At 56.8% G+C, this 56,661-nt stretch carries 54 protein-coding genes and 1 pseudogene (2 of these 55 only partly in view); 33 read left to right on the plus strand and 22 right to left on the minus strand.

The features are described from left to right. Together AC07V9_RS04345 and AC07V9_RS04350 are read right to left on the minus strand one after the other, a co-directional pair. Nucleotides 1-264, minus strand: the start of a protein-coding gene (locus AC07V9_RS04345; protein ID WP_495014462.1) for a VOC family protein. Its footprint begins 678 nt before the window's first position; only the first 264 of its 942 coding nucleotides appear in the window; its start codon is at nt 262-264; its stop codon lies beyond the left edge, outside the window. Nucleotides 265-331: 67 nt separating this feature from the next. Beyond that, entirely contained in the window at nt 332-1,165 is an 834-nt protein-coding gene (locus AC07V9_RS04350; RefSeq protein WP_495014463.1) for a fumarylacetoacetate hydrolase family protein, read from the minus strand. Between the two features lie 389 nt (nt 1,166-1,554). Between AC07V9_RS04350 and AC07V9_RS04355 the strand changes: the two genes are divergently transcribed. Next, nucleotides 1,555-2,265: a GntR family transcriptional regulator gene (locus AC07V9_RS04355; protein ID WP_495014464.1), complete on the plus strand. Its 711-nt coding sequence runs from the start codon at nt 1,555-1,557 to the stop codon at nt 2,263-2,265. A gap of 122 nt (nt 2,266-2,387) precedes the next feature. Here AC07V9_RS04355 and AC07V9_RS04360 read toward each other — a convergent pair whose 3' ends face one another. Next, nucleotides 2,388-3,626 (minus strand): MFS transporter, encoded by a 1,239-nt coding sequence (locus AC07V9_RS04360; protein ID WP_495014465.1) that lies wholly within the window; start codon nt 3,624-3,626, stop codon nt 2,388-2,390. Nucleotides 3,627-3,828: 202 nt separating this feature from the next. Between AC07V9_RS04360 and AC07V9_RS04365 the strand changes: the two genes are divergently transcribed. From AC07V9_RS04365 to AC07V9_RS04380, 4 genes are all read left to right on the plus strand, one after another. Beyond that, complete coding sequence (locus AC07V9_RS04365) at nt 3,829-4,059, plus strand: hypothetical protein (RefSeq protein ID WP_495014466.1); 231 nt, start codon at nt 3,829-3,831, stop codon at nt 4,057-4,059. A gap of 385 nt (nt 4,060-4,444) precedes the next feature. Beyond that, a complete protein-coding gene (gene ligD, locus AC07V9_RS04370; protein WP_495014467.1) occupies nt 4,445-7,900 on the plus strand; it encodes a DNA ligase D in 3,456 nt (1,151 codons plus the stop codon). Nucleotides 7,901-7,924: 24 nt separating this feature from the next. Continuing rightward, a complete protein-coding gene (locus AC07V9_RS04375; RefSeq protein ID WP_495014468.1) occupies nt 7,925-8,149 on the plus strand; it encodes a DUF2188 domain-containing protein in 225 nt (74 codons plus the stop codon). Between the two features lie 427 nt (nt 8,150-8,576). Next, a complete protein-coding gene (locus AC07V9_RS04380) occupies nt 8,577-8,717 on the plus strand; it encodes a hypothetical protein (RefSeq protein WP_495014469.1) in 141 nt (46 codons plus the stop codon). A gap of 282 nt (nt 8,718-8,999) precedes the next feature. Here AC07V9_RS04380 and AC07V9_RS04385 read toward each other — a convergent pair whose 3' ends face one another. Genes AC07V9_RS04385 through AC07V9_RS04395 form a run of 3 tightly spaced genes read right to left on the minus strand, consistent with a single transcriptional unit; the run spans nt 9,000 to nt 12,263 of the window. Next, nucleotides 9,000-9,737 carry a DUF72 domain-containing protein gene (locus AC07V9_RS04385; protein ID WP_495014470.1) on the minus strand — a complete coding sequence of 246 codons (738 nt, stop codon included), beginning with the start codon at nt 9,735-9,737 and terminating at the stop codon, nt 9,000-9,002. Further along, complete coding sequence (locus tag AC07V9_RS04390) at nt 9,734-9,859, minus strand: hypothetical protein (RefSeq protein WP_495014471.1); 126 nt, start codon at nt 9,857-9,859, stop codon at nt 9,734-9,736. The genes AC07V9_RS04385 and AC07V9_RS04390 overlap by 4 nt, the downstream gene beginning before the upstream one ends. After that, the gene (locus AC07V9_RS04395) at nt 9,852-12,263 is read right to left on the minus strand and encodes a membrane-bound PQQ-dependent dehydrogenase, glucose/quinate/shikimate family (protein ID WP_495014472.1); all 2,412 of its coding nucleotides are present in this window, start codon (nt 12,261-12,263) and stop codon (nt 9,852-9,854) included. Before AC07V9_RS04395 ends, AC07V9_RS04390 begins: the two co-directional genes overlap by 8 nt. A gap of 347 nt (nt 12,264-12,610) precedes the next feature. Between AC07V9_RS04395 and AC07V9_RS04400 the strand changes: the two genes are divergently transcribed. Further along, on the plus strand, nt 12,611-13,165 hold the full coding sequence (locus AC07V9_RS04400; RefSeq protein ID WP_495014473.1) for a hypothetical protein: 555 nt from the start codon (nt 12,611-12,613) through the stop codon (nt 13,163-13,165). 165 nt (nt 13,166-13,330) lie between these two features. Here the strand turns inward: AC07V9_RS04400 and AC07V9_RS04405 are convergent, their stop codons facing one another. Then, the gene (locus AC07V9_RS04405) at nt 13,331-14,431 is read right to left on the minus strand and encodes an alpha/beta hydrolase (protein ID WP_495014474.1); all 1,101 of its coding nucleotides are present in this window, start codon (nt 14,429-14,431) and stop codon (nt 13,331-13,333) included. Nucleotides 14,432-14,505: 74 nt separating this feature from the next. After that, nucleotides 14,506-15,645 carry a glutathione-independent formaldehyde dehydrogenase gene (locus AC07V9_RS04410; protein ID WP_495014475.1) on the minus strand — a complete coding sequence of 380 codons (1,140 nt, stop codon included), beginning with the start codon at nt 15,643-15,645 and terminating at the stop codon, nt 14,506-14,508. A 245-nt stretch (nt 15,646-15,890) separates the two neighbouring features. Between AC07V9_RS04410 and AC07V9_RS04415 the strand changes: the two genes are divergently transcribed. From AC07V9_RS04415 to AC07V9_RS04435, 5 genes are all read left to right on the plus strand, one after another. After that, nucleotides 15,891-16,790: an SDR family oxidoreductase gene (locus AC07V9_RS04415; protein WP_495014476.1), complete on the plus strand. Its 900-nt coding sequence runs from the start codon at nt 15,891-15,893 to the stop codon at nt 16,788-16,790. A 20-nt stretch (nt 16,791-16,810) separates the two neighbouring features. After that, complete coding sequence (locus tag AC07V9_RS04420; protein ID WP_495014477.1) at nt 16,811-17,107, plus strand: trehalase-like domain-containing protein; 297 nt, start codon at nt 16,811-16,813, stop codon at nt 17,105-17,107. A gap of 150 nt (nt 17,108-17,257) precedes the next feature. Then, a complete protein-coding gene (locus AC07V9_RS04425; protein WP_495014478.1) occupies nt 17,258-17,491 on the plus strand; it encodes a hypothetical protein in 234 nt (77 codons plus the stop codon). A gap of 86 nt (nt 17,492-17,577) precedes the next feature. Next, nucleotides 17,578-18,144, plus strand: a complete 567-nt coding sequence (locus AC07V9_RS04430) for a TetR/AcrR family transcriptional regulator (protein ID WP_495014479.1) — start codon at nt 17,578-17,580, stop codon at nt 18,142-18,144. A 55-nt stretch (nt 18,145-18,199) separates the two neighbouring features. After that, a complete protein-coding gene (locus AC07V9_RS04435) occupies nt 18,200-19,165 on the plus strand; it encodes a quinone oxidoreductase family protein (protein ID WP_495014480.1) in 966 nt (321 codons plus the stop codon). Nucleotides 19,166-19,630: 465 nt separating this feature from the next. Here the strand turns inward: AC07V9_RS04435 and AC07V9_RS04440 are convergent, their stop codons facing one another. From AC07V9_RS04440 to AC07V9_RS04465, 6 genes are all read right to left on the minus strand, one after another. After that, the gene (locus AC07V9_RS04440; RefSeq protein ID WP_495014481.1) at nt 19,631-20,407 is read right to left on the minus strand and encodes an alpha/beta fold hydrolase; all 777 of its coding nucleotides are present in this window, start codon (nt 20,405-20,407) and stop codon (nt 19,631-19,633) included. Between the two features lie 24 nt (nt 20,408-20,431). Next, nucleotides 20,432-20,941: a cytochrome P460 family protein gene (locus AC07V9_RS04445; RefSeq protein ID WP_495014482.1), complete on the minus strand. Its 510-nt coding sequence runs from the start codon at nt 20,939-20,941 to the stop codon at nt 20,432-20,434. Nucleotides 20,942-20,963: 22 nt separating this feature from the next. Next, the gene (locus tag AC07V9_RS04450) at nt 20,964-22,037 is read right to left on the minus strand and encodes an alpha/beta fold hydrolase (protein WP_495014483.1); all 1,074 of its coding nucleotides are present in this window, start codon (nt 22,035-22,037) and stop codon (nt 20,964-20,966) included. Between the two features lie 62 nt (nt 22,038-22,099). Then, the gene (locus AC07V9_RS04455; RefSeq protein WP_495014484.1) at nt 22,100-23,464 is read right to left on the minus strand and encodes an epoxide hydrolase family protein; all 1,365 of its coding nucleotides are present in this window, start codon (nt 23,462-23,464) and stop codon (nt 22,100-22,102) included. 489 nt (nt 23,465-23,953) lie between these two features. Next, nucleotides 23,954-24,217, minus strand: coding sequence for a DUF2790 domain-containing protein (locus AC07V9_RS04460; RefSeq protein ID WP_495014485.1), 264 nt, complete (start codon nt 24,215-24,217; stop codon nt 23,954-23,956). 429 nt (nt 24,218-24,646) lie between these two features. Further along, nucleotides 24,647-25,372: an AraC family transcriptional regulator gene (locus tag AC07V9_RS04465; protein WP_495014486.1), complete on the minus strand. Its 726-nt coding sequence runs from the start codon at nt 25,370-25,372 to the stop codon at nt 24,647-24,649. 224 nt (nt 25,373-25,596) lie between these two features. Here AC07V9_RS04465 and AC07V9_RS04470 point away from each other — a divergent pair, with 224 nt between their 5' ends. Together AC07V9_RS04470 and AC07V9_RS04475 are read left to right on the plus strand one after the other, a co-directional pair. Then, nucleotides 25,597-26,811: an MFS transporter gene (locus AC07V9_RS04470; protein ID WP_495014487.1), complete on the plus strand. Its 1,215-nt coding sequence runs from the start codon at nt 25,597-25,599 to the stop codon at nt 26,809-26,811. A gap of 77 nt (nt 26,812-26,888) precedes the next feature. After that, a complete protein-coding gene (locus AC07V9_RS04475; RefSeq protein WP_495014488.1) occupies nt 26,889-27,146 on the plus strand; it encodes a DUF2790 domain-containing protein in 258 nt (85 codons plus the stop codon). A gap of 52 nt (nt 27,147-27,198) precedes the next feature. Here AC07V9_RS04475 and AC07V9_RS04480 read toward each other — a convergent pair. Further along, nucleotides 27,199-27,456: pseudogene (locus AC07V9_RS04480) on the minus strand (OsmC family protein); the annotation flags it as partial. A gap of 322 nt (nt 27,457-27,778) precedes the next feature. On the opposite strand from AC07V9_RS04480, the gene AC07V9_RS04485 reads away from it, so the two are divergent. The 3 genes from AC07V9_RS04485 to AC07V9_RS04495 all read left to right on the plus strand — a co-directional run bounded on the left by AC07V9_RS04485 (nt 27,779) and on the right by AC07V9_RS04495 (nt 30,734). Then, nucleotides 27,779-28,894, plus strand: coding sequence for an alkene reductase (locus tag AC07V9_RS04485; RefSeq protein ID WP_495014489.1), 1,116 nt, complete (start codon nt 27,779-27,781; stop codon nt 28,892-28,894). Nucleotides 28,895-28,975: 81 nt separating this feature from the next. Next, nucleotides 28,976-29,632, plus strand: a complete 657-nt coding sequence (locus AC07V9_RS04490; protein WP_495014490.1) for a redoxin domain-containing protein — start codon at nt 28,976-28,978, stop codon at nt 29,630-29,632. Nucleotides 29,633-29,807: 175 nt separating this feature from the next. Further along, on the plus strand, nt 29,808-30,734 hold the full coding sequence (locus AC07V9_RS04495) for a LysR family transcriptional regulator (RefSeq protein ID WP_495014491.1): 927 nt from the start codon (nt 29,808-29,810) through the stop codon (nt 30,732-30,734). A 147-nt stretch (nt 30,735-30,881) separates the two neighbouring features. Here the strand turns inward: AC07V9_RS04495 and AC07V9_RS04500 are convergent, their stop codons facing one another. Beyond that, a complete protein-coding gene (locus tag AC07V9_RS04500) occupies nt 30,882-31,760 on the minus strand; it encodes an SDR family oxidoreductase (RefSeq protein WP_495014492.1) in 879 nt (292 codons plus the stop codon). Nucleotides 31,761-31,813: 53 nt separating this feature from the next. Next, nucleotides 31,814-32,803: a zinc-dependent alcohol dehydrogenase family protein gene (locus tag AC07V9_RS04505; RefSeq protein WP_495014493.1), complete on the minus strand. Its 990-nt coding sequence runs from the start codon at nt 32,801-32,803 to the stop codon at nt 31,814-31,816. Nucleotides 32,804-33,537: 734 nt separating this feature from the next. Here AC07V9_RS04505 and AC07V9_RS04510 point away from each other — a divergent pair. Both AC07V9_RS04510 and AC07V9_RS04515 read left to right on the plus strand, forming a co-directional pair. Further along, nucleotides 33,538-34,647, plus strand: a complete 1,110-nt coding sequence (locus tag AC07V9_RS04510; RefSeq protein WP_495014494.1) for an alkene reductase — start codon at nt 33,538-33,540, stop codon at nt 34,645-34,647. A gap of 356 nt (nt 34,648-35,003) precedes the next feature. Then, the gene (locus AC07V9_RS04515) at nt 35,004-36,107 is read left to right on the plus strand and encodes an alkene reductase (protein ID WP_495014495.1); all 1,104 of its coding nucleotides are present in this window, start codon (nt 35,004-35,006) and stop codon (nt 36,105-36,107) included. A 75-nt stretch (nt 36,108-36,182) separates the two neighbouring features. Here AC07V9_RS04515 and AC07V9_RS04520 read toward each other — a convergent pair whose 3' ends face one another. After that, nucleotides 36,183-37,100: a LysR family transcriptional regulator gene (locus tag AC07V9_RS04520; protein ID WP_495014496.1), complete on the minus strand. Its 918-nt coding sequence runs from the start codon at nt 37,098-37,100 to the stop codon at nt 36,183-36,185. 138 nt (nt 37,101-37,238) lie between these two features. Here AC07V9_RS04520 and AC07V9_RS04525 point away from each other — a divergent pair, with 138 nt between their 5' ends. From AC07V9_RS04525 to AC07V9_RS04570, 10 genes are all read left to right on the plus strand, one after another. Next, the gene (locus AC07V9_RS04525) at nt 37,239-38,084 is read left to right on the plus strand and encodes an alpha/beta fold hydrolase (protein ID WP_495014497.1); all 846 of its coding nucleotides are present in this window, start codon (nt 37,239-37,241) and stop codon (nt 38,082-38,084) included. A 46-nt stretch (nt 38,085-38,130) separates the two neighbouring features. Then, nucleotides 38,131-38,313, plus strand: coding sequence for an SDR family NAD(P)-dependent oxidoreductase (locus tag AC07V9_RS04530; protein WP_495014498.1), 183 nt, complete (start codon nt 38,131-38,133; stop codon nt 38,311-38,313). Between the two features lie 16 nt (nt 38,314-38,329). Continuing rightward, nucleotides 38,330-38,398 carry a hypothetical protein gene (locus tag AC07V9_RS04535; RefSeq protein ID WP_495014578.1) on the plus strand — a complete coding sequence of 23 codons (69 nt, stop codon included), beginning with the start codon at nt 38,330-38,332 and terminating at the stop codon, nt 38,396-38,398. A gap of 53 nt (nt 38,399-38,451) precedes the next feature. Further along, nucleotides 38,452-39,564, plus strand: a complete 1,113-nt coding sequence (locus tag AC07V9_RS04540) for an alkene reductase (RefSeq protein WP_495014499.1) — start codon at nt 38,452-38,454, stop codon at nt 39,562-39,564. A 65-nt stretch (nt 39,565-39,629) separates the two neighbouring features. Then, the gene (locus AC07V9_RS04545; protein ID WP_495014500.1) at nt 39,630-40,412 is read left to right on the plus strand and encodes a glutathione S-transferase family protein; all 783 of its coding nucleotides are present in this window, start codon (nt 39,630-39,632) and stop codon (nt 40,410-40,412) included. Between the two features lie 105 nt (nt 40,413-40,517). After that, nucleotides 40,518-41,813: an MFS transporter gene (locus AC07V9_RS04550; protein ID WP_495014501.1), complete on the plus strand. Its 1,296-nt coding sequence runs from the start codon at nt 40,518-40,520 to the stop codon at nt 41,811-41,813. A gap of 70 nt (nt 41,814-41,883) precedes the next feature. After that, nucleotides 41,884-43,188, plus strand: coding sequence for a cation:dicarboxylate symporter family transporter (locus tag AC07V9_RS04555; protein ID WP_495014502.1), 1,305 nt, complete (start codon nt 41,884-41,886; stop codon nt 43,186-43,188). After that, the gene (locus AC07V9_RS04560) at nt 43,185-44,105 is read left to right on the plus strand and encodes an NAD(P)-dependent oxidoreductase (protein ID WP_495014503.1); all 921 of its coding nucleotides are present in this window, start codon (nt 43,185-43,187) and stop codon (nt 44,103-44,105) included. The genes AC07V9_RS04555 and AC07V9_RS04560 overlap by 4 nt, the downstream gene beginning before the upstream one ends. Before the next feature lie 127 nt (nt 44,106-44,232). Then, on the plus strand, nt 44,233-45,573 hold the full coding sequence (locus AC07V9_RS04565; RefSeq protein WP_495014504.1) for an MFS transporter: 1,341 nt from the start codon (nt 44,233-44,235) through the stop codon (nt 45,571-45,573). A gap of 55 nt (nt 45,574-45,628) precedes the next feature. Then, nucleotides 45,629-46,900 carry a gallate dioxygenase gene (locus AC07V9_RS04570; RefSeq protein ID WP_495014505.1) on the plus strand — a complete coding sequence of 424 codons (1,272 nt, stop codon included), beginning with the start codon at nt 45,629-45,631 and terminating at the stop codon, nt 46,898-46,900. Here the strand turns inward: AC07V9_RS04570 and AC07V9_RS04575 are convergent. After that, on the minus strand, nt 46,897-48,099 hold the full coding sequence (locus AC07V9_RS04575; protein ID WP_495014506.1) for a LysR family transcriptional regulator: 1,203 nt from the start codon (nt 48,097-48,099) through the stop codon (nt 46,897-46,899). The two genes, AC07V9_RS04570 and AC07V9_RS04575, sit on opposite strands and share 4 nt — an antisense overlap. A 132-nt stretch (nt 48,100-48,231) precedes the next feature. Here AC07V9_RS04575 and galB point away from each other — a divergent pair, with 132 nt between their 5' ends. The 5 genes from galB to AC07V9_RS04600 all read left to right on the plus strand — a co-directional run bounded on the left by galB (nt 48,232) and on the right by AC07V9_RS04600 (nt 53,215). Further along, a complete protein-coding gene (galB, locus tag AC07V9_RS04580; RefSeq protein WP_495014507.1) occupies nt 48,232-48,972 on the plus strand; it encodes a 4-oxalmesaconate hydratase in 741 nt (246 codons plus the stop codon). Beyond that, nucleotides 48,969-49,685, plus strand: a complete 717-nt coding sequence (locus AC07V9_RS04585; RefSeq protein ID WP_495014508.1) for a 4-carboxy-4-hydroxy-2-oxoadipate aldolase/oxaloacetate decarboxylase — start codon at nt 48,969-48,971, stop codon at nt 49,683-49,685. Before galB ends, AC07V9_RS04585 begins: the two co-directional genes overlap by 4 nt. A 3-nt stretch (nt 49,686-49,688) precedes the next feature. Further along, nucleotides 49,689-50,747, plus strand: coding sequence for a 4-oxalomesaconate tautomerase (locus AC07V9_RS04590; protein WP_495014509.1), 1,059 nt, complete (start codon nt 49,689-49,691; stop codon nt 50,745-50,747). A 365-nt stretch (nt 50,748-51,112) separates the two neighbouring features. Continuing rightward, on the plus strand, nt 51,113-52,420 hold the full coding sequence (locus AC07V9_RS04595; protein ID WP_495014510.1) for an OprD family porin: 1,308 nt from the start codon (nt 51,113-51,115) through the stop codon (nt 52,418-52,420). A 258-nt stretch (nt 52,421-52,678) separates the two neighbouring features. Continuing rightward, nucleotides 52,679-53,215 carry a sterol desaturase family protein gene (locus AC07V9_RS04600; RefSeq protein ID WP_495014511.1) on the plus strand — a complete coding sequence of 179 codons (537 nt, stop codon included), beginning with the start codon at nt 52,679-52,681 and terminating at the stop codon, nt 53,213-53,215. Here the strand turns inward: AC07V9_RS04600 and AC07V9_RS04605 are convergent. The 3 genes in view from AC07V9_RS04605 to crtY are tightly spaced (each overlapping or abutting the next) and all read right to left on the minus strand, a layout consistent with a single transcriptional unit that may run on beyond the window. After that, entirely contained in the window at nt 53,097-54,098 is a 1,002-nt protein-coding gene (locus AC07V9_RS04605) for a phytoene/squalene synthase family protein (RefSeq protein WP_495014512.1), read from the minus strand. The genes AC07V9_RS04600 and AC07V9_RS04605 overlap by 119 nt on opposite strands. Continuing rightward, the gene (locus AC07V9_RS04610) at nt 54,095-55,585 is read right to left on the minus strand and encodes a phytoene desaturase (RefSeq protein ID WP_495014513.1); all 1,491 of its coding nucleotides are present in this window, start codon (nt 55,583-55,585) and stop codon (nt 54,095-54,097) included. Before AC07V9_RS04610 ends, AC07V9_RS04605 begins: the two co-directional genes overlap by 4 nt. Beyond that, nucleotides 55,582-56,661, minus strand: the 3' portion of a protein-coding gene (gene crtY / locus AC07V9_RS04615; protein ID WP_495014579.1) for a lycopene beta-cyclase CrtY. 87 nt of this gene lie beyond the right edge of the window; 1,080 of the gene's 1,167 nt are visible here — the last part of the coding sequence; its start codon lies beyond the right edge, outside the window; it ends in the stop codon at nt 55,582-55,584. Before crtY ends, AC07V9_RS04610 begins: the two co-directional genes overlap by 4 nt.

Raw genomic sequence — 56,661 nt, forward strand, 5'->3', positions numbered from 1 at the left:
ACGCCCGCCGCATGCCTCCACCTGTTGACGCAGGCGCGCAAGGTCGTGCTCAAAGCAATTGAAACTCAGGTACGCCAGGGATTTGCCCTCGCCAGGCAGAATCTTCGCCCAGCGCAGGCCGTCGGCAGCATGCAGGTCGAGCTGATCGTCGGTTTCGCGCACATCCAGGCCGAAGTGCTCGAAAAAATGCCGGGCCTGTGCCAGCGACGGCACAGTCAGCGCGTAGTGATCGATGGAATGGACACCACTTACATCGGAGCTCATCACTGCCTCCTTTATTGTTTTAGATACCAGACCCGTCGATGGAGTCTGGTTCAAACGGCGGCGGCAATCAGACTTCGTCGATCACCGGGTTGACCAGCTTGCCGATGCCTTCGATGGAAATCTCCACGACATCGCCAGCCTTCAGGTACACCTTCGGATTCATGCCAAAGCCGACACCGGCAGGCGTGCCGCTGACGATCACGTCTCCTGCGCTCAGGGTCACCGCTTCACTCAGGGTGGAAATCACTGTGGCGACGTCGAACAGCATGTCGTCGGTATTGGCCGACTGCACCACTTTGCCGTTGACGCGGGTTTCCAGCAGCAGGCCCTTGCCACCGGCAGGCAACTCGTCGGCCGTGACCAGATCCGGGCCGAAGGCGCCGGTGTCATCGAAGTTCTTGCCCACGGTCCATTGCGGCGACTTGAACTGATACTCGCGCACCGACCCTTCGTTGAACAACGCGTAACCGGCGACGTGCTTGAGCGCGTCTTCCTTGGCGATATGACGGCCCCCGCTTTTCAGGATCACCGCCATCTCGCCTTCGTAATCGAGGGTGTCCGACACACGTGGGCGTACCAGCGGCTTGTTGTGCGCGGTCAGGCTGGAGTTGAAGCGCGGGAACAGAGTCGGGTAGTCCGGCTGAGCGTAAGGCGATTCCTTGGTGTGGTCGGCGTAGTTCAGGCCGACGCAGACGATCTTGCCCGGTTCCTGCATCAGCGGCAGGTAGTCCTGCTCGCCGATTTGCACAACGGGGCCTTGGGCCGTTTCGCCGTAGGTGGCCAGGTCGACACCGCGCTTGAGCAGCGACTCCAGGGATTCACTGCCCAGAATCCGGACGCCTTCGGCAGTGCGAACACCCAGAGTGGCCTGGCCTTTGTGCATGAAATTCACGTAACGCATGGAAAAAACCTCTTGTTGTGAGTACGAGCTGCCGGGGCTTGGGATGGCTCGATAGGCGAAAGGTAAGCCTCAGAAAATATACCGTCAACAAAATAATATATTATTTTTGATTTTGTATAACCGGACGCGCAGAGCCGTTTAACAGGCTGCATTCACAGGGGTTTGCGAGGAGTTGCAGATTTCAGGCACAAAAAAGCCGACAACCGGCGGCCCTTATCGTGGGAAAGGCAACCGGTGTCGGCAGTGAGCTTTGTCTGTCCAGGACAGCTCGCGGGCAGCCTAAACGCAAATGCAGAAAATATACAATCGATAAACGATATATTATTTTCGTTTTTTCTAATTTGGCGTATGGTGCCTGCTCGTCTCAATGAAACTGGATTGTGAACACTGTGAGCCAACCCGAAGCGTGGATGCCCGAATTTGACGTCGCCGAAAAACGCACCATGGCCTCTCAGCTTGAAATGCGCGTACGCGAGGACATCATCAATGGCAAATTGCTGCCCGGCGCCAAGCTGGGTCTCAAGGAGCTCGCCGATTCCTACGACGCCGGCGTCATCCCCCTGCGAGAAGCGCTGTCACGTCTGGCAGCCACCGGTTTCGTTTCGCTGGCTGATCGCAAAGGGTTTCGGGTCGGGAAGATTTCCGCCGACGAGATTTGCGATATCACCAACACCCGCCTGCTGATCGAAACCCAGGCCCTGGCCGAGTCGATTCGCCTGGGTGACGTGGAATGGGAAAGCCGCGTGCTTGCCGCGCACCATCGCCTGGACCGCCTGCCCGTCATCGAAGGCCCGGAGCGACTGCTCAAGCCCGAATGGGAGGCCGCCCACGAAGCCTTTCACAGTGCGCTGATCTCGGCGTGCGATTCGCCATGGCTGTTGCGTTTTTCCGGCATGCTGCGCGACCAAACCGCACGCTATCGCCTGCTGTCCATGCACTACGCCGACAGCGCCAAACGCGATGTGCCCCATGAGCACAAGCAGTTGCTGGACGCGGTGCTGGCGAAGAATGTCGAGTTGGCCTGTGACCTGCTGCGCCAGCATTACGAGGCCACAACACAGAGCGTGCTAAACCACGAGCAGTTCAAGCGCTCGTTTTGAAGTGATATCACAGGATTCTTCACAGATGCGGCATCACTGGAACAGATGTGACAAATTTAAGCTGCCTATCCGTCCGTTCCAAATGAGACCAACCCAACCAGACGAGGTCAGTAGCGCTTGTCTTAGTCCCCTACCCCTTGTTCCACTTCGAGACTCGATAGCGTTGCAAGACTGCGCCTTTGGGTAAAACAAAACTTGGCAAAGCCGCCAAGCACGACACTTAACACCGCCAGAATAAGAATTACGTATTGCGTGCCCATTGGAGCCGCCAACACCGCTACCAATAAGCCTGCTAGCGGCTGAGACATGTTATTCAGCAGAGTGATCACGCCTACTGTCTTTCCGAAATCCTGGGGAGGTATCACCCGCTGCCGAATAGTGCGGATGTAGACGTTGAACATTTTGTCGAAACCGACGATTAGAAGGAAACCCGTAATATAGCCAAGCAGGCTGGGGCTCAGTGCGGTGATAAACGCGCCGATTGCGATCATCGAATATCCGAGACCTCCGAGAATCCGCAATGGCAGCGCGATCCGAGCGAGCGCAAACAGGATCACGATCGTCGTAACGGCGCCCGCCGCCTGCAGCGCTGCGTAGCTGTCCTTTGCAGCACTGTAGTGACCTATGACCATGGCGGCCGAGGTCGCCAGCGTGACGCCGACGATAAAGTTGACACCTACTGCTAGCGTGATGATTTTTTTCAGCTCGCCCAGATTGCGGATATGACCGAATGCGATCTTCAAGGGCTGCAGCCAGATGTCCTGATGCTGCTCGAACGTCGTCAGCGTGATTCGGCTGAAACGTTGCCAGACCAGCATGCTCAGGTCTGCCAACAGAAACAATCCGGCGGTCCACAGCACCACCCAGTGCCAAGCCCAGACCTCCAACATCAGTGCTGCGAGCAAAGGCCCCAGCACCAGCCCGGTCTGATCCGCGATCTGCGAGTAGGACAACGTTTTGGTGTAGGTATAGTGGTGGAAAATATGCGGCATCAGCACCTCGCGAGCCATGATGCCTTGCGTGGTCAACACGCCGCACAGCGCCGAGAGTGCAATGACCCAGCCGATACCACCAAAGATGCCGTAGAGTGCTATCGCCAGCACGCAGATGAATGCCCGGCAGATCTGACTGACATGCAAAATCCTGACAGGCGAGAACTTGTCACACAGCGCGCCGCAAAACGGGAAAGCAAGGAACCGCGGCAGCGATTCGACGAAAAATGCGAGCCCCGCCCAAGACGCGCTTTTTGTGGCCTGGAATACGACCAGTGGCACGATGAATAACAGAATCTGATGCCCTGTCGCGCTTGAGTAGCAGTAATTGCTGAGTATCCAAAGCCTGGTCGCGTACTCCTGCCTCATGCAGTCGCGTAATTAGGGACTCATATAAGAGTTCGGCGCTGTATAGCTGTGCGCTGGAGTGCGGCTTGCGGGTGGGAGGGGCAAGGCGCATTAAGCATCAACCAGCTGGCATTCTCGATGCCCGAGCTGAAACGCCATCGCCCGTTGACCCGTATACCTTCGGGCTCAAAGCGCAGCTCGCTATCCTCACTGGCGGAGGCGGATGCAAAAAGCTGCCATGGGCCACCACTGTACAGCCGGTCGATGCAATGAGCAGGCGGTCGCCTTGCGATTGGACCATGACCGCCCACTAGCGCGAGTAGCCAGCCTGTCGATGCGCAGCCCGGGCGGCTACTCGAGCGTTTTTTCTATCAATGTCGGCCAGTTACTGGTGCGCGTGACCGGCGCACGCGGTGAAACCAAATCCAGCAGCCTTCAGCAAACAGCTCATTGAATGTATCGCCGCTCAACCTGCGATTTTTTTCGGCGGCTGCGGCTCGGTCAGGCCATATGGATAGGTAGTGGACAGCTTGGCGGCCAGGCGCGGGCACTGCGTCGAACGGAGCTGATCGCTCCGCATGCCTATGCGCTCGCAAGCTCCTCTCCACTTGAAATGATGGAGGCAGGGCCAGCAGCGTGACCTGACCGTTCTACATCTGCTCTGGCATCTGTTGGCGTTTCCAATGAATCAATATGTCGTGACTCAACGTTTTCGGATCAATGCCTGAGCCGTCGTTCGATGAGGTTCTCGAACGGTCATTCTCCCAGTGATAAATCGCGAACTCCCCTCTCTGTAAACCCTCAGATGAGTAGGCTCGGACTGCTTGAAGGTACGCGAAGTGGAAAACCTGAAGATCGCCACGTTCAACGTCAACGGCATTGGCGCGCGCCTGCCCAATCTGCTGCGATGGCTTGAGCGCGAGCAGCCTGACATCGTCTGCCTGCAGGAACTCAAGGCACCGGATAAGGCGTTTCCGGCACGAGAACTGGAGGCCGCAGGCTATGGATCGCTGCACCTCGGTCAGACCTCCTGGAACGGCGTCGCCGTCCTGGCGCGGGATTCCGAGCCGCTGCTGATCCACAAGGGCTTGCCCGGCGAGGAAGCCGATACCCAGGCGCGGTACATCGAGGCAGCGGCGCATGGCGTGATTGTAGGTTGCCTTTACCTGCCCAACGGCAACCCTCAACCCGGTCCGAAATTCGACTACAAGCTACGTTGGTTCGAACACCTGATCGAACACGCGAAATCATTGCAGGCCAGTGAACATCCCGTCGTGCTCGCCGGGGATTTCAACGTGGTGCCGACTGACGAAGACATCTACAACCCGCGCTCCTGGCTAAAGGACGCCCTGCTACAGCCCGAAAGTCGCGAATGCTACCGCCGGCTGTTGGCTCAAGGCTGGATCGACTCGGTAAGGCATCTGTATCCGGACGAGCGCGTCTACACTTTCTGGGATTATTTTCGTCAGCACTGGCAGAAAAACTCTGGCCTTCGCATCGACCACCTCCTGCTGAACCCTGTATTAGCGCCTCGTCTGCTGGATGCGGGTGTCGACGCTTGGGTGCGCGGCGAAGAGCACGCGAGCGATCACGCCCCAACCTGGATTCGTATCGGAAATGCTCAAAACAAGCCGGAAAAGAAAACCCGGAAAAAAAGCCAATCCGCTGCCTCGCCGCCAGCTCACAACGAAGCCCATCCGAGCCTTGAAGAGTACAACCGCAAACGTGACTTCAATGCGACATCCGAGCCTTCGGGCGGTGGCGACCACAAACGCAGCTCAGCGAAAAAGAGCTCCGATCAGGCGCTGCAGTTCTGCATTCAGAAGCACGACGCGACCCGTCTTCATTATGATTTTCGGTTGGAGCTCGATGGCACGCTGAAGAGTTGGGCGGTACCCAAAGGCCCTTCCCTCGACCCCAAAGCCAAACGCCTGGCCGTGCATGTAGAAGATCACCCCATCGATTACGCGACGTTCGAGGGCAACATCCCCGAGGGCCACTATGGTGCCGGCGATGTTATCGTCTGGGACCGGGGGATCTGGAAGCCGCTGTCGGATCCTGCCGAGGCGTATGCCAAGGGCCGACTCAAATTCGAACTCTTGGGCGAGAAGCTCGGTGGCGTGTGGAATCTGGTGAAGACCCATATCCCTGGCAAGCAAGAGCAGTGGTTTCTGATCAAACATCAGGATGAGTTCGCAAAGCCGGAATCTGAATATGACGTCATCAAGGATCAGCCCGACAGCGTGCTGAGCGAGCGTACACTCGTGCCAAAGCAGCGCGGCGGCAAGGCTGCGGCGCCCAAGCCGGTCGAGAACGTGCCTGCAGCAAAAAAGAAACCTGCAAAGGTGACGCTTAAAGGCGCTCAGCCTGCAGACCTTCCTGACAGTATCAAACCGGAGCTGGCCACATTGGTCGAGTCAGCACCCGAGGGCGATTGGCGCTACGAGATCAAGTTCGACGGCTATCGTGTCTTGGCCCGGGTGGATAACGGGAAGGTGCAATTGTTCACGCGCAACGGCCATGACTGGACGCATAAACTTGCGCGTCAGGCACAAGCTATCGCGAGCCTGGGGTTGGCCTCTGCCTGGCTGGATGGCGAAATGGTGGTGGCCAACGAGGATGGCGTCCCTGATTTCCAGGCGCTGCAGAACGCGTTCGAATCCGAGCGCAGCGGCAATATCGTCTATTACCTGTTCGACATGCCCTACCTCAACGGCATGGATCTGCGCGAGGTACCTGTCGAGCAAAGACGTGCCGCCCTGGCCAAAGTGCTGGAGGCCAGCGAGGATGAAATACTCAGGTTTTCCGAAGACTTTGGTGAAGCGCCCGATGCCCTGCTGAACAGTGCATGCCAGATGAAAATGGAAGGTCTGATCGGCAAGCGCATGGGCAGCCCTTATGTATCACGACGCAGCGATGACTGGATCAAACTGAAATGCAAGCGCCGGCAGGAATTCGTGGTGGTCGGCTACACCGAGCCGAAGGGCGCACGGAGCAAATTCGGTGCTCTGCTGCTTGGGCTTCACGATGCCGACAGCGGCGAGCTGCGTTTTTCAGGCAAAGTCGGAACAGGCTTCAACCAAGCGACGCTGAACACCATCTTCCAGCAACTGCTCCCTCTGAAAGTGAACAACGCGAGCGTGGTCAATCCCCCTACCGGCTTCGAAGCCAAGGGCGTGCACTGGCTCAAGCCTCAATTGCTGGCCGAGGTCGCGTTTGCAGAAATCACCAAGGATGGCTCAGTCAGACACGCGGTGTTTCATGGCCTGCGCACGGACAAGCCGGCCATATCGATCACTGAAGAGCGCCCTGCTCCGCCGTCGGAGGTCGAGACGTCCGCCGCGTCCGAAGCTAGACGAGGCAAAACCACCAAGGCTACCAGAGCCGAACAATCAGAATCGGCAGCTTCAACGACCTCTGGAAAGATCCGTTTGACTCACCCCGAGCGCGTCATCGACCCCATCAGTGGATCGACCAAGCGCGATCTGGCGGACTACTACATCAGCGTGTGCGATTGGCTGTTGCCGCAGTTGGCGCAACGCCCTGTCGCGCTGGTCCGGGCACCGGAGGGCATCACCGGTGAGCTGTTCTTCCAGAAAAATGCCGACCGGCTGGCAATCCCAGGCATCGAGACGATGGGCAAGGAGTACACCGGCCATCCGGTGATGCTGATCAACAATCCCGAAGCGCTCATCGGGGCCGTGCAGATGAGTGCAATGGAGCTGCACACCTTGAATGCCGTTTCGAAAGATCTGGAGCGACCCGACCGCTTCGTTCTCGACCTGGACCCGGATCCCGCGCTGCCTTGGAAAAGCATGGTGCAAGCCACGCAATTGACCTTGGCCGTACTCGATGAACTGGGGCTCAAAACATTCCTCAAGACCAGCGGTGGGAAAGGCATTCACCTGGTCGTTCCTCTGACGCCCAAGGCCGATTGGGAGGCTGTAAAGGGCTTTAGCCATGCCATCGTCAAACATATTGCCAAGCTACTGCCGGATCGCTTTTCTGCCGTCTCTGGCCCCAAAAACCGGGTGGGACGCATCTTTATTGATTACCTGCGTAATGGCCTAGGCGCCACGACGATCAGCGCTTACTCTGTTCGCACACGCGAGGGGCTGCCGGTTTCCGTGCCGATCTTTCGCGAGGAACTGCTTGAGATCAAAGGGGCCAATGTCTGGAATATCCAAAACATTCATGAACGCCTGGGACAGCTTGATAGCGATCCATGGGCGGATCTTCCGAATACCCGCCAAACCATCACTGCCGTCATGCGGCGACGAGTTGGCATCAAATAGCAGGATCACAAGAGGAGAACCACGATGGATAATTACCACATCACCAAAACGGTCGAGGGCTGGGCACTTACGAAGCAAGGTGCTGAGCGCGCATCGAAAAGCGCCGCGACCAAGGCCGAGATCACCTCGCTCGCCAGCGAGTTCCTTGAGGGCAAGACGGCCTCGCTGAAAATTCATAACGAGGACGGGACGATCCAGGAAGAGCGCACTTACCCAAGAGCCGCGGACCCTACCAAGACGAAAGGCTGACGTTTCCAGTGACTAGGTACACCTATGACTCAGTAAGGCACATGAGCGTCCGGCCCCTCCTCGCTTACTGACCCTGTTGGGGTTTGCAAAGACATGGATGTTTCAATGGCCGGCCATGGTAGCGATAGTGTCAGCTTCCTGGCTGGTCGGATTGAAGCTGCTGACCGGCGATCTAAAATTTCGCCCATTCATCGCTAGTGGATATCAGCATGGCGTGAATAGAACTCCTGCTGCTCGAAGGATGTGATGCCGGGTTTTAAGCGACCAGACAATGTCGATGCACAACTACCGAAAGCGGTGCGCACATCGACCTTTCAGCAGATCTCGGGAATTATCCGCACAATTGGCCATCGGTATGCCTGGCGTGTTGCGACCCAGATACAGCTCGGTTAAACAACATTTGATGAATGGGCTCAAGGAGATTGCGATGAACAGAATCATCCGCTTGCTAGGTATATGTTGCGTTCTGACACTGCACGGTTGCTTTGACAATGATCACAACCAGGACAAGGCCAAGGATCAATCCAAGCCTTCGTTGCAGATGCAGCAGACAGATGAGAAGAAATAATTGCTCTGGTAACCCTCTGGTCCGTTGGCCGTCAAAACCGTCTTTCTGACCAGCGCAATGGTCGGTTAAGCCACAGCTCTTGTAGCGCCTCCACTTGGGTAGGTCATTCGAGGAGGCAGGCTGGATCAACGTCAACTCAAACCTGATGACTGAGGCATTGAATGGAGTGCTCCCTCAAGTCGACAAATCGTCGGCTTGAGTGCCGCAGGCGAGGCGCGCTTAGCCTGCTTGACTAGACGGTTTGAGTCGACACCGCCTGCATTCAAGCTGCGTTCCAACGAATCAGGCTGCCCATGGGCCCAATAACTTTCGCAGAGTTAACGCATTACCAATCGCAGCGCCACGCGCGGTGTTATCGAAAATACACCAGGTCGGTAGAGCATCGTTTTCAAATGGCTGCATCTCCAGCGCCCTGTCACGAAGCCAGCTTTCTTCATATTCGCTGTGATAGATCGTCGGCGAACCATGAAGACGCCAGTAACGGAACCCCTGCCAACCGCTTGGCAGAGCATCGTTGCTGAGACGTCTCGGGTCTACCGCTGCCTGAGCGATGCGGTGCTCGACGAACAACGCTTGGGCGCTGACCCAAGACTCATGTCGCGGCTCTATCACCACATGACCTGGATACCGAGCCCTGAGGTCTTCAAAGAACCGGCTTGCAATACGCGGATCAAACGCCAGTGAGGGTGGCAACTGAACCAGCAGGCAGCCGAGGTGATCCCCCAACGCACAGCACTCCGAGAGGAAGGTGTCGAGCAACATGCCACAGTCTTGTAGCCGGTTTTCATGGGTGATTGACTTAGGTGTTTTTACAGAAAAACGAAAGTTGCCGCCCACCGAGGCAGCCCACTTTTTGTAGGTAGCCGGACGATGTGCACGGTAGAACGAGCTGTTGATCTCAACGGCGTTGAATTTCTCAGCGTATCTCTCCAAGTGCGTACCTTCTCCTGCGAACTCGGACCCGTATTCGCGTCCGATATTCCAACCAGCGCACCCTATATAAACCGACGTACTGCTCACAAAATCACACCCCGCGCATCGCGCATGAAAATCTCGACGGTTTTGCGGCCGATGCCGTCGAAGTCGGCCAAGCGCTTATCCAGATGAATGCCAAGATCCGCAGCGCTGATATTTTTACTCATGGGTCACCTGTTTCGGCAAAGCAAACGCTTCGAGGTAATCACCAGAGCGAGTCTGCAAACCACCATGACCACCTGCAGCAATTACAACGTATTGCCTGCCATCCCTACCCATGTAGGTCATTGGCGTGGCCTGCCCTCCCGCTGGCAGCCGCACCTTCCAAAGCTCTTCACCATTCTGGGCGTCGTACGCGCGTAGGTAGTCGTCTGCCGTCGCTCCCATGAATATCAGGCCCGAGCGAGTAGTCAGATTGCCGCCGATATTGAATATACCGGTGGGGAAAGGCAGGTTCGCGTGCAAGCCCAGTGGCCCCATATCCCGAGTTGTACCTACATCGTATTTCCACACAATTGTTCGGGTGCGCAGGTCAACTGCTGCAAGTTGTCCCCACGGCGGTGCTTTACAGGGGGCGCCCAAGATCCCCAACCACGGGTCGACCTTGACAACATATGGCGTTCCGTACTGAGGATTGATGGCGAATTTCTTCGGCCTGGGGGGCTGTCCCTTTCCATCCCACGGTTCAACAAGGCCTGTGCTTTCTGCCTCGGCTCTCTTCAGAGTCTGAGCAACAAAAGGTATATAACTTAAGTTGGCATAGAGTCTCTTGCGCTCGGGGTCGACCGATGCTCCATGCCAGTCGATGACACCGTCGAACGCAGGGTAAACAAGCGTCTTTTTGTCTAGAGAGAAAGGTGTAAATGCGCCTTTATAATCCAGACTCAAGAATTCTATTCGGCATAGCATCTGATCGATCGGCGTTACTCCCCATGCGTCTTTTTCCATAATCTGATTTGGTGCAAAGGAAGGCATACCTACCGAATAGGGCTGCGTCGGCGACATTGGCTCGCCAGGCAAACCGCCTTGAGGCGCGGGTTTCTCTGCCACTTGAGCGACAGGCTGACCTGTCTCGCGATTGAGAAGAAACAGCTCACCGCGCTTGGTGGTTTGCACTAGCGCCGGAACATCCTTGCCGTTGGTATCTTGCAGATCCACGAGGGTCGGGCCGATGGGCACATCCATATCCCAAAGGTCGTGGTGCAGGGTTTGAAATGACCATCGCGGTGCGCCGGTTTCAATGTCCAGCGCGACGACGGAGCTGGAATATTTTTCATCGAATGGACGACGTCTGGCGCCGTAATAATCTGGAACGGCGTTGCCCGTCGGCAGGTATACCAAACCGCGTTCGACATCGGCGGTGTACACCCCCCAAGCGTTAGGTGTGCCGGGAGTGAAATTCTCATCCGGCGCAGGATTACTGACGACTTCGCCGGGACGACCAACGTCCCAAGCCCATGCGATCTGGCCGGTGATCGGATCAAATGCACGCACAGCACCAGAAGGTTCATTGGTCTTCTGACCGTCGTATATCCAGCCTCCAAGGATAAGCCGATTGCCAACGACCAAGGGCGGTGACGTGACGAAATGGAATCCCTTCTGCACATTGCCCAAATGTTGTCTCAACGACACAAAGCCCTGATCACCAAAGCTCGTACATGGCTTGCCTGTGGTTGCGTCCAGTGCAACCAGTCGCGCATCCGCAACGGGAGATATGATCCGCTGTGGGCATTCGGTGCCGGCGGGTGCCTGGTAATACGCCACACCGCGACACGCAAGATAGGCGTTGTTGCCCGTTTCAGGCTTGGGATCAAACCGCCAGCGTTCGGCGCCGGTTACCGCATCCAGCGCTATGACCTGACTATGGGGTGTACAGATATAAAGAGTGTCACCGACCTTGATAGGGGTAACCTCGAAATTGAATTCGTATCCATTTTCATTTTCGCCCTTGCGTGCCAAGTCCCCGGTTCTGAACTCCCACGCGGGCTGAAGCTTATCCACGTTTTTCCCGTTAATTTGCGTAAGCGCAGACCAACGCTCACCGCGCGGTGTGCGACCGTAGTAACGCCAGTCGGTTCCGGCAGCATCATCGCGCGGGAACGACGACTCATCTAAATGGGCTTGTGCTTGGTTTTGCGGGTAGGGATGAGCGAAGAAAAGGAGAGCTACGAGCGCCGCTGCGATCAGAGGAATGATCAAATTGCCGGCGGATGAAACATGGCTGCGCGGGTATAAACGACGACGTATGCGGGGGAGCAGCAAATAAAGGCCTAGCATCGTCGGAACCAGCAGCCTCGGCTCAAGCGCCCAGACATCTAAACCGCTCTCCCAAAAGGCCCAAAAAACAGTGCCGAGCCAGGTGACTGCGTAAACCCATAACGACCAGGTTTTACCCTTCACCAGCCCTGCCCCTGCCAGCATCAATCCAGTGCCTGCTAACAGATAATAAATTGAGCCACCAAGCGCTACCAACCAAACGCCACCTGCGAACAGTATCAATCCGGCGATTGCTATCAATACACCGGAAACGACGGGGGTATCGCGTTTCCGCTTTTCGCTTCCACGTGGCATGACTGATACCTGCGAGTCGAAAATCGATGATGCGCGTTTGCGCCTCTGCCAATACGGAAGTCGATTTTCCCAAAAAAGTTCATCGAGTTTTCTACCGATCTACGGTGCCGCGCAGGTTCGAGCGCATCGGCAGCGAACACTGCTTTCGATCACAGCCTTGTTTTTGACACTGGTTCTCAGCAACGTCTGCTTGGCCTGAAGCACGGAACCATAGCGGGCAATCCTTCTCTACGGCTAACAACCCAAGGACGTCGCCATGGGATTGCCCCCACCACGGGTATGAAACCAGGCGAGCGATATCCGTCGAGCGTTCAGGCGATACCTACCTGTTTACTGGATTTTTCCTCATGGAACACATGACGAGCCAAGAAAGGATCATCACCAACAAAGCTGCGGCTCTTACGGAGCAAGTGAACACTGAGCAGTGGTTCGGCTCCCCCAAGGATCGTCTCGATTTCTATCGCCGGGAAATCGAGTATGAAACGCGGATCCTGTCAAATCGCACGGACGCCTATCTGGGCGCCCAGTCGTTCTTGATCATCGCCTACGTCATGACGATGGCCAACAACAATCCTGATTGGGGGAAAAGCTTCACTCTGGTGGTTCCGATGCTTTTTTGCCTATTAGGGCTTGTGACGTCCCTGCACGCCTGGCCTGGAATGAAAAGCGCTTACGAGATCATCGATCACTGGCATTTCAAACAGCACAACCTGTTACAGAGTGAGCCTGAAATGGGCAATGCCTATGACAACTCCCCGTTGTTCGCCAAACGCGAGTCATCGGAAAAGGGGTACCGTACCTCACTGAAGTTTTCGATGAGGTCACCGTGGATCTTCAGCACGCTCTGGGTGCTGCTCGGAGTGCTTTGCATAGTCGTGCATTTTTTCGGATTACGTGGATAACAAAATGGGGGACGGCGCAGGTGATCCTGAATCACCCTGCCGCGCGTTTCAGGCGCTGAACTGATAAGCCTGAATCTCTGGTAGTGGGTCATGCACTGCATGCAGTGCCGCATACAGTGCTGCCCACAGAGCTATGGATCGAATCCTTCTAGCGTGCAATTGCGCTCATCGCGCTCCAACCGAAGCCTTGAGCCTGCCCCCCGCATACTCCTGAGCATCCTGAGCTTTCTGAACGACAGCCGCTGTGCCAAAAAACTCGTGGGTTACCCCAGGATACAATCGACGCTCGACACTCACTCCGGCACTTTTCAGCGCCTGTTCAAGCTGGGCGCCATCGTCGCGTAACGGATCGATTTCAGCATTGATGATGGTGACGGGAGGCAAACCCTGCAGATCTGCATGTACCAGATCAATTCGAGGATCTTTCGCATCGGCCGCGCTGGTGGTCACGTGGGAGATAAACCACAGCATCATAGGACGGTTGAGCGGCAGCGCGTCGGCATATTTCAAGTAGGATTCGGTGTCGGTGGCAGATTGTGCGACCGGATAAACCGCCAGCACGTGCCTGGGTGCCGTCAGCCCTGCCTTGTGTGCTGCGACAGCAGTTGCAATCGCGAGATTGCCGCCAGCACTTTCACCCGCGAGTGCCAGGCGCTGTGGATCTCCGTTCACTGAGGTGGCGTGGGTGGTGAGCCAACGGTAGGCGGCGAGCGCGTCATCGTGCGCTGCAGGGAATTTGTTTTCCGGCGCAAGGCGATAATCCACGGACACCACCACCGCGCTCGCTTGCTTGGCCAGTCCTCGAGCACCCGCGTCATAGACCTTACGGTCAGCAAACACCCAGCCGCCGCCGTGGAAATACAGCACCACCGGGAAGGGACCAGTACCAGCCGGCGTATAGACGGTGGCGGGCATCGCACCGGCAGCGCCCGGAACAGTGATGTCCTTGGTCGTCACACCAGGCACCAGTGTTTCTGGCGAACTATCGCGTTTCTGATCAGCCAGAACACCTTTCACAGCGTCGGCCATAGTGGGTTGCGTTCGCGCTTCAGCGGGGGTTGTTTTCTCTACCGCCTTGGCATCAAAACTGGCGTACTTGTTCAGCACTTTTTGCATGTCGCCATCGGTGCGCAACATGCTTTTGGTGCCACTGACCGCCAATTCCGAAACCGTATGTTTTTCAGGGTCGCGGGCACATCCGTTCAATACCGCCATCACGCTTGCTACAGAGACCAGCCACAGCCATTTACGATGATTCTTGATCATTATTTTTTTCTCGTCGAACACTGTCAGGAAGCGGGCACACGGCATCGTTGGCCGCCGGCCCGCGATCATTGTCGTCAGGCTGCAGGCTTGAGGATGACTTTCGTCCAGCCCTCATCCCGATTATCGAAGTGCTTGTAGGCGTCAGGGCCTTCGTCGAGTTTCAGACGGTGGGAAATGATCTGTGATGGCATTGCTCGTCCATGGTGGATGAGCTCGGCGAGCCGACGATTGTAGGCCTTCACGTTGGCCTGACCGGTACGAATCTGTTGGCCCTTGAACCAAAAAGCACCGAAGTCGAAGGCCATTTTGCCCTCCTTCGCCAGCTCGTTTGTCGCACCCGGATCCTGCGGAACGAATACCCCCACAACACCAATACCACCCGTGGCTTTGGTCGAGGCGACCAGATTGTTCATGGTCAGGTGGTTGGCCTCATGACCGTGTTTGTCGCAGCATTGATACCCCACGCATTCACACCCGCGATCAGTACCTTTGCCATGAGTGAGATTCAGAATCTGATCGACCGCTTCTTTCTCCAGCGAGTTGATGGGCGTTGCTCCCATTTGGGCCGCCAGCTTCAGACGGTCGGGGTGGTTATCCACGACAAAAACCTGTGACGCGCCTTTGATCATGGCTGAATGCGCAGCCATCAAGCCCACGGGCCCGGCACCGTAGATCGCAATACTTTCGCCGGGCAGCAGCCCTGCCAATTCGGTCGCGTGCCACCCTGTTGGAAAGATATCCGACAGCATCACATAGTCGTCTTCGCGCTCTTGGGCGTCCTCGGGAAGCAGCAGGCAATTGAAGTCGGCATAGGGCACCCGCAGCAGTTCTGCTTGACCACCTTGATACGGCCCCATGTCGGCGAAGCCGTAAGCTGCACCGGCACTGCCTGGGTTGGCGGTGAGGCAAAAACCAGTTAGCCCCTTCTCGCAGTTTTCGCAAAATCCGCAACCAATATTGAAGGGTAGACACACTCGGTCTCCCACCTTGATACGGTCGACACCAGCGCCGACTTCGACAACTTCCCCCAGGTTCTCATGGCCGAATACACGGCCGGTTTCCATGGAGGTGCGACCCTCGTACATGTGCAGGTCGGAGCCGCAGATATTAGTGGTAGTGACGCGAACCAATGCGTCGGTGGGTTTCTCGATTCTGGCGTCAGGGACGTTCTGCACACTGACGTCTCGCGGGCCGTTATAAACGATGGCTTTCATGGTGCTCTCCCGTTTAAGAGACGAATCGGTAGTTCGTCTACTCACGAGATGTCTGGCTGGAACCTCCAACGGATGTTCAACCCTCTTTACTAAACGGCTGACGAATGGCGGCAGGCGTTGCCTTTAAGCAGACGCCTATTTAATCCAAAAGACTGAACGTTTTGTTTTCAAACGCTCTCCGAGGTTAGGACTCCAGTTGGCGCAAATGCCACCCATGTCTCAAGACGTCTCGAAGGAAAATCACCATGGCAACTGAAAACCAATACGCAATGCAGAACCCGCTGACTCAGTATCCGCAACCCGAATTCCCCAAGCAGCCGCAAACGCCGCCAGGCACTGTGCATAAGATGCAGCCAGCCGCCGACCATGGTGAAACCAGTTACAAAGGCTTCGGCAGATTGGCCGGTCGCAAGGCCCTGATTACCGGTGCTGACTCCGGAATTGGTCGCGCCGCCGCCATTGCTTATGCGCGAGAAGGCGCTGACATCGCGCTGACTTACCTGCCGGAAGAAGAAGCCGACGCCAAGGAAATGGTGGCGTTGATTGAAGCCGAGGGTCGCAAGGCAGTCTGCATCCCTGGCGATCTGACCAGCGAATCGTTTTGCCAGAAGCTTGTCAGTCAGGCGGTGGAAGGATTGGGCGGGATTGATGTGCTGGTGAATGTTGCGGGTAAGCAAGTAGCGCAAAAGGACATCGCCGATCTGACCACAGAACAATTCGACGCGACTTTCAAAACCAATGTCTACGCGCTGTTCTGGGTCTGTAAGGCTGCGCTGCCGCATTTGAAACCAGGGGCCACGATTATCAACACGGCGTCCATTCAGGCCTATCAGCCTTCTGAAACGTTGCTTGATTACGCTCCTACCAAATCCGCCATCGTCGCGTTCACCAAGGCCTTGGCCAAGCAGGTGATCAGCAAAGGTATTCGAGTCAACGCGGTGGCGCCCGGCCCTTTCTGGACGCCGCTCCAGCCGAGCGGTGGCCAGCCCCAGGAGAAGATCCCGGAGTTCGGTTCGCAGACGCCAATGGGCCGTCCTGGTCAGCCGGCTGAATGCGCGCCGATCTACGTGCTGCTGGCCAACCAGGAGTCGAGCTATATCACCGGCGAGGTCTTCGGCGTCACCGGGGGTAATCCGCTACCGTGAGTAGCCAAAACGCCATACCCATGCGTGCCGACGGCTATGTCACGCTGGATCAATACATCGCCCTGGGGGACGGGCGTTCCGTCGCCCTGTCGGCGACCGACGGTTCCATCGATTGGTGGTGCGCGCCGAATATGGACTCTGCGCCGCTGTTTGACCGCGTGCTGAGTGCTTCAGGGGGTGGTTACTTCAGCGTCACACCCCGAGAAGCATTCACCGTCGAGTGCGGCTATGTCGAGTGCGGCTATTTGCCAGACAGCAACGTCGCCTGCACGGTTTTCAAAACGACCAAGGGCACTGTGCACTCATTGAATCGATGACAGCGGCAACGCGGGGCCTCTTCCTTGGAGCGAGCTGGCCCGCAGACTGGATAGGCTGGACGGCGAGATCGACTTCGACATCATTTTCACGCTGCACTCAGGTGCCGCGCGCAGTTTCCCCATCGGCGCGGCGATGAAAAAAACATTCGCATGAACATGGGCAACTGCCACCACCGCAAATACCTCCCCAAGCTGATTGAGCTGAGCCTCGCCGGGAAGGTTGATCCGGCCAAGGTGCTGACGCAATGTGAACCACTCACTGACGCAATTAGCGCCTTCGCAGCATTCGACCTGCATGAGTCCGGGTGGATCAAAGTCAAACTCGAGCCGGATGAGTCGTTGCAGGCGAACGAAGGGAGCCAGCCAGGGTGGCTGTCCGAATAGATCGCTGTGGTGGCCCGCACGTTGGCACGCGTGACGCGCTTCTGTTACTATTTTTGACCGATCATTCCTGAACTGCAGACAAGATTATGGCAAGGCCCAGAGAGTTCGATGAGGAGCAAGCGCTAGACGCGGCTGTAGAGGTGTTTCGAGAGCATGGATTTGAGGGGAGCTCGGCGGTGATGCTTACCCAGGCGATGGAGATCGGACGACAGAGCCTGTATGCCACTTTCGGGGACAAGTGGAACCTTTACCTTGCCGCATTGCGCCATTACGGCTCTAAGGAAACTCGTGCTCACTTGGCTACATTGCGTGAGCAGCCAAGCGGCTACGCAGGTATCTCAGCGTTTTTTCAGCGTGTTGTTCAGCAAGCCCATCGCGGGTGCCTCGGAATCGGGTCAATTTGCGAGTTTGGGGATACGAAGTCCGAGATCAATCAGATCCGCCAGTCATTGGGGAGCGTTTTACGGGAAGGCATCGCAGATCGGGTAAAAGACGCCCAAATCAACGGCGAGATATCTTCGGAATTGGCTGACTATGCTGTCGTGGATTTTTTACTGGCTAGCGTCACCGGAATCCGGATAGCCGCGCGCAGCGGAGCGGACACCGCGCACCTTGAATCACTAAAGACAATGGCGTTGCGCGCTTTGCGGTAAGAGCGCGCTTTTTTTTGCCCAATTGTGGAACGAACGGTCAATAACGGAGAGCTCCATGAAAGCAGTCAAGATAAGCAGTGAAGATGGCAGCCCCACCCTGGTTTATGAAAACGTCGATCAACCCGCGCCCGGCAAGGGCCAAGTGATTGTGGAGGTCTCGGCGGCAGGTGTGAATTTTATGGATCTGGGGGCAAAAACCGGAGCAATCGGCAGTAGCTACAAGCCTTCGATTCTCGGCGTCGAGGGCGCTGGACGTATTGTAGAGCTAGGTGCTGACGTGCAGGACTTCAACATAGGAGACCGGGTGGCCTGGGTGTTCGTGCCACACAGTTACGCAGAACGCATTGTTGCGGATGCTGAGTGCCTGGTGAAAATTCCCGACGATATCGACGACCGATCCGCAGCGGCTTTGATGATGCAGGGTCTGACGGCAAGCCACTTTGCGACCAGCTTTTATCCAGTCCAGAAAGGTGACATCGCACTCGTGCATGCCGGAGCTGGAGGATTGGGTCGCCTGCTGACTCAGATCATTAAACTCAGAGGCGGCACCGTGATCAGCCGTGTTTCCAGTGAGGCAAAGATTGAGATAGCCAAAGCGGCAGGCGCAGATCATGTGATCGTCAGTGACGACGGTGCATTCGCGCAGGAGGCCATTCGTCTATCGGGTGGTGAGGGCGTCCATGTGGTATTCGATGGATCAGGCCCTGCAACGTTTCAAGGCTCGCTAGACTCGCTACGTCGAGCAGGGACATTTTGCTGGTATGGCCCTGTGCTCGGCGGCCCTGGGCCTATCGATATCATGAGTCTCCCTAAAAGCATCAAGCTTGGTTACGCAGTATTCTTTGACAGCATCTACACGCCCGACCTGCTGAGGCAAAAGGCGCAACAGCTATTCGACTGGGTGCGTCACGGGGTCGTCTCGATCAAGATCGGGGGCGTCTATCCCCTAGCTGAAGCAGACAAAGCTTTGGCTGACCTGGAAAGCCGGACCACCACAGGAAAGTTGCTGCTTACGCCGTAGTGCCCTTTAGCAGAGCACTGGCTATCGGCTTGGCGCCTTTCGATCAATGAAGGTGCCGGCCGGTAGAACTTCGCGGGCACCAGATGCCCGGCGAGTGAAAAAGTGGGGTTTGTGATGGGGCGAACTGGGTACCCTCTGCAGCTGGGGGTATTCAGACTAGGTGCCCTCTCCCTTAAACGCATCTATACACAGTGATAAGACAATACCGATTCGTTCTTAGCGCGTTGCAGTTCAGACGTCACCAAGTCAGCAATCGCCTTGGCACAACCTGGCGTAGAGGTAGGCGCGATCATGAAAACCCCAGCGCCGCCCTCCTCCAGGCAATGCTCCATCTGGTTGGCAATATCAGCGGCGGTACCTACGGCCACCCGTATCCCGCTTCAATACGGTGACGGGCGCCTCACCCCAGGCGCATGAAAGTTCGGCGCTGCGTACAAGAACAGCGTCCGAACTCCTTGGCCATGGTTATTGCGCAGTCGCAGCCTTCTCGATCAAGCGAGCAACGCGTACAGGGTTTGATACCATCACCACATGGGAGGCACCTTTGACGACCTCCACACCCTTGGCATCTGCACGTTTAGCCATGAACGCCATCGCTTGCGGGGGGATGTTCTTATCTTTGTCGCCGTAGATGTACCAGGAAGGAATGTGTTTCCAGGCAGGGCTGCCAAATTTCTCATTCAGCGCCGCTTCGGTAACGGGACGTTGGGTCGCTGCCATCAACGCAGCTTCGGCTGCGGGCACATCCGCTGCGAACTGGTCGTGAAATTTGTCCTGTTGGATATACAGATCCTTTCCACCATCACTCAACGGCACTGGAGCTGCGAGGGTTGGCCCCAAAGTGCTCCCGGGAAACTTACCTGCCAGACCCGCGACAGTTTCGCCAGTATCTGGGGCAAACGCACTGACGTAGACCAGGGATTTCACATTCGCCTGGTCGTTGGCCGCCTCACTGATCACGTTTCCGCCGTAGGAATGGCCAACGAGCACCACAGGTGACTTGATGCTCGTGAGTAGCGAAGCGATGGATGCGCCATCACTTTTCACACTGCGTAAAGGGTTGGCTGCAGCGACTACCGTATAGCCGTCCTTTTCCAAAATCTTGACCACCCCGTTCCAGCTTGAGGCGTCGGCGAAAGCGCCGTGAACAAGAACGACAGTCGGTTTGTCAGTCTGCGCGAACGCGTTAGCACCAACCAACAGGCTGACAGCGACTGCCAGCGAGGCAATGATCTTTTTCATTGGGAACTCCGTTAGATACAGGGGTTAAGGGGCGTACCGTGTAAAGACAAAATCATGGTTTTGAACGCGCGCTTGATGGCAGGCGAAACACGTTTCGTGCTGAGCCTGATCTACAGCCTTGCCGTTTATGAAACGACCAAAGCCCCACCCACCGGTTGCCGCGTATTTCTTCGAATCTTTCACCATCACTTGAACCGTTGTGGCTGCGCCGGGTATCGAAGCTGGCGCGAATTCGGGTGACTGGATGTGCTTCCACGCAAGCTTTACCAGTATTGTGCCGTCGGGAAATGGCAGCGTTGAGTCTTGGTACGCCTTGATCGCCACGTCGTTGCCGACTACGGCGCGCAATTCATCTAAGGGTGCTGCCTCTTGGGCGGGAGCGATCAGCTCCCATTTGCGATAGCCTTCGGGAATCTTCACGCCGTAGATCGGTGAAGCGTCGCCGCCACCGGGATCGCCCATTGCGATTGCGGTGAGGGTGAGCGCAACCGATGCAACAGCCCCTGACAACACTGCCAGATGCTTCAGTTTCATCGTTGCTCTCCTTCAGAGAACGTCAGAGATGATCTGCGTCAATCACTGCTTGAGCGAAGGCCTGTGGCGCTTCCTGTGGCAAGTTGTGGCCAATGCCACCGTTGATCAAGCGATACTCGTATTTGCCGGTATAACGCTTGGCATATGCCTCAGCGGGAGGATGCGGCGCCCCGTTGGCATCACCTTCCATCGTGATAGTTGGGACACTGATCGATGGGAAAGCAGCCAGCTTTTTCTCGATCGCGTCGTATTTAGGCTCACCTTTGATCAAGTTCAAGCGCCAGCGATAATTGAAAATCGACACAGCCACGTGATCAGGGTTTTGTAGGGAAACCGCGCTGCGATCAAAGGTAGCGTCGTCAAAATTCCACTTGGGTGAAGCCAGCTTCCAGATCAGCTTGGCGAAGTCGTGAGTGTTTTTCTGGTAACCCTGACGGCCCCGCTCGGTCGCGAAGTAGAACTGGTACCACCATTGCAACTCGGCGGCTGGCGGCAATGGAGCGTTGCCTGCCTCCTGGCTGCCAATCAGGTAACCGCTCACAGCTACCAGTGCTTTCACCCTTTCCGGCCACAGTGCTGCAACGATGTCCGCTGTACGCGCGCCCCAATCGAAGCCGCCCAGCACCGCTTTATTGACCTTCAAAGCATCCATGAAGTCGATCAGGTCGGTAGCCAGCGCAGCAGGCTGACCATTGCGCGCGGTCTTGGCCGAGAGAAAATGGGTGTCGCCATAACCACGAGCGGAAGGGATCAGAACTCGATACCCCTTATCTGCCAAAGCAGGAGCGACGTCCGCGTAAGCATTGATGTCGTACGGCCAGCCATGCAACAAAATAACCACCGGACCATCGGCTGGGCCAAGCTCCGCGTAGGATACGTCCAGCAGCCCCGCCTTCACATGTTTAAGGTCACCAAGTGAAGTGTGAGCTCCGGGCGTGATAGCACCAATTGTTGACGCCGGCACTTCAGCAGCGCTGGCTTGGGAAAAACCCACAGCCACTGCTCCGAATTGGAGTAACGCAGCAGCCAAAAGTGATGGAGCGAAAGCCCGCAGGCGGCTCGATTTATTTTTGTTGTTCAACAAGGTCATCTCCATAGTGCTTCTCCGTTGCGAGCCTTCAAATCGCGGCCCTGTGTGTTGATTTGATTGCGTAAAAACTACTGGGCTGGCTTGGTTGCACCCAGCTTGGCACGCAGCGGCCGGAAAGCTTCGCGCAACTCTTCGCTGAACAATTGCGGTTGCTCCCAAGATGCGAAATGGCCGCCCTTGTTAACCTGGCTGTAGTAAGAAAGAGATGGATAGGCTCTCTGCGCCCAGCTTTTTGGGGCTTGATAGATTTCGTGCGGGAATACCGTGATCGCCACCGGCACCTTGATGCTTGCTGTCTTCTGCGCCTCAGCGCTGAAATTGTTGTTGTTGTTTTCCCAATAGAACCTGGAGGACGATGCGCCGACGTTTGTGAGCCAATACAGGCTGATGTCGTCCAACATCTCGTCACGGGTAAGCACGCGTTCTGGCTGGCCATTGCTGTCAGTCCAGGCAGCAAACTTCTCGTACATCCATGCCGCAGTGCCGGTGGGCGAATCAGCCAGCAGATAACCGATGGTCTGCGGGCGAGTGACCATCATTGCTCCGTAGGCGGCATTACGGCCGAAGAAGGTGCTCAACGAATCAAAAGCCTTACGCTCAGGTTCTGCCAGCCCTGCAGGTGCCGGGTCACCGCTGTTAATCGGCTTAACGAGTTCAGGCGGAATGGTGGCTGGCATGTTCAGGTGAATCCCCAACAAGCCGGGTGGATTCAGACGTCCCAAGGCGTCAGATATCACCGAGCCGTGATCTCCACCTTGCGAGACATATTGGGTATATCCGAGACGCTTCATCAACACATCCCAAGCCTTCGCAACTCGATCCGGCCCCCAGCCCAACTCAGTTGGCTTGCCAGAAAAGCCATGTCCAGGAATCGATGGAATGATCACGTCGAATGAGTCTTCAACCTTGCCGCCATAGGCGACCGGATCCGTCAGCGGCCCGATGGTCTTCAGGAACTCAAACTGCGACCCTGGCCACCCGTGTGTGAGAAGCAACGGCATGGCGTTCGGATTCCGCGAGCGCACGTGGATGAACTGAATGTCGACACCATCGATGGTGGTGATGAACTCAGGCAATGCATTGAGCGTTGCCTCGGCTTTGCGCCAGTCGTAGCCGTTGCCCCAGTATTTGACCAAGGCTTGAACCTGAGCCAGCTGTACACCTTGCGAAGCGTCGTTCACTGTCTCTTTGTCAGGCCAACGGGTGGCGGCGATGCGTTTGCGCAAATCTGTCAGTTGCGCCTCATCGACATGAATACGATAAGGACGGATAGCGTCTGACTTGGACGCAGTGACGGGGGAAGTGGAATCAGCGGCAGGGGTTGCGGCCCATGCCCCGCCAGTGCCCGCAAGCAACGCCAGACCAAACACGCCAACCTTAACGGAAGAAGCCAGACAATGGTGCCAAGTGAATCGGGAGGAAGCTGCAGGCATTTTGAATCTCCTATAAGTGAGTGGCCAACAATGAAGCGGCCGTTTGCGGACTCGCTATCACGCCACCAAGGCAGCCGACCTGGCTGCCCTGTAACGAAAGTCCGGTTCGTGCAGGCTCGATCAAATCACCAGGTGAACCTAAGGACGATTGCCCCATGGTGTCGGTCGATACCAAGGTATGACTTGCCAGAAATGAGCTGCGCATGCTGCTGTTTCAGCGCTGTACTCACTATCGGCCCAGGCGTTCAGCACTCCTTCCGTACGAACGGTGTAGGTCTGGTACCCGCTACGGGACGATTGGGGGCAATCCTGTCTCCCGCAGTGGCAGGCCAGATGCTCGACGCCAATTGGAACTCGCAGAAACTTTGCACTTTTTACGCGCTGAGCCTGCTGCTAGCAGTCCTTACTGCTTTGGCTTGCTGGTAGACATACCTGAACACCTGCGGGTCGTGGCCGAGGGTGTCAGGGGTTTACTCAGCAGGCTGCGAATCAGTTGTCCTGGCCGCAGTCCTGATTGATGGCGCGATAGTCAAATGCCTGAGTTTTTCCGGCAGAATCCAGATACGTCAGGCGGGTTTTGACGACGCCGCAGTGCGAAGAAGACCCTTCGTTGACGGACACAACTTTGGCAATGTCCAAGTGATCGCCGTACATATAGTTGTGAACCTGGACGGTGTCTTGAGCGTTAGCAGCTACCGCGCCCAGGCTGAACACGGCAAAGAGAGAAGCGATGCTGAGGTTTTTCCAGTTCATGATGATGTCTCCAAGCGTTAGATGAATTTCGTCGAGAGGCTTGTGCCGTCTCCATGGCGTTCATTTAGCGCCTCTGAGGTATCTCGCATGTGTCTCCAAAGGCCATAAAAGAATCACTCTGTATCTATCCGGAATGCAGATACAAAATGATACAAACCAGGGTTAGCTGAGGGGCTCAGCTATCCAGAGCGATTATCGACTGGCATCAATGGGGCTTCGACAGTGCTTGATACGGCGGTTACGACCTTCAAATCCCCGCCCTTTTGATCGCTGGCCCAAACACCTCCGGACGCACGCGATCCAATCACGACACGCTGCACCGGAGCACAAATTGCGCGAATTGAACCAACGGCGGGTATGTTATTTCTACGAGGTACTGAGAAGCGGCTCGCTCCGAGGGGCCCTCCCCGTCGAATCGGTTCACAACCGTTATGCCCTGATCAAAAACTCTCTAGGCGACTCGCCCATGATTCTTCGGAACATGGCACTGAAAGCGCCAGGACTCGCGTAGCCTAAATCTCTGGCAATCACACCGATCGCTTGGCCTTGCTCCAAACGATCCAACGCAGTAGCGAGGCGTACCTGCTGCACCCAGTGACGGAATGTCAGTCCGGTCTCTTTCAGAAACAAACGGATCAACGTTCGCGAGCTAGCGCCCACCTTATCTGCCCAATAGTCGATGGACTGTGCGTTTTCGGGACGCGCGAGAATAGCGTCGCAGACACTTGCCAGCCTTCGATCAGTTGGCCAGGGGATCTGCAGAGGCAAGCTACGTGACAACTGCAGCTCGCTGAGGATCAATCCCACAATGTGAGCGTTACGACTGTTTTGAGGATATTCGACCGGCTGGTCTGCCAGGGCAAGAATCAGTTCACGCAACATCAATGATACTTCAAGCACTTTGCACTCGGCGCCGAATATCTGTGATGCCTCAGGATCTATATAAACCGAGCGGAGCTTCACCGGACTGAGCATCAACTGGTCATGCACAACGCCTGCAGGAATCCACAGCGCTCTTTTTGGCGGCAGGAACCACAATCCATTTTGCGCCGCCACGCGCATGACGCCACTAGACGCATACAGCACCTGCCCGTGCCTGTGTGTGTGAGGTTCATTGTATTCGCCGGTGTGCTGATTTCGAACCAGTACAGTCATTTGCCGAGGGACATCTCGGTAGTCAAGGTAATCCTCGCTACGCTCAGGACTCGCTTCACATACAGCGACTATACGGTTCTCTCGCACCGCTCCACCCTCCTTCCTGGATGACTTCAATCGACCCATAGTCATGCCGAACTGTCACTTTTGCGATCAAATCTGGCATTCGTCGGTTTTAATTCATTTTTACCATAGCCCTTCAAACCACTAACTGAGGGCTTGTCATGACAGCCTACGCCCATTCTACAAGCGCCAAGCATACCCTTGCCGCAGTCATTGGCCTCCTGGTGCTTTCCATCGCGTTGCGCCCGGCGATCGTATCAATCGGGCCGATTCTGCTGCTGATCCAGCAGCATTTTTTATTGAGCTACAGCCAAGCAGCCTTGCTGACTTCGATCCCAGATGTGTGCATGAGCCTCTTCGCTCTCATAGCCCCCAAACTGATACAACGCTTTGGTACCGATCGGTGCGTGGTAGCGGCATTAACATTACTCGGCATTGCCACTGTTTTGCGCGCACTCTCGCCCAGCCCATTGCTGCTTTTAGGCAGCACATTTCTGATAAGCGTAGGCATCGCCGTTGCTGGCGCGTTGATTGGAGGGTGGATCAAATCGCACTTTCCTCACCGCGCGGCATTTTTTATGGGCATCTATGCGGCAGGTTTAAGCGTGGGCGCCACTCTTGGCGCTGTCCTCGCAGCCCCTATCGCGGAGCTCACCCAAAGTTGGAGAATCAGTGCAGGCGTTTGGAGCATCCTGTGCGTCACCGCAGTGATCAGTTGGGCCTGGATGAGCACGCGTTTCGAGTCAGAAGGCCCAGCGCTTCAAAAAACCAATAAGCCTCATGTGCGTCTGCCATGGACAAAACCGCAGGCGTGGTTGGTAGCGCTGAACTTCGGAGCAGGCCAGTTCGTCGTTTACGCGCTGTTCGCATGGCTTGCTCCAGCATCGACCGAAACCGCAGTAACCCACCTGCCCTCGGGCATACTGCTCGGCTTGTTCACTGCCGTTTTTGCCCTGGCAAGTGTCGGCGCCGGGATGCTCCCGGGCAAAACATATGATCGTCGTCCACTGCTGGGTGTCTCGTCTCTACTCGCTGTTCTCGGCATGGCGGGCATGTGGCTTGCGCCGACGCTGGCCACTACCGTGTATGTAGTACTGACAGCAGTCGGTCTTGGTATGGGCTTCACGGTCGCGATGACGCTGCCATTGGATAACGTCGACACACCCGAACAGGCAGGTGCCTGGACAGTCTTCATGCTGTTCATTGGCTATCTGATCGCAGCACTCGGGCCACTATGTTTCGGAGCTTTGCGCGATCACTCAGGTAGCTATACCTTGTCCTACGAGACTCTTTTTGGTGTGACCGTCCTGATGTTCTGTTTAACACCGATTCTCAAGCCCGCTCCCAAGGAAAGTCTGCAGACGGCGGCAGCATGACTGCGGTCAGCGCCCTTTGCCGCCTAATCCCTCAAAGGATCAACGCGTACTTACCTAACGACCTTGAGGAAACCAGGATGAACACGAAACTGACCATAGCCGCCTGCCTGTTTGCCGCCCTGAACGTTTGCACCTTCGCTGCACGTGCCGAGGCATCGGGACAGAACAACCACTTGTCCCAGCCAGATATTCGCATCGTGCTGTCGTCGAGCCAAGAACCGACTGCGACCTGCGGTCAGGTGCAAACACACATCACCTACTTGGACTCCAGGGGCCAAACCCAGAAGCTTGACTACTTGAAACCTGCTGACCACTGCCGGAATCAAAACGGCTGAGTTTCAGGCAAATCCGCGTCACGATAAATAAATCGTGACGCGGATTTTTGGCTCAGATCAGGCTGAGTGTTACGTCAATATTATTGCGCACAGCCATGGAGTCAGGGCAAGTTTGATGTGCCGTCTGAACCAGCTTTTGTGCAAGCTCGAGGTCAAGCCCTGGCAGGCTGACGTTCAAACGAACACGAAGAAAATAAGCCTCCCCCTCCAGACACAGATCGACTTCTGCATCGATTGCCAAACCTGCGGGCAAATCGACGTCGAACTTTTTCGCAGCCTTCCCTGATGCCCCGTCAACGCAAGCCGACCAGAGCCCTATCCGGCATCCCGGCAGGAGTTCTTGTCATGTAGCGCCAAAGCGCTGCGGACATGTTCAGATTCGGTATCAGGCCGGCAGTCGCCGACTGCATGCCAAGACTTACTGTGCAGCAGAAGGCGTGACGGGAAGATCCAGCAATTTTAGTGCTAGGACTTGAATCAAACGAGTTCGCTTGGAAAGACTCATCCGTATTTGGAATAGCCCCTATCCCGCCAGATGGCTATCTGACAAAGCGGCGAACCTCTAAATTTCCCTCAACGCAACATGCACGCCGGAGCTTTCCGGCCACTCTAGATGCTCTTGAGGCCTACAAATGACCAAGTTATTCAAACCCGTAAAAGTCGGCGCTTATGACCTTAACCACGGTGTGGTGCTGGCTCCGATGACGCGTCTTCGCACGATCCAGCCTGGTGATATTCCTAGTCCAATGATGGCGGACTTCTACAGTCAGCGCGCATCGCAAGGCGGTTTGCTGGTGATCGAAGCCGCAAGCGTTTCGGCTCAGGCACGCTCCTATCTGGGTGCGGCAAGCATCTACCATGATGGTCAGGACGCGGGCTGGAAAGCCATCGCGGATGCAGTTCACGCTAAAGGCGGATACGCATTTTTGCAGCTCATTCACGGCGGCCGCCAGAGCCATGAAGATGTGGCAGAGGGCGCTCAACCGATCGCACCATCGGTTGTGCCTTTTGAAGGTGTCGCGCTGACCAAAGATGGTTTTGTACCGGCCTCCCCTCATCGTGCGGTAGGGATCGAGGAGATTCCTGGCCTGATCGAAGATTTCCGCCAGGCGGCAGTACGAGCTAAAAAGGCGGGGTTCGATGGCGTTGAATTGCATGGCGCCAACGGCTATCTGGTCGACCAGTTCATTCAGGATGGTACTAATCAGCGCACCGATGAGTACGGCGGTCCGATAGAGAACCGCGTGCGTTTCCTGCGCGAAGCGTTAGAAGCCTTGATCTCCGTCTTCGGCGCTGACCGAGTGGGAGTACGTCTTTCTCCCTCCGGCGAGTGGGGTAGCGTTACCGACAGTAATACTCAAGCCACCTTCAGCTATGTGGCAAAGGTCTTGGATAGCTACAAGATTGCGTACATCCATGTGATCGAACCGCGGGTGAAAGGTGACGACACGTTGCACGAAGGACAGGGTGTGGTGGTTGCATCTTACCTGCGTCCGCACTTTTGCGGCCCGATCATCGCCGCAGGTGGCTTCGACCGCGAGGGTGCCATTGCAATCGTTGAAAAAGGCGATGCGGACCTCGTAGCCTTCGGCCGGCACTTTTCGTCGAACCCGGATCTTCCATACCGCTTGGCGAACAATCTGCCACTGACTCCCTATGTTCGTGCGGCATTCTGGGGCGGGGATGAAACCAATTACTCGGACTTCCCAACCTACGCCGAGCGCGAAGCGGTAGCAGAAGCCGTTTAATCGGATGCCGCGCCTCGCACAATCGAGGCGCGGCTTTCGCTTGCCCCCTCCGCAGCTTGCTCCAACAAAGGAGAGGTAGACATGAGCCGGGATTCTTCAGGGAAAAAAGACGAAACCGATTACGCTGCGGACATTGCAACCGCGGCAGCAGCCAGTGCTTTACCCAAAGCTTTACGTGCAGGGGAGCGTGCACCTACGTTCAAGCTGATCGACACCCAAGGTAATCCGATCATGCTCGAAACGGCGCTACAGGCGGGGCCAGTTGTGCTGAATTTTTTAAGAGGCGCGTGGTGTAGCTTTGGCGAATCCAGCCTGGCTCAGCTTGCCTCGACATACGAAAAGATCCGCGATGAAGGTGGAGTTGCTTTCGCCGTTGCTCCACCCAGTCGTGTATCTGCAGACCGGATGCCGCTGCCTATCCCTGAACTGATAGATGTCGAAATGAAGGTCGCACGTTCGTTTGGTCTGGCATTCGAACTCCCCGAAGCGCTCAGGTCAAGATATATCGAGCTTGGCTATATCCCACCCAAATCGCGCAAGCCAGATAGCTTTCTGACGCCTATCCAGGCGACTTATCTCATTGATCAGCAGGGCGTCATTCTGCTCGCCCACATCGATGCAGACTATCGTCATCCACTCGATAATGAAGCCCTCCTGGGAGCGCTGAAAGGAATACGCGCTCGGTCGCAATCGCGCGAGCACGCCGCAAAGTCGAAGGGCAACTGGCGTCTCAAATAACTCAAACTAAAGTTATGCAAGCGCCCCCAAGGCAGGGTTCAGGTGCCGACGTATCTGCGCCTTGGATAATCTGCCATGCTGACAATCTCAGACACTATCCCGACTCAGGCCGTCATTCGACGGACATAGCCAACCGCTCTATTGGACCGCGCGTCTCTCTTTCTGGAGGATCTTGATGGATCGCCTCGCTGCGATGGAAATTTACATCCGAGTAGTGGACACAGGATCGTTCTCGGCGGCGGCCCGGCACTTCGACATTGGGCAGCCGGCGGTGTCCAAATCAGTCGCGCAGTTAGAAGAGTGGCTCGGAGTCAAACTCCTGCTCCGCTCCACTCGATCGCTAACCCCCACACAAGCCGGTCAGAGCTTCTACCTCAGAGCCAAGCGCTCAGTGGAGGAAGCGGATGAGGCTGTTCTAGCGGCGCGCGGTACCGCTGCAGGTCTTACCGGAAAACTCCGCGTGTCGGCTGCGGTGTGCTTTGCGCGGCTACACATCGTCCCTCGGCTACCGGAATTCCTGCAGAAGCATCCCGAGCTCGACCTTGAGCTGATTCTGGACGACCGTAATATCGATCTTGTAGCGCAAGGAATTGATCTGGCTTTACGCATGGGTGTTTTGCCCGACTCCAGCATGACCGCCAGGCGTATAGGGGAAGCAAGGCGCCGGGTACTGGCAACGCCTGAATATCTTGCCCGATACGGAACGCCCACGAGCCCATCCGACCTTCTTTCTCACCGGGCCGTGATTTATTCGCGTGATTGGGGAGGCGGTGAACACTGGACATTCAAGAAAGAAACCGTGGAGCAGTCGGTAAAGCTGGAGGGGCGTGTGACCATTTCAGCCACTGAGGGTCTGCGAGCAGCGGTATTTTCCGGTTTGGGGATCGCAGTTGCCTCTGAGTGGGCGTTTTCACCCGAGCTGCGTTCGGGCCGTGTCGTGTCAGTAATAGATGATTGGTATCTGCCCAATATCGCTCTTTCTGCGCTCTATCCTACGGGCCGCATGGCCAGCAGCAAGGCACGACACTTCGCGACATTTGTTCAGGATTGCCTGGCACCCGAATTCGCTCCCGAATTGCTGGGTGCGAGTGATCGGTCGTAAGAGACAATGAGCGTTTCGGTAGACGCCCTTTCGCAGAGGATTATCTCTGTTAGCCAAACGTCGCGTGACAGGGATTTGAGACGGTGGGCAAGGCGCCTCTACATGTGGTGTAAAGGCGCCTTGAACGGGTATGGCAAGGGTCAACAATCAGTAGGTAAACGCGACCGAGTTCTCTTTCACGAAGTCTGCCCAAGTTCTTGGTGTGTGACCCGTTAATTCGAAGAAATTATCGTAAACCGCGTCAGCCCCAACAATCCGGCCAGCTTCGTAGTCGATCCAGTTCTGATAAACGCAATGCATGTACGCCACGTCCGCGCCAGCGGCCAGCATACTTTCCAAAAACTCTTCCGGAGGTCTCGCTTCGTACCTGAAAGGCTTTCCTGTAACCGCCGAAATAATCTCAGCAATCTCAGGATAGCTTTTCGCATCGTAACCGAGCTGGTAGGTACGGCCAGAATGTTTTTCAGGCTGCTGAAGTACCACTGCTGCGACGGCGGCGACGTCCTTGGTATCAACCCAACTCAGGCGCGCATTCCCTACATAGTGACGAATGATACCGTTCGCCTCTTCTTGCGCACCGCCATAACCCAACAGATTTTGCATGAAAAGCTCAGGACGCAGATGCGTGAACTGAAAACCGGACCATTCGATGAACCGCTCTACGAATTGATGCCACGCCCAATGTGCGACTTCAGTGTTGTCATGCCCTGGCGCCCCGAGATGGACGATCTGGCTCACGCCCGCGCGCTTTGCCGCGTTCACGAATGCATAGCTCTGCTTGAGCATATCCACGGTGTAACCGGTGAGCATAAAAACGCTATCAATGCCCTCAAGCGCAGGCGCCAAGGTATCTTCACGATCGTAATCGAACTTGACGACTTGTACCCCCGATCCCTTCAGCTTTTGCGGATTACGTGCCGCAGCGACAACTTCAAGGCTGTCATCTTTGGCGAGAATTCGAATCAGCTCTCCCCCGATTTGCCCGGTTGCACCGGTTACGAGCACTCTTCGTTTATGGGTAGTCACATCAATTCCCTAACTCAATAAATGAAAGCCCTATAAAGACGGCGTATCACGCTTTACACCGTTACAACGATCTTGCCGAACTGACCGTTGTTCTCCAGATAGCTGTGAACATCTACCATCTCGTCGAAGCGGAAGGTGCGGTCGATGACCGGTTTCAAGGCACCGCTCTCCAGGCCTTTTACAACGTATTCAACCGCTCCCTTACGGCGCGCATCATCGCCACTCGTGAGCCAGATGTTGTGACCCTTCACGACCAGCATGTTTGCGATCATTTCCAGTACCGGAAGGTGTGCAGGGCCCTCGGCGAGCGCGCCGTAGAGATAAATGATTCCTTGAAAACTGATAATCGAGACCAGCTTTGGAAAGTTGGAACCGCCAATAGGATCGAAGACGACCCGAGCACCTTTTCCGCCCGTGATGCGCATGATCTCTTCCACCAGATCCGTTTCTTCGGTGGCGATCACATGTGCTGCCCCAGCGTCGAGCAATTGCTTTTTCTTGGCTGATGTCCGGGTCAGCGCAATGGGAGTAGCGCCCTGATAGGCGGCGACTTGAATGGCGGCAAGCCCCACACTGCTGGAAGCGGCCGAAATGACGACGAAGTCGCCTTTCCCGACTTTCGCGTCTTCGACCAGCGCTCCGTAGGCGGTGATAAACATCATCCAGACCGACGCTGCCTCTTCATAGGACAGCGATGACGGGTGCTTCACCACTGCATGGACAGGCAATGTGACAACTTCGCCGTAGGTGAAATACTGATTCATTGAAAACGACGGTATAACGCTGACCGCATCACCAACGGCCACATGGGTGACATTCTGACCGATTGCGTCTACTACACCGGCAGCCTCGTAACCAAGCCCGGCTGGGAAGGTAACCGGCTCAATGTATATATCAGTGCGCCACATCGACTCGGCTCGGTTGATACCGATGGCTTTGACCTTGATACGAACCTCATCCGGGCCAGGTGCAGGCACATCTACTTCGACAAATTGAAGGACTTGCGGTCCGCCAGCTTTAGCAAATTTGATCACGCGAGACATGAGTGTTTCCTCGAAAGAAAATAGGTGCGTGGACTGTGCAGATCGGGCAACCAAAACGTCGTCCGAACGGGAGTTGCATCGGCGGGAAAGCTTGTGGTGCCTGCTCACCACCCGCAGGCAGTTTGTACTTGATGAGAAGAACGGCACCTGTTTGACGTCTACCGGTCGACACGGTGAGAACAATCTATCCGTTGCTCTTGGCCTCGATAACTTGGGTACCAGGAATAGGGATCATTCCAAAGAGGGATAACTGACATACGGGCGGTGGATCATCTGCCACACTTGGGCGCTCGCCCCCTCCCCAGGCAATCCTCCCCATGGGTGATCCCCCATGACATTTTGCAAATGATGTAGAAGACTGTGTCGACATATTCGACTCCTCGAAAGTGTATAAGCGCCTTGTAAGGTGCATGCGCCAAGTCGAGGGCGAATGTATCGGGGGTAGACAGACCTTAAATAAGCGCGAAACCGCATAGGGTTCATTTCAGAAAGCCATAGGTTCTCAACATACCTGCGGCGGATAAATATCCTGGCCTCATAGGCTAGTTTTCTGAACGCCCCTAGGGCCTCAACCATCAGCGACAGCTCAATCCTGCACGATTTGGAATGAGCCTTATCCCTTTTGCCTATCTTCAGACGACATGGCCTGGTCGGTAGAGTCCTGCATCAGTGATCGGAGCCGCTTCGGCGGTGCACAGGACGCCTGCAATCGTCAGCTAACCATGGTGAAAAACATGTCTAATCTTTTTAAACCAGTGAAAGTCGGCCCGTATGAAATGTCCCACCGCGTGGTAATGGCCCCCCTGACACGCATGCGAGCGGAATCTGGCGCGGTGCCAGGTGACCTGATGGTTGAATATTATTCGCAACGCGCTTCTGAAGGCGGACTGATCATTTCCGAAGCTACTATCGTTTCTGAAAATGGGAGCGGTTACCTTGGATCGCCAGGGCTGTACGACGATAGCCAAATCGCAGGCTGGAGGCGCGTCACGGACGCCGTTCATGAAAAAAAGGGGCGCATCTTCCTTCAGCTTTACCATGCAGGGCGCCAGTCAAATAGAGAGCTACAGCCTGGCGGCGCGGCGCCAATCGCCCCTTCGGCAATCGAACACGGCGGCGTTGCTTATACCAATGAAGGCTGGGTTCCTAATACGCCGAGCCGTGCCGTAACGGTAGCCGAGATAAGGGATCTGGTAGAGAGCTTTCGCGCCGCCGCGCAGCGCGCACTGGCCGCTGGCTTTGACGGAATTGAACTCCACGCTGCGAACGGCTACCTGTTCGACCAGTTTTTGCAAAATGGCAGTAATCACCGCACCGATGAATACGGTGGCTCAATTGAAAACCGCTTCCGTTTCCTTAAAGAAGCCACCGAGGCTGTCATCTCGGTTATCGGCAGTGACAAAGTAGCGGTTCGCCTCGCACCCAGTGGCACGTTCGGAGACATGTCGGATACCGACCCTGAGGAGCTCTTCATCTTCGTGACCCGCGAGCTTTCCAAGCTCAGCCTGGCCTATTTGCACCTGATTGAACCTCGCGTCGCAGGAAATGCAGATGATCCATCAAAAAATCAGAGTGCCGTCGCTGCCAAACTTTTACGTCAGCATTACAAGGGCCTGATTATTGCGGCCGGGGGCTTCGAATCTGACACGGCGGAGGCGATCCTCAAGCAGGGAGACGCGGACCTTGTGGCCTTTGGACGCCATTTCGTGTCGAATCCTGACCTGCCAGAGCGCCTGCGTAATAATTGGGCTTTGAATGAGTATGTTCGCGATACGTTTTTCGGTGGCGACGAGCAGGGCTACATAGACTATCCGACGTACGAGCGTTCTCAGTCCCACACCTGACACAGCAAACAAAAACCTGCGGTTCGGTTTTTTTCCATGACGTCCGTCGTTGCTCACCGACGCCAAACCTGATTCCTGAACCGTGAATTTCGATGCAGCCCACTCTATGTGGGCCGTCACCCCTCCCCTCCGCCATCAAGCCTCCGCCGTTCCGGCATTTGATCGACCTTAGCAGTCGCAATGAACTCCCCTTGCGAGCCGTTCCAGCGATGCCGAAAACAGGCATGGCCATTCATGCTGCTTGGGAATGAGGCTTATTCCGTTCTGACGGTTTAATTTGTTTCATGATGTGAATATTGTCGCGAAAAAGCACACTCAATAGCTACGCCGCTTCCGACATACCAAGGGAACGCATCATGGATAAGCTGTTTACCGCGATAAATGTGGGAAATTACGCTTTCGCTCATCGGGTCGTGCTCGCGCCAATGACTCGGCTGCGCACCCTGCAACCGGGTGACATTCCGAGTCCGATGATGGCCGATTTCTACGGGCAGAGGGCTTCAAACGGCGGGCTGGTGATTATTGAAGGTACGAGCATTTCAATAACGGCGAGGTCTTATCTCGGTGCAGCGAGCTTTTTTCACGATGACCAGGTTGAAGGTTGGAGGGCGATAGCCGATGCCGTACACGCGAAGGGCGGCCGAGTCTTTATGCAACTCATCCATGGCGGTCGGCAGAGTCATGTCGAGATGACCGGCGGCGTTGCTCCCGTAGCCCCATCCGTCGTGCCATTCGATGGGGTTGCACTCACTAAAGATGGTTTCGTGCCTGCATCGCCTCATCGAGCGTTGGAGCTCGACGAAATCCCCGGGATTGTCGAAGACTTTCGCCTGGCTGCCAAACGTGCGCTCGATGCAGGCTATGACGGCGTTGAATTACACGGCGCCAATGGATATCTGGTTGATCAATTCATCCAGGACGGCACCAACAAACGTACGGACGCCAACGGCGGATCATTGGATAAGCGGGTCCGGTTTCTTCGGGAGTCGGTGGAGGCGTTGATTTCTGTTTGGGGAAAAGACCGCGTAGGTGTACGGATCTCTCCCTCCGGCGAGTGGGGAGGTATCTCCGACAGCGATCCTGAAGCGACCTTCAGCCATGTAGCCAGGGTATTGGATGACTATCAGATCGCGTATCTACACGTCATCGAACCTCGTGTGAAAGGTGACGACACCCTGCATGATGGTCATTCGCCTGTCGCTTGCAGTTACCTGCGCCCGCACTTTAAGGGTCCCATCATCGCTGCAGGCGGATTCAACGGGGAAGGCGCAGTCGCGATCGTAGATTCGGGAGACGCCGACATGGTCGCATTCGGCAGACATTTCACCTCGAACCCTGACCTACCGTATCGGCTCAAACACAAGCTTGCGCTGACACCGTATGTTCGGGCGGGCTTCTGGGGGGGCGATGAAACACACTACAGCGACTTCCCGACTTACGACGCCAAGTCGAAAAGTTAAGCGCAGTTGCGCAGCCGAGTGCCTCTGCCTGAAACGACGTACTGTCGTTAAGCAATATCAACACCTGTGTTGCTTTTACGTTCGGCGCGAAAGCGCGGCACGGGTTTGAGGTTGTTTGGCGAGCCCTCCGAGCCGCGATAGAAACAACTTCAAAAGAGGCGAAACGTTACTGCGGCTGTAGCCGATCATCAGATCCAACGTGGGCTGATGGCCGCGTAGCGGCCGGCTGGTAACTGACCAAGGCAGGAAGTTTTCCGCGTACGCGGGCAACAGTGCCACTCCTCGAGTGGACGCAATCAATGACATCGCCATGGTCAGATTGTGAATGCGATGACTGGACTCGAGGGCCAGGCCGGACTCTTCCAGATACGTCTCGATTGCAACGCGCATGGGGTAGGCAATATCGGAGGCGCCAATGAAGACTTCGCCAGCCAGGTCATGCGCATCGACGTCTTCTTTTGCGGCCAGCCGATGATCACTGGGCATAACCACAACGAAAGGCTCGCTGGTCACCGGGACATAAATAAGTTCGGGTGTATTTCGCTCTTCGCGTAAGAAAGCGATGTCCAGTTTGCCGCGGATAAGTGCTTGCGCTAACTCGGGAGAGTACTGGCTTGAAATGGTCATCTCCATATTGGGCAATTGGTCTCGCAACAGCCGCGTGGTTTCGGGCAACCAGTCAACTTCCTGGCCGGTTAAAAAACCGACGGCAAATGTCGGTTTCGCTGGCTTGGCCACTCGGTTTGCCGCTTCTACGCCGGACTCCACGTGTTCCAGAGCCAGCCGGGCGTGTTTCAAAAATGCGGTGCCAGCCTCCGTTAACTCAACACCCTTGGCGCTGCGTAATATCAGTTCGACGCCGATCTCGTCTTCAAGGTCCTTCAGTTGTCGACTCAGCGACGGCTGCGAGGTGAAGAGTCGGCGTTGCGCAGCCAAAGTGATGCTGCCTTCTTCCGCCACGGCGATGAAATAACGTAGATGACGCAACTCCATGTCGGACTCTCCCTCAACCATGCCTTCCAGGTATGGGGACAAGCTTACAAAGTCTTTTTCGGGGCCGCAATCACAGCCTAAATTCGCCTCACCTCAACACGCTCCTGACAACTACCTCTTTCAACGGCGAGGCTCGTCATGCATACCCATCAGACCGCTCCGACGCAGCACGTCTATGCCAACGGCATCAAGTTCGCGTACCGCAGATTCGGTAAAGCTCAAGGTTTGCCACTTGTCCTTAACATGCACTTCACCGGCACAATGGACCACTGGGATCCTCTCGTCACCGATGGGTTGGCCCGGGAGCGCGAAGTCATACTTTTCAACAATGCGGGGATCTCCAGTACCTCAGGTGAGGTGCCTACCTCGATTGAGGAGATGGCCGCCAACGCAGCGTACTTCATCAAGGCGCTGGACCTGGAACAGGTGGACGTACTGGGCTTATCGCTTGGTGGCCTGGTGGCACAAACGCTGGCGATTGATCAGCCAGCTCTGGTCCGCAAATTGATCCTGCTGGGTACCGGCCCTAAAAGCGGCGAAGGCATGGCTTCACTCACTCCAGAAGCTGCGCAGATTTTCTCCGCGACCTACGAGAATCCGGATGACGTTTGGCTCGGCGCATTCTTTTCCCCCTCTGAGCAGAGCCAGGCGGCGGGTAAAGCGTTCCTGAGACGCTTTCGTCTTCGCAGCGAAGGAAGAGACCCAGAGGTCAACGAAGCCGTTGCGCCTGCTCAGTTGGCTGCCTTGGCTAAGTGGGGAGAACCACGCGAAAACCCGTTTGGTTACCTGGCCGCGCTTAAGCAACCCACCTTGGTCATCAACGGCGACAACGACGTGATCATCTACTCAATCAACTCTTGGCATCTTCAGCAAAACATCCCGAATGCACAGCTGATCCTGTATCCGGATGCGAACCACGGCTCCCAGTACCAATACCCAGAACGCTTCGTGGGCCATGTGTCCGCGTTCCTGAACGAACAGTGAGTGCTCTCGCGTTTCGCAATTTACTCAACCACCCAGAGGTAATGCCATGCGTGCTCTAAGTGGGAAAACCGCTTTAGTTACCGGTGCATCTCATGGAATAGATCGCGCCAGTGCACTGGCGCTTGCCAAAGGTGGCGCGCAGGTATTGGTGCACTACAGCACCGGCGTAAGCGAGGCAAAGAAAGTGGTCGAGGAGATTCTTGGCCTCGGCGGCCGCGCAGAACATTAGCGACGTCATAGCCTTTTTGGCATCGGGTGACGCCCGATGGATCACCGGCGATACCGTAAAGGTTGACGGCGGCTCAAGGCTTTAAAACTCGTACTTCCCACGATCACAGGCGTCTCGGCGCTATTTTTGGAGTTATCAATGACTAACGTTTCTGCCCTGTTTTTGCCATTGAATCTGGGAGCAATACGGCTTGCCCATCGGGTGGTTCATGCCCCTACAACTCGGTTGCGCTCCGACGCTGACGACAGCCCCAGCGCGATGATGGTTGAGTACTACAGACAGCGTGCGTCTGCGGGTGGACTTCTTATCACCGAAAGCGCGCACCCTTCAATCGACAGTCGTGGCTATCTCGGAGCGCCCGGTATATACACCTCGGCGCATGTCAGTGCGTGGCGCAAGATCACGGAAGCTGTGCATGCCAAAGGCGGGAAAATCGTCATGCAAATTGCTCATGACGGCCGCCAGTCCCATATAGACCTCAGCGAAGGTAGATCCCCCATAGCACCCTCGGTGGTGCCATTCGAAACTCAGGTCTTAACGCGTAATGGTTGGGTGCCGAACTCCCCTCATCGGGCGCTGCATCTCGATGAGATCCCTCTTTTGGTAGAGTCGTTTCGCCTTGCGTCGCAGCGGGCTCTCGACGCGGGATTTGATGGTGTAGAGCTTCACAATGCTAACGGTTATCTCGCAGACACCTTCCTGCAGGATGGAACCAACAAACGCAATGATGCCTATGGCGGGACAGTCGAAAAACGTGCTCGCTTCACGCTTGAGGTGCTGGAAGCGATGATCTCGGTCTGGGGCCCTGGCCGCGTGGGAATACGCGTTTCGCCTAGTGGCGAGTGGGGCAGCATTTCAGATAGCAATCCTGAGGCGACCTTCGGCTACCTAGCCGGGCGTCTTAATGAGCTCGAATTGGCATACCTGCATGTCATTGAGCCGCGCATCAAAGGTACAGATGAAAACCTGAGTGTCTCCCAGCAACCGGTCGCCGCAGCGACGCTGAGAAAGATCTTCCACGGACCGATCATCGCCGCCGGTGGCTTTGATCGCGAAGGCGCCAGTGCAATGGTACGCAGTGGCGATGCAGACGCAATCGCCTTCGGCCGCTTCTTCACCTCCAACCCTGATCTGCCCGAACGGCTACGTCACGGTGTCCCTTTGACGGCATATAAGCGCGAAGCGTTTTGGGGCGGCGACGAAACTGACTACATCGACTTCCCGCTTTCCGAGCAACTGCAACCCGCATGATCTTTGCCCTCGGTTTCTAGTTTACGAGGGCGACCAAGCAATTTCGCCATCCTCAGGAGGCAGTCATGACAGCCACTTTGTATCATGCTACTGGATCACCCAACTCGCGCCGCGTCCGTATCTTCATCGCTGAAAAAGGCCTCCAGATTCCCTTTCTGCAGGTGGATCTTGGAAACAAGGAGCAATTTTCCGAAGCCTATAAAGCGATCAATCCTCGAAGCATGGTCCCGACGCTCGTTCTGCAAGATGGCACGTCGATTGCCGAAGTTCCGGCCATCTGGCGATACCTTGAGGAAAGCTATCCCGACCATCCGCTGCTCGGGCGCAATCCCACGGAAAAGGCGCTGATTGCAATGTGGGAGAGACGGGTCGAACTGGACGGTTTCGCTGCCGTGATGGAAGCTGTTCGAAATACGGTCCCTGGACTCTCCGGTCGGGCATTGGCCGGCCCACACGCTTATGACCAGATACCCGCGCTTGCTGAAAGAAGCGAATTGCGGGTCATTCACTTCTTCGCGGATCTGAACGAACGTCTTCGCTCGGTTCCGTTCGTTGGAGGCGAAAGTTTCAGCGTTACAGACATAACAGCGCTGGCCACGCTCGATTTTGCAAAAGGCGCGCTGAAGCTTCCATTGCCCAGAACCAGCCCGATTTGCAAGCTTGGTACGATAAGGTTGCAGCTCGCCCCAGTGCCAATGCCTGATTTGTCCGAGTGCGGTGTCGAGGTTGCCGCGCTTACTCAAGCATCAATCCTCAGACATCGATCTGCTCCATGGGTCGGATCAAGTGGGCAACGGCCAGAGTTTGACCGCGAATGCATGATGCATAACGAAGGCATCACACAATAGGCACTGTCCTATAAAAAGAACCGCTCGCTGGATAAAGCATTCAAGCCAACCTCCGACGCCCGACCGATTACCCTCCTCCTTATTAACAAAAATAAGGATCGACACATGCGACTGGGTTGGTATTCCGAGCTGACGTCCACCGAGAAGCGCACCTATTGGGCGTGTTTCGGCGGTTTTACTCTCGACTCCATGGACGCGACAATTTTCGCGTTGATGATGCCGGTGCTGATGACAGTGCTCAGCCTGAGCAAGTCAGACGCCGGCCTGTTGGGCTCCGTTTCGCTCATTGGCAGCGCATTGGGCGGATGGGGCGCGGGGATGCTGGCCGACCGCTACGGTCGAATCAAAGTGATGCAGGGCACTGTGCTGTGGGTGGCGGTGTTCACCTGCATGGGGGCTTTGTGTACAGGCTTCTGGAGCTTTTTGCCGGTTCGTTTCCTGCAAGGCATCGGATACGGCGGTGAAGCCGTGGTAGGCGCGGTGCTGATCAGTGAAGCGATCAAGCCCGCTTTACGCGGACGCGTCGCAGCTTCTGTGCAGAGTGGATATGCCGTGGGCTATGCGATCTCTCTCGCGACCATGCCGGTACTGTTCAATTTCCTCCCGGAAGACGTCGCCTGGCGCGCTTTCTTTGCCATCGGCCTGCTTCCCGCGTTGCTGATCTGGTTCATCCGTCGATTGGTGCCAGAGTCCGCCGCTTTCAATCAAAGTCGCAAAAGCAGCAAAGGCATCGACCTCAAAGCCATCTTTGCTGCCGAGCATCGTCGAGTGACGATCATCAGCACCGTCCTTGCCAGCGGCATTTTTGGGGGGGCATACATCATGATCACCTGGCTGCCCACTTATATGCGCACAGTGCTGAACCTGCCGATCGCGTCGACGTCGGGCTATCTGGCCGTGAACATCATCGGTTCATTGATTGGCCCCTTCGTCTATGGCCTGCTCAGTGACCGCATTGGCCGGGGCCGCGCGTTCATGCTGTTTCTCGTCTGTCAGGCGGTGGTGGTGGCGGTATACATGTTCGCTGACATCCATATGAATATCATCCTGGCGCTGGGCTTGCTGCTGGGCGCCTTTCAGGGAGGATTGGCTTCCGGTTTGCCCTTGACGTTCTCAGAGCTTTATCCCACTCGCATGCGCGCCAATGGTGCCGGTTTCTGTACAAGCTTTGGCCGTGGTTTCGGGTCGATCATGCCAGCCGCGGTGGGTTTTGCATCTGTTCATATGAGCTTGCCGGTGGCCATGGGCTCTTTCGCGATCGGCTCCTACCTGATCGGCTTTCTGGCCGCGCTGTGCCTGCCGAATGCCACAGGAGCGGACTTGACGGCTGTAGAAGCCGTAGCGTCAGAGCCGCCCCAGAGCAGCAACGGCATAAGCGAAAGGTATAGCCGTACAAGCTGAACGCATTATCCCTGGGTGGCAGGCCATGCCACCCTTTCTCTCGACAAAAAAAATAAATGTCGAGAGCCCTATGAAACTACTCGCAAAGCTGTACATACAAGTTCTCATCGCCATGGCATTGGCCATCGCACTCGGTTTGCTTGCCCCCGAACTCGCTGTGAAAACCAAGCCGCTCGGGACCGCCTTCATCGCGCTGCTCAAGATGCTGCTTGGCCCCATCATTTTTTTCACCGTGGTTCACGGCATCGCCCACATAGGGGACTTTCGCCGGCTGGGAAGGATTGGCATCAAGACACTGATCTACTTTGAAGTGGTCAGCAGTCTGGCGATGGTGGTGGGTTTCACCGTGGTCTCGCTGGTCCGGCCCGGTGACGGGTTGCATGCGCATATGGGCGATAGCCTCGCCGCAGGCCAGGCCGCCACGGTCAACGCCGCCATGTCCAACGGCGGCTTCAGCCTGGAGCACTTTCTCCTCTCCATCATTCCCAAGACGTTGGCTTCAGCTTTCGTTGAAGGTGACATTCTGCCGGTGCTGTTCGTATCGGTCCTGGTGGGACTCGCGCTCGCCCGGTGTGGCAAACCGGACTGGATCGCCATGCGCCTGCTCAATGAGGGCCAGAGCGTCACGTTCAAGTTGTTGGCTTACATCATGCGGCTGTCCCCGCTTGGTGCTTTCGGGGCCATGGCGGCAGCTGTCGGCAGCTTCGGCTCAGAAACGCTGCTGTATTTGCTCCGTTACATCCTCACGTACTACGCCAGCGTCTTGATTTTCATATTTTTGATCCTGGGCAGTGTCGCAGCGCTGGCCGGTTTCTCGATCCTCAAGATACTGAAAGTCATTAAAGAGGAAGCGGTCATCGCGATGGGCACTGCCTCAAGCGAAGCGGCCTTTCCCAAGCTGGTCACCAAGCTGACTCAGGCCGGTTGCGATGAAGCGGTTGTCGGGTTCGTTCTGCCCGCCGGGTACAGCTTCAACATTGATGGCGCGTGCCTTTACATGGCCTGCGGCCTGGGGTTCCTGGCTCAGGCTACCGACACCGCGTTGACCTGGGAGCAGCAGTTGAGCTTGCTCGCGGTGATGCTTTTGACCTCCAAAGGCGGTGCCGGCGCAGCGGGCGGCGCCGTTATCAAGCTGGCGGCAACGCTGGAGTCTGTGCGGGTCTTACCGTTGGGTGCGCTTGGCTTGCTATTTGGCATCGATCGCGTGCTCGCCATTGCCACATCGACCACCAATGTGATCGGCAACAGCGTTGCCGTGTTTGTCATCTGCCGGTGGGAAAAACTCTTTGACCAGCAGCGCTTCGACGCCTGCCTGGCCCCTGATCAACCCCTGTCTGAACTCGCCCATCGACCCCTTGAGGAAACTGCAAAATGACAACGAGCCATTCATTACAGCGCGTAGCGGTGATTGGATTTGGCGAGGCTGGCGGGATAATCGCCCAGGACCTGGCTGCAAAGGGTGTGTCCGTGCAGATTTATGATCGTCTGCTCAACCACCCGGCCCAACACGATGCTGTCAAAGCCAAGGCGCGCACAGCGAATGTTGAAGCCTGTGAATCAGCTGCCAGCGCTGTTCAGAACGTCCAGCTGGTCATTTCGGCCGTGACGGCCGGGTCTGCCTTATCGGTGGCCACCGAGCTTGCAGCGGCGCTGCAGCCAGGCCAGCTGTTCATGGACATCAACTCCGTTGCCCCCACCACCAAGCAGGCCGCCCAAGCCGCACTGCAAGCCTGCGGTGCCCACTACATCGATGCAGCCGTGATGGCTCCAGTCCCGCCACAGCGGCTGCAGACCCCGATCTTGCTCGGCGGAACACAAGCGGCCGTGCTGGCGGGATGGCTTGAGCCTCTGGGGTTTAACGTTCGGGTCGTCGCCGACAGCGTCGGGGTCGCATCGGCTATCAAAATGTGTCGCAGCATCATGATCAAGGGGCTTGAGGCACTGACCACTGAGTGCCTGTCGACCGCGAGACAATACGACGCTGAAGAGATGGTGCTCGCATCACTGCACAAGAGTTTTCCGGAGATGGGTTGGAATGCGGCCCAACCGCATTACCTGATCAGCCGAGTTGCAGAGCACGGCCGCAGGCGCGCCGAGGAGATGGAGGAAGTCGCCAGGACGGCCGCAGATGTGGGTGTGACGCCCACAATGAGCCGGGCCATTGTCGCCACACAGCGAGGATGTGTCGACGCGATGGCTGACCGGGGAATCGTTTATGAGGAACCTTTCAACTGGCAATCCCTGGTGGACTCCCTTTACCCGCAAGCGAGCGCCAGGGAGGATTTCCAATAAACAAAAGGGATTCCTGCTTAAACAGTTCACAGACCAGGCCAGGCCGCGGTTGATTTAAGCTTTGGCTACAAACGCGAGCCCGGGTCGGGCTGGCTGATTTACCCCTCAATAACAAAAAGGTAAACCCATGAACAGCTCTGCCGTGGACATCAAGCAATGGATAGATGGGCGCCGGGTCTCACCCTATCAATGGCTGATTCTGCTTCTGTGCTTCCTTATCGTTACGTTTGATGGATTAGATGCCGCGATCATGGGTTTCATCGCGCCGGCGGTCATCCAGGACTGGAACATTTCGCGCACCGCCTTCGGGCCGATCATGGCAGCTGCGATGGTTGGACTGGCGGTGGGTGCGCTTGTATCGGGCCCGTATTCGGACCGTTTCGGACGTCGACGGGTCCTGCTCTTATCGGTGGCTGCTTTCGGCATTTTCAGTGCGCTCAGTGCAGGTGCCAGTTCGCCGACGGAATTGGCCGCATTACGTTTTCTGACCGGCCTTGGTCTGGGCGCGGCGATGCCGAACAGCACGACGCTGTTGTCGGAGTACATCCCCCAACGCCTGCGAGGTTTGCTGATTACGTTGATGTTCATGGGGTTCGGCCTGGGTTCGGCGTCAGGCGGTTTCATCGCGGCCTGGATGGTGCCGCAATGGGGTTGGCACGCGGTGTTGCTGCTGGGGGGAGTCTTACCGCTTTTGCTACTGCCGGTTCTCTACTTTTTGCTGCCTGAATCTGTCGATCTGATGATCAACCTCGGATTTCCGAGGCCTCGAATCCTGTCGGTGCTTCGACGCATGGGCGCAAGCTTTCCCGATAACGTCGTATTTGCAACGACGGCTGCCGTCACCCAGAACACCGGCAACAAGGTTTGGCGGCTGTTTTCCCCCCAATATCGTGGTCGCACCTTAAGCTTGTGGTGTACTTACTTCATGGGGCTGGTGGTCATCTACCTGCTGACCGGCTGGATGCCGACCTTGATCAAGGATGCTGGAGTCAGCCTTGAGCGCGCCGCCATCATCACCGCGATGTTTCAGTTTGGCGGGCTGATCGGCATCGTCCTTGTCGGCGCCGCGATGGACCGGTTCAATGCAAAGGCGATCATTGCCCTTGCCTATATCAGCGGTGCGCTGTGCATTTTTGCCCTTGGTTTTGTGGAAGTCGGGACCACCGCCCTGGGCGCGTTGGTGTTCGCCGCTGGGTTCTGCATAAACGGCGCTCAAACGGGGCTCAACGCTTTTGCACCGGGACAATACCCGACCGACTTTCGAGCAACAGGCGTGAGCTGGATGCTGGGCATCGGGCGTATGGGCGGCATCCTTGCATCCATGAGCGGTGGCGCTTTGCTGAGCCTGGGGCTGCCCATGAATGTGATTTTCGCCGTGCTCGGCATTCCGGCGGTGCTGGCTGCTATCTCGATCATGGCAGGGCCTAAAGCGCACCCGGGCCAGTTGAACACCCAACCGGGGCATTAACCCTGTCGAGCGCGCAGACGCGCTCGCTACCCACGTTTAATCATGGAGGCCTGACATGGCTCGAATCATCGGCGGATTAGCCGTCTCACATACGCCGACCATCGGCTTTGCCGTCGATCATGACAAGCAGGAAGAGGCCGCATGGGCACCCATTTTTGAAAGCTTCAAGCCCATCAAAAACTGGTTGGCCGACAACAAGCCCGACGTGCTCTTCTACATCTTCAATGATCACGTCACATCGTTTTTCTTCGATCACTACTCCGCCTTCGCACTGGGGGTGGACGAGCGCTACGAGGTTGCCGACGAAGGCGGTGGCAAGCGCGACCTTCCGGCGATCGGGGGGCATGCAGCATTGTCGCGGCACATCGGCAACAGCCTGATGGCCGACGAATTCGACATGTCATTCTTCCGCGACAAACCCGTCGACCACGGCCTGTTTTCGCCGATGTCCGCGCTCATGCCGTTCAAAGAGGGCTGGCCCGTAGACGTAGTCCCGCTGCAAGTGGGCGTGCTGCAGTTTCCGATACCGTCAGCCAAGCGTTGCTACAACCTTGGCAAGGCTCTGCGTCGCGCCATCGAAAGTTACCCTGAAGACTTGGACGTCGCGATCGTCGCAACAGGTGGGGTTTCGCATCAAGTGCACGGTGAACGCTGCGGTTTCAATAACCCTGAATGGGACGAGCAATTCGTCGATCTGTTTGTTGACGATCCCGAGCGTCTTACCGAAATAACGCTGGCCGAGTACGCCACGTTAGGCGGCATGGAGGGTTCGGAAGTCATTACCTGGCTTATCATGCGCGGAGCCTTGTCGGCCAACGTCAATGTTCTGCACAAGGACTACTATCTCCCGTCCATGACGGGGATTGCGACGCTGCTTCTGGAAAACCAGTCTCGTGAAGTCCCGCTTGACGTCTTGCAACGTCATCGCGATCACATCAACCATCAATTGGCAGGCATAGAAAAGCTCGAAGGCACCTACCCGTTCACTCTGGAGCGCAGCCATAAGGGTTACCGACTCAATCGCTTCCTGCACAACCTCATCGATCCGTCCTGGCGCGCTCAATTCCTGCAGGCGCCTCAGGTGCTATTCGACGAGCATCAATTGACGGAACAAGAGCAGCAACTGCTCCAAACTCGGGATTGGCGTGGTTTGATCCAGTACGGCGTTATTTTCTTTTTGCTGGAAAAACTCGGCGCTGTGGTTGGCGTTTCCAATCTGCACATCTATTCAGCAATGAAAGGCATGACCCTTGAAGCGTTCCAGAAAACCCGCAATCAGCAGGTCACGTACTCGGTGGCGGGACGGCAGCCCGTCAAAGCGACTTAATCGCCTTCGACGACCTCTTGCGCCACTTCGCGGATTTTCTTGATGAGCGCTTCGGCGGCGGGAGAATGCAGACCGTTGGTTCGGTATATAAGTCCGATGGAACGGTGGGTGTCCTGCAGCTGTAGATCCAGCCGTTGAAGTTCACCGGAGGCGATTTCGTATTCCAGCTGGTGTTCTGAAACGATCGCCAGCATGTCCGAGCGCATAAGCAGCCCCCTGATGACTGCCATGTCGCCCGTCTCTACGACGGGCTCGGGTGCCTTGCGTCCCAATTGAGCGAAATGGGTTTCCAACAAGAGCCTGGCTGGGGTATCGGCGCGTGGAAGTACCCACCTCGCGCTGGCCAGATCATCCAGGGTAACGGGCCGATCCAGCCAGGGGTGACCGCGGCCGGCAAGGATAACCATCTCCTCGGTCATCAATTTTTCTCCGTACAAGTCACTTGCGTAATCCTGCCCTCGCAGCGCTCCGAAGACGAAGTCGACATCTCCAGCGCGTAATTCCAACGCCAGCAAGTTGAAGGGGCTTTCGTTCGTGGCGATTCGAACGCCAGGATGGTCGGCCAGCAGCCGCACGAAAGCCTGCGGCAGGATGCGCGTGCGTCCCAAAGGCAGCGCGCCCACTGTGACCAAGCCTTGCAGCGAACCCTTGATCATGGCCACATCGGCCCGGATGTGACGCAAATCGTTCAATGCCCGACGTATCGGGTAAAGGATCTCGGTACTCGCCTGTGTGGGTCGAAGGCCCCTGGCGGTCCTTTCGAACAAGGCCTTACCCGCGCCGTTCTCAAGCACTTTCAGTGCAGCACTGATGGCTGGCTGGGTGAGATTGAACGACCGCGCGACCGTCTGCATGTGCTGCGTTTCGCACAACTTCACAAAAATCTGCAGGCGGCGGGTATTCAAAAGGTACAGGGGCTCATGAGGCGCGTGGCCAATCATCGTGGGAATTGATTCGAGTTCGCCCAGGACGCGTCGCGCACGAGGGAGAATGGCTTTGCCATAGGGCGTGAGCAGCATGCCGCTGGCGTGCCGTTCAAAGAGCGGAACGGTGAGGCTTTGTTCAAGATCTCGGATCGCGCGGGTCACGACCGATTGCGCGCGGAGCAATCCATCGGATGCGCGCGACACGCTCCCCTCGTCGGCGATGCGGATAAACGCCCGGATCTGCATCAAATGTGGAAGAGCTGTCTGTGACATCGCCGCCTTGTCGCCTCACTGCTGGAAGGGTCCCAATAAAGAAAACGTATGGGTACCCCAGCCTTACGCATTAGTCCCTTGTTGGCAAGCCTGTCAGCATCTGTGCAAACCAGTAAGGGAGCCTGACCGGTCATGAATCATCCACTGCAAAAATCCGCGCTGGTTGTCAGCGCCCACTCAGCAGATTTTGTCTGGCGCGCCGGAGGTGCCATCGCGCTGCACGCTGCACAAGGTTACGCCGTGCACATCGTGTGCCTGTCGTTCGGCGAACGAGGCGAATCGGCGAAGCTTTGGCGCAAAGGCGCCGAGATGACTCAGAGCAAGGTCAAGGCGGCACGACGAGAAGAAGCTCAAGCGGCCGCTGACATTCTGGGCGCTAGCGTCGAGTTCTTCGACATCGGCGACTACCCGATGCGGGCCGACACGGACACCCTCTTGCGTCTGGCCGATGTGTTTCGCAAGGTACAGCCAGAGTTTGTCTTGAGTCACTCGCTCAAAGACCCTTACAACTACGATCATCCGCTTGCGACCCACCTGGCCCAGGAAGCGCGGATCATTGCCCAGGCTGAAGGCTACAAGCCCGGCGAGAAAATCGTCGGCGCCCCTCCCGTCTACAGCTTCGAACCCCATCAGCCCGAGCAATGCGAGTGGAAGCCCGACGTGCTGCTGGACATCACGTCGGTGTGGGACAAGAAGTACGCTGCGATCCAGTGCATGGCCGGCCAGGAGCACCTCTGGGAGTACTACACCCGGGTGGCTTTACAGCGTGGCGTACAAGCCAAGCGCAACATCGGCATCACGGCTGCCAAAGACATCGTTTACGGTGAGGGTTATCAAAGTATCTTCCCTCGTGTCACGGAGAATCTGGGATGAGCAACCTGGTAGGCAAGACTGGCATCGTGGTGCGTAACATCGAGCGAGGCGACGCCGCTCTTATCGATGAATTGACTCGCTATGGCGTTGCTACGGTTCACGAAGCACAGGGCCGCAAAGGGCTGCTGGCTTCAGAGATTCGCCCGGTTCAGCGCGATATCGCCATGAGCGGATCGGCCGTCACGGTGCTCGTTGCCCCTGGCGACAACTGGATGTTCCATGTGGCCGTTGAGCAATGCAAGCCCGGTGACGTGCTGGTCGTAACGCCAAGTTCACCTTGCACCGACGGTTTTTTTGGAGACCTTCTGGCCACCTCGCTTCAGGCTCGCGGTGTTCGCGGTTTGATCATCGATGCCGGTGTTCGGGATACCAAAACGTTGCGTGAAATGGGCTTTCACGTCTGGTCGCGGGCTGTTCACGCGCAGGGAACGATCAAGGAGACGCTGGGATCGGTAAACATTCCCGTGGTATGCGCCGGGCAACTGGTCAATCCGGGTGACGTGGTGCTGGCGGATGATGACGGCGTTGTAGTCGTACGCCGAGAAGAATTGCAGCGTGTCGTCGACAGCAGTCGCACACGGGCCGAGCTCGAAGAGCAAAAGCGTCTGCGTCTCGCCGCCGGTGAACTTGGGCTTGATATCTACAAGATGCGTGAAAAGCTGGCGGACAAAGGCCTGAAGTACTTCGACAATATTGGGCAACTGGAGGACTGAGTGATGGCTCAAGCCCGTATCCCCTGCTTGCTGATCCGTGGCGGCACCTCCAAAGGTGCTTACTTCCTGGCCGAGGATCTGCCCGCTGACCCTCAATTACGCGACCGTGTGCTGCTGGCTGCAATGGGTTCGCCGGATGTGCGGCAGATCGATGGAATCGGCGGCGCGGATTCACTGACCAGCAAAGTGGCGATCGTCCGTCGTTCTCGTCGACCAGGTGTCGATGTCGACTACTTGTTCGCTCAGGTGGCCGTGAGCGAACCACGGGTCGATTACGGGCAAAACTGCGGCAACATTCTTTCTGGCGTAGGCCCATTTGCTATAGAGCGGGGGCTGGTCGCCATTCAGGGAGAAAAAACGGCGGTCAGAATTTTCATGGAAAACACCGGGCAGACTGCCACAGCGATTATCCAGACGCCAAACGACGCGGTGAACTACGACGGCGATGTCAGGATTGATGGCGTCCCGGGGACAGCAGCACCGGTTATTGTCGAATTTGATGATATTGCGGGCTCAAGCTGCGGGGCGTTGCTACCCACCGGCAACCCCATTGATCAAATGGACGGCGTGCAGGTGACTTGCATCGACAATGGCATGCCTGTGGTGCTTATCCGTGCAGCCGACCTGGGCTGCACCGGCTATGAAAGCTGCGCCGCTCTCGATGCCGACGCCGATCTGAAACGGTGCATCGAGGTCATTCGGCTGGAAGCTGGCGTGCGGATGAACCTGGGCGATGTCACTCACCGTACCGTGCCCAAAATGGTGCTGATCGCACCTCCAGTCGCCGGAGGTGCCATCTGCAGCCGCAGCTTCATCCCGCATAAATGTCATGTCTCTATAGGTGTTTTCGGCGCGGTCAGTGTCGCGTCCGCCTGCATGATCAAAGGCACTGTTGCTCAAGGTCTTGCCCGCACAACGGATCGGGATGAACAGCAATTGGCGATTGAACATCCGACCGGCGAATTCAGTGTCCGCTTGCGCCTGGACAATGGCCAACTCGCCGGATGCGGTTTGGTGAGAACCGCCCGGCTGTTATTTGACGGCCAGGTGTGCGTGCGCTGACAGTCTGCGCCACAAGCGTCTGGATGCCACCGGACGACTGCTCGCTGCAACCTCGATCATGGCGGCATCAGTCTCACGACCACGACATCTTTGTTTAAAAAACACGGGGCCGGCTAGGCGCACTGCACTGCTCATCCATTGCGGGCGATCTCTAATACCTGAGCGAGACCGAATCAGACTACAGCCACTGCGGGACTGACGCGCGGCATTGCGCAATTAACGACCGTACTGATGAAAGCAGTACGGGTCGTGCCACGTTTATAAAACTTGAAGTTCAGACAACGGCCATCAGCGGGCCCAGGACTCTACCGACTGACACTAAAAAACAAACAACAAAAACAACAACCTGTAGCGAGATAATAACAATGAGAAACGGTCTGTCTCTTTTCACTAAAAACGCAGTGTTGGCCGGAATCGGCTATGCGGGAGTGCTAGCCACGGCAAATGCTGAAGGCTTCATGGACGATGCAAAAGTGAATCTGAACTTGCGCAACTTCTACATGAATCGAAACTTTGTCGACAATGGTCCCTCGCAGGCCCTCCCCGGCCCTACCAAACGCGGCCAGGCCGCGGAGTGGACGCAGAGCTTCATCCTTGACGCACGGTCAGGATTCACGCCCGGCATTATTGGATTCGGTGTGGATGCGCTGGGTCTGTATTCCATCAAGCTGGACGGAGGGCGAGGCACGTACGGAACGCAACTGTTGCCTACCCACGACGACAACAGGCCAGCAGATGACTTCAGTCGACTCGCAATGGCTGGCAAGATGAAAATCTCAAAAACCGAACTGCGTATCGGCGAGTGGATGCCGCTCTTGCCCATCCTGCGTGCAGATGATGGTCGCTCTCTGCCTCAAACGTTGGAAGGGGCTCAGATCACTTCAAAGGAGATCCCCGACGTAACCCTGTATGGCGGCCAATTCCGAGCCAACAGCCAGCGCAACGACGCCAGCATGGAAAAGTTATCGTTAAACAATGCAGGCACTCTTGTACACGGCAAAAACACCATCGAGTCCGATCATTTCAACTTCGCAGGCGCCGAGTACACCTTCAACGGCAAGAGAACCCTGATAGCAGGATGGTATGGCCAACTCGAAGACATCTACCACCAGCAGTATTACCAACTGGTTCATAGCCAGCCGCTGGGCAATGACGTGACGCTCGGCGCCAACATCGGTTATTTCATTGGTGATGAAGACGGCGCCGCACTTGCAGGCAATCAGGACAACCACACCTTTTCCGGGCTTTTTTCGTTAAGAACAGGCGCCAACACGTTCATGATCGGTCTGCAGCGGGTTGCGGGTGATGCTGCCTGGCAGCGTATAACCGGTGCCAGTGGTGGAACATTGGCCAACGACAGTTATGGCTGGAGTTACGACGGTGCAAAGGAACGCTCCTGGCAGTTAAGACATGACTATGACTTCGCTGGGCTTGGCGCGCCGGGGCTTACGATGATGAACCGGTTTATCAAAGGCACACATGTACATACCGCAACGGTCGACGATGGCGAAGACAGGGGGCGGGAAACTGAGCTGGCCTATGTCGTGCAGAGTGGCACGTTTAAATCCCTGGTCGTGCGGTGGCGTAATTCCACCTTGCGCCGCAATTACGCAAACACCAACAGCTTTGATGAAAACCGGTTGATCGTGAGTTACCCCATATCGATATTGTGAAACGGCGACATGGGGTTGAAGCCCTCCTTCAACCCCACCGAAAAGCGGCAGGAGCACTATTGAAGCTGCGCAATCATGCCGCCGGCTGCTGCACAAACGTTGAAAGATGAACGAATAGGTTTGTGGGTAAAGCCTATATTTCCTGATCCGGTCCGCCCCGCCCTGCCCGCCATGAGAAGATCCACGCCGACTGCGTAAACTCAGAACGTTCTGCGCCGTTCCAGGGTCTTACTACGTGACTTGAGATGGGTGATTCGAATGATGGTTAACGCTTTGGTGTTTTTCACCACGCTGATTGGCATGGAAGGCTTTGCCTTCGTCGCCCACAAGCACGTCATGCACGGCTGGGGTTGGGGCTGGCACCGTTCGCACCACGAGCCCCGTGAGGGCTGGTTCGAAAAGAACGACCTGTTCGCGGTGGTGTTTGCGCTGTTCGCCATCGTGCTCATCGCCCTTGGCAATCAGGGCGTGCACCCGCTGGAGTGGATCGGCGCTGGCATGACGGCCTACGGTTTTCTGTACTTCATCGCCCACGACGGTTTGGTACACAAGCGCTGGCCTTTGCGTTACGTGCCTCGAAAGGGTTACCTCAAACGCCTCTATCAAGCGCATCTGATGCACCACGCCGTGGCCGGCAAGGAGCGCTGTGTCTCCTTCGGTTTTCTGTACGCCCCGTCTATTTCAACACTTCGCAGCCAGCTTCGTGCATTGCATGGAGGTCCTCTGGACAAGCGCGACGAGGACGTTGCCACAGGTCCGCAGGGCGATCGGGCCAGCGGCGGCGACGGGACCTGACCGCCCTCCACAGCCCTGTCACGACCAGCCGGAGCTTGTCGAGCTTTGAGGTGGAGACCCGTGAATCCCACGCCCGGCTGCCCCGCTGTTTGACCTTCATGCCAATTTCCCGATAGACCCCACTGGCCGTCGCCACGGCCCAGGCCGAGCGCCAGGGCAGCGCGGTCAAGCCCGCCTGGGCGCTGAGGTAGAACGGCTCGGCGAGGTCGACCAGACGCCGAGCCAGCACGGCCAACGCATCCCGATACTGGGGGTCAGCGAGGTGCTGCTCAGGTATCGAAAGCTCTTGCAGCCACGCTCGGGGCAGGTAACAGCGCCCCACACACGCGTCTTCGATGATGTCCCGGGCGATATTGGTCAATTGAAACCCCATGCCCAGGTCGCAGGCGCGGTCCATGGTGCGTTCGTCACTCACCCCCATGACCTGCGCCATCATCAGCCCGACGACGCCTGCGACGTGGTAGCAGTAATCGAGTGTGTCCTCGATATGAGCGTACTGGCGCTGTTGCACGTCCATGGCGAAGCCGGCCAGATGCTCCAGCGCATACATCTGCTTGAGGTTGTGACGCATCACCACGTCGCGAAACGCTGCAAACGCTTCGGTGCGGGCCGGCAGCCCGGCGTACACCGCTCGGGTCTGAGCCGTCAGCCCGGCCAGGCGATGACTGACTTCAGCCTGGTTTACCGGGGTGGCATCGTGGCCTGCTTGCTGGCCGTCGATGACGTCGTCGCAGTGGCGACACCAGGCGTACAGCATGACTGCGCTGCGCCGCGTGGCGGGGTCGAACAATCGCGCAGCGGCAGCGAAACTCTTCGAGCCGACGGCGATGCTGCGGGTCGCATGATCGACCAGCGCCTGGTCATTTCCATTCACGGCGGTCACAGGTGCAAATCCTCCAGCATCAGGCCGGCAGTGGCCTTGGCAGAGCCGATGACGCCGGGCACGCCTGCACCCGGATGCGTTCCCGCGCCGACCAGATAGACGTTGCGCAGGGTTGCATCGCGGTTGTGCGGGCGGAACCAGGCACTCTGCGTCAGGATGGGTTCAAGGGAAAACGCCGACCCAAGGTGGGCATTGAGCTCACTTTCGAAATCGGTCGGGGTGAAGATTCGGCACGTGATCAGATCGTCGCGCAGCCCCGGTATGTAGTGTTTCTCCAGGTAGTCGAAGATGCGGTCCCGATAACGCGGCCCTTCGACTGCCCAGTCGAGCGGCGCATTGCCCAAATGCGGCACGGGCGACAACACGTAGTGGCTGGAACACCCTGGTGGTGCCAGGCTCGGGTCGGTGACGCAGGGCGCATGCAGGTACAGGGAAAAATCCTCGGCGAGGGACTGGCCCTTGAAGATGTCCTGAATGAGCGCTTGATAGCGAGGCCCGAAGCACACGGTATGGTGTTGCAGTTGCGGTTGCGCACGCTTGAGCCCGAAATGAATGACGAACAGCGAATTGCTGAAGCGCTTGCGTTTGAGCCGGGCGCCCTCGCGTTTTCCTCTGGAGTGCCCACCCAGCAGCTTGGCATAGGTGTGCACCACGTCGGCGTTGGATGCTACGCAATCGGCGTCGAAGTGCCTTGCGTCAGCGAGACGCACGCCGGTGGCTCGCTCGCCCACTGTCTCGATGCTGACCACGTCAGCGTTAAGCTCCAGACGGCCTCCGATGTCCTGGAACAGCCTGACCAGCCCGTTGACCAGCGCCCCGGTCCCGCCCTTGGGAAACCACACGCCCCACTCCCGCTCAAGTGCGTGGATGAGGGTGTAGATCGACGACGTCGCGAACGGATTACCCCCCACAAGCAATGAATGAAACGAGAACGCCTGGCGCAGTTTGTCGTCTTCGATGAACGCCGACACTTTCGAATACACACTACGCCACGCTTCTAGCCGGGCGAGCTGCGGCCCGGCCTGAATCATGTCGCGAAAGGACAGGAAAGGCACCGCGCCCAGTTTCAGGTAGCCCTCGCGAAACACGGCTTTGGAGTAGGCCAGAAATCGCTGGTAACCCCCCACGTCGCGAGGATTGAACTGAGCGATCTGCCGATCAAGGTCTGCCTGGTCATTGGCGTAATCGAAACGCGACCCATCCTCCCAGCACAACTGATAAAACGGCGCCACCGGCAGCAGGTCGACGTAATCGGCCATTGAGCGACCGGCAAGAGTGAACAGCGCCTCGATGGCCGTCGGGTCGGTGATGACAGTGGGGCCCGCGTCGAAGGTGAACCCTTGGTGCTGATAGACGTAAGCGCGCCCGCCCGGTTTGTCGCGCTTCTCCAGCAAGGTGGTCTGCACCCCCGCCGCCTGCAGTCGGATCGCCAAGGCCAGCCCGCCGAATCCCGCGCCGATGACGATGGCTTTTTTTGCGTCGGTCATTCTTGATTCTCGTAATGTCTGGGGTGGTAACGGAACATGGCGTGCAGGGCTTCACCGAGCGGCACCGGCGGCTTGCCGGACACCACCTGCAGTTTGTCTGCAAGGCTGCTGTTGCCCGCGTAAAAACGGCTGATCAAGCCATCGGACAGCCCGTAAAAACGCTGCATCACCTGCCATCGATGCTCAGGCCGACCTGCCAGAAACAACATCCGGTTGAGCAGCCGATAAAAACGTTGGCGACGCCAGGCCTGTCCGGCGAGGCTCTGTATGCCTGTCGCAAGGCTGTGCGCGTCGAGTTCTGCCTGCTGCGCGATCCAGTCGGCCAGGCGCACGGCATCGGGCAGCGAGTACCCGGTGGTGCAATGAAACAGTCCCGCGCGCAGACCGGACAGAGGCTGGCCCTTCGCATCATTCCAGAACCCTGCAAAATCCCCCGCCAGCGTGATCGGCAACACGCCTTCTTCTTCACGCAGACAGGCCTCGACTGCCCAGCCTCGCAAGCCCACATACTCGGCGATGTGGGCGCGCAGTTGGTCAGCCGACAGCGCGTGCCGATCCACATAGTGGGTGTCTTCGACCAGCACGGTGTCGGGAGTGAACGGCAGGACGTAGACAAATCGGTAGCCCTGCCCTTGCGGCACGCGGGCGTCCATGATGATCGGCGCCTCCAGGCCATGGGGCGCCTGCAATTTCAGCAACTGACCGAGAAAGGCCTGACGTCCCAGCACCATTTGCGTGCTGTCCCGCACGCCGCGTCCATCGATCACGGCACGGGCATGCAGATGCTCGCCGTCAGGCAGAGAAACGGATCGCGGGCCGACTTCGACAAGGCGCTGGCCCGTGCGCACATCGTCACCGAGCGCGGCACTGACGACCTCGGCGAAACGCTCCGACGTGATGCTGGCGTAGCCCGAAAGCAGGCGGCGGGATCGGGCCGGAAAATGCACGTCGTAACAGGGCCAGCGCTGCACCACCAAGGGCGCGATCCAGCGGTGCTGCGCCGGGGTCAGATCGCCGTCGTGAAACGACCAGGTGTGGTTGCCGCCAATACGCGCCTGCTCTTCAATGCACAGCAC

Source organism: Pseudomonas sp. GW821-FHT02A11 (assembly GCF_059421985.1).

Bases quoted from the DNA above. Each gene is read 5' to 3' on its own strand.
- AC07V9_RS04350 (WP_495014463.1), bottom strand. From the start codon at position 1,165: ATGCGTTACGTGAATTTCATGCACAAAGGCCAGGCCACTCTGGGTGTT.
- AC07V9_RS04360 (WP_495014465.1), bottom strand. From the start codon at position 3,626: ATGAGGCAGGAGTACGCGACCAGGCTTTGGATACTCAGCAATTACTGC.
- AC07V9_RS04365 (WP_495014466.1), top strand. From the start codon at position 3,829: ATGCAAAAAGCTGCCATGGGCCACCACTGTACAGCCGGTCGATGCAAT.
- AC07V9_RS04375 (WP_495014468.1), top strand. From the start codon at position 7,925: ATGGATAATTACCACATCACCAAAACGGTCGAGGGCTGGGCACTTACG.
- AC07V9_RS04380 (WP_495014469.1), top strand. From the start codon at position 8,577: ATGAACAGAATCATCCGCTTGCTAGGTATATGTTGCGTTCTGACACTG.
- AC07V9_RS04390 (WP_495014471.1), bottom strand. From the start codon at position 9,859: ATGAGTAAAAATATCAGCGCTGCGGATCTTGGCATTCATCTGGATAAG.
- AC07V9_RS04395 (WP_495014472.1), bottom strand. From the start codon at position 12,263: ATGCCACGTGGAAGCGAAAAGCGGAAACGCGATACCCCCGTCGTTTCC.
- AC07V9_RS04400 (WP_495014473.1), top strand. From the start codon at position 12,611: ATGGAACACATGACGAGCCAAGAAAGGATCATCACCAACAAAGCTGCG.
- AC07V9_RS04405 (WP_495014474.1), bottom strand. From the start codon at position 14,431: ATGATCAAGAATCATCGTAAATGGCTGTGGCTGGTCTCTGTAGCAAGC.
- AC07V9_RS04410 (WP_495014475.1), bottom strand. From the start codon at position 15,645: ATGAAAGCCATCGTTTATAACGGCCCGCGAGACGTCAGTGTGCAGAAC.
- AC07V9_RS04415 (WP_495014476.1), top strand. From the start codon at position 15,891: ATGGCAACTGAAAACCAATACGCAATGCAGAACCCGCTGACTCAGTAT.
- AC07V9_RS04420 (WP_495014477.1), top strand. From the start codon at position 16,811: ATGCGTGCCGACGGCTATGTCACGCTGGATCAATACATCGCCCTGGGG.
- AC07V9_RS04425 (WP_495014478.1), top strand. From the start codon at position 17,258: ATGAACATGGGCAACTGCCACCACCGCAAATACCTCCCCAAGCTGATT.
- AC07V9_RS04430 (WP_495014479.1), top strand. From the start codon at position 17,578: ATGGCAAGGCCCAGAGAGTTCGATGAGGAGCAAGCGCTAGACGCGGCT.
- AC07V9_RS04435 (WP_495014480.1), top strand. From the start codon at position 18,200: ATGAAAGCAGTCAAGATAAGCAGTGAAGATGGCAGCCCCACCCTGGTT.
- AC07V9_RS04440 (WP_495014481.1), bottom strand. From the start codon at position 20,407: ATGAAAAAGATCATTGCCTCGCTGGCAGTCGCTGTCAGCCTGTTGGTT.
- AC07V9_RS04445 (WP_495014482.1), bottom strand. From the start codon at position 20,941: ATGAAACTGAAGCATCTGGCAGTGTTGTCAGGGGCTGTTGCATCGGTT.
- AC07V9_RS04450 (WP_495014483.1), bottom strand. From the start codon at position 22,037: ATGGAGATGACCTTGTTGAACAACAAAAATAAATCGAGCCGCCTGCGG.
- AC07V9_RS04455 (WP_495014484.1), bottom strand. From the start codon at position 23,464: ATGCCTGCAGCTTCCTCCCGATTCACTTGGCACCATTGTCTGGCTTCT.
- AC07V9_RS04460 (WP_495014485.1), bottom strand. From the start codon at position 24,217: ATGAACTGGAAAAACCTCAGCATCGCTTCTCTCTTTGCCGTGTTCAGC.
- AC07V9_RS04465 (WP_495014486.1), bottom strand. From the start codon at position 25,372: ATGACTGTACTGGTTCGAAATCAGCACACCGGCGAATACAATGAACCT.
- AC07V9_RS04470 (WP_495014487.1), top strand. From the start codon at position 25,597: ATGACAGCCTACGCCCATTCTACAAGCGCCAAGCATACCCTTGCCGCA.
- AC07V9_RS04475 (WP_495014488.1), top strand. From the start codon at position 26,889: ATGAACACGAAACTGACCATAGCCGCCTGCCTGTTTGCCGCCCTGAAC.
- AC07V9_RS04485 (WP_495014489.1), top strand. From the start codon at position 27,779: ATGACCAAGTTATTCAAACCCGTAAAAGTCGGCGCTTATGACCTTAAC.
- AC07V9_RS04490 (WP_495014490.1), top strand. From the start codon at position 28,976: ATGAGCCGGGATTCTTCAGGGAAAAAAGACGAAACCGATTACGCTGCG.
- AC07V9_RS04495 (WP_495014491.1), top strand. From the start codon at position 29,808: ATGGATCGCCTCGCTGCGATGGAAATTTACATCCGAGTAGTGGACACA.
- AC07V9_RS04505 (WP_495014493.1), bottom strand. From the start codon at position 32,803: ATGTCTCGCGTGATCAAATTTGCTAAAGCTGGCGGACCGCAAGTCCTT.
- AC07V9_RS04510 (WP_495014494.1), top strand. From the start codon at position 33,538: ATGTCTAATCTTTTTAAACCAGTGAAAGTCGGCCCGTATGAAATGTCC.
- AC07V9_RS04515 (WP_495014495.1), top strand. From the start codon at position 35,004: ATGGATAAGCTGTTTACCGCGATAAATGTGGGAAATTACGCTTTCGCT.
- AC07V9_RS04520 (WP_495014496.1), bottom strand. From the start codon at position 37,100: ATGGAGTTGCGTCATCTACGTTATTTCATCGCCGTGGCGGAAGAAGGC.
- AC07V9_RS04525 (WP_495014497.1), top strand. From the start codon at position 37,239: ATGCATACCCATCAGACCGCTCCGACGCAGCACGTCTATGCCAACGGC.
- AC07V9_RS04530 (WP_495014498.1), top strand. From the start codon at position 38,131: ATGCGTGCTCTAAGTGGGAAAACCGCTTTAGTTACCGGTGCATCTCAT.
- AC07V9_RS04540 (WP_495014499.1), top strand. From the start codon at position 38,452: ATGACTAACGTTTCTGCCCTGTTTTTGCCATTGAATCTGGGAGCAATA.
- AC07V9_RS04545 (WP_495014500.1), top strand. From the start codon at position 39,630: ATGACAGCCACTTTGTATCATGCTACTGGATCACCCAACTCGCGCCGC.
- AC07V9_RS04550 (WP_495014501.1), top strand. From the start codon at position 40,518: ATGCGACTGGGTTGGTATTCCGAGCTGACGTCCACCGAGAAGCGCACC.
- AC07V9_RS04555 (WP_495014502.1), top strand. From the start codon at position 41,884: ATGAAACTACTCGCAAAGCTGTACATACAAGTTCTCATCGCCATGGCA.
- AC07V9_RS04560 (WP_495014503.1), top strand. From the start codon at position 43,185: ATGACAACGAGCCATTCATTACAGCGCGTAGCGGTGATTGGATTTGGC.
- AC07V9_RS04565 (WP_495014504.1), top strand. From the start codon at position 44,233: ATGAACAGCTCTGCCGTGGACATCAAGCAATGGATAGATGGGCGCCGG.
- AC07V9_RS04570 (WP_495014505.1), top strand. From the start codon at position 45,629: ATGGCTCGAATCATCGGCGGATTAGCCGTCTCACATACGCCGACCATC.
- AC07V9_RS04575 (WP_495014506.1), bottom strand. From the start codon at position 48,099: ATGTCACAGACAGCTCTTCCACATTTGATGCAGATCCGGGCGTTTATC.
- galB (WP_495014507.1), top strand. From the start codon at position 48,232: ATGAATCATCCACTGCAAAAATCCGCGCTGGTTGTCAGCGCCCACTCA.
- AC07V9_RS04585 (WP_495014508.1), top strand. From the start codon at position 48,969: ATGAGCAACCTGGTAGGCAAGACTGGCATCGTGGTGCGTAACATCGAG.
- AC07V9_RS04590 (WP_495014509.1), top strand. From the start codon at position 49,689: ATGGCTCAAGCCCGTATCCCCTGCTTGCTGATCCGTGGCGGCACCTCC.
- AC07V9_RS04595 (WP_495014510.1), top strand. From the start codon at position 51,113: ATGAGAAACGGTCTGTCTCTTTTCACTAAAAACGCAGTGTTGGCCGGA.
- AC07V9_RS04600 (WP_495014511.1), top strand. From the start codon at position 52,679: ATGATGGTTAACGCTTTGGTGTTTTTCACCACGCTGATTGGCATGGAA.
- AC07V9_RS04610 (WP_495014513.1), bottom strand. From the start codon at position 55,585: ATGACCGACGCAAAAAAAGCCATCGTCATCGGCGCGGGATTCGGCGGG.